The 46,438-nt window shown below is 56.1% G+C and carries 34 protein-coding genes and 2 pseudogenes; 22 read left to right on the top strand and 14 right to left on the bottom strand.

Annotated features, from left to right (window positions below):
• Positions 1–186 precede the first annotated feature (186 nt).
• The 3 genes from murB to INF68_RS20130 are packed head-to-tail and all read left to right on the top strand — an operon-like array spanning position 187 to position 3,183.
• The gene (gene murB, locus INF68_RS20140) at positions 187–1,215 is read left to right on the top strand and encodes a UDP-N-acetylmuramate dehydrogenase (RefSeq protein ID WP_126786750.1); all 1,029 of its coding nucleotides are present in this window, start codon (positions 187–189) and stop codon (positions 1,213–1,215) included.
• Entirely contained in the window at positions 1,212–2,174 is a 963-nt protein-coding gene (gene birA, locus INF68_RS20135) for a bifunctional biotin--[acetyl-CoA-carboxylase] ligase/biotin operon repressor BirA (protein ID WP_126786751.1), read from the top strand. Before murB ends, birA begins: the two co-directional genes overlap by 4 nt.
• Before the next feature lie 16 nt (positions 2,175–2,190).
• Positions 2,191–3,183 (top strand): glycosyl hydrolase family 8, encoded by a 993-nt coding sequence (locus tag INF68_RS20130; protein WP_126786752.1) that lies wholly within the window; start codon positions 2,191–2,193, stop codon positions 3,181–3,183.
• A gap of 48 nt (positions 3,184–3,231) precedes the next feature.
• Here the strand turns inward: INF68_RS20130 and bcsG are convergent, their stop codons facing one another.
• Genes bcsG through bcsE form a run of 3 tightly spaced genes read right to left on the bottom strand, consistent with a single transcriptional unit; the run spans position 3,232 to position 6,657 of the window.
• Positions 3,232–4,911 (bottom strand): cellulose biosynthesis protein BcsG, encoded by a 1,680-nt coding sequence (gene bcsG, locus INF68_RS20125; protein WP_193525405.1) that lies wholly within the window; start codon positions 4,909–4,911, stop codon positions 3,232–3,234.
• Positions 4,904–5,101 (bottom strand): cellulose biosynthesis protein BcsF, encoded by a 198-nt coding sequence (gene bcsF / locus INF68_RS20120; RefSeq protein WP_024908822.1) that lies wholly within the window; start codon positions 5,099–5,101, stop codon positions 4,904–4,906. Before bcsF ends, bcsG begins: the two co-directional genes overlap by 8 nt.
• A complete protein-coding gene (gene bcsE, locus INF68_RS20115) occupies positions 5,095–6,657 on the bottom strand; it encodes a cellulose biosynthesis c-di-GMP-binding protein BcsE (RefSeq protein ID WP_045404779.1) in 1,563 nt (520 codons plus the stop codon). The genes bcsF and bcsE overlap by 7 nt, the downstream gene beginning before the upstream one ends.
• A gap of 175 nt (positions 6,658–6,832) precedes the next feature.
• On the opposite strand from bcsE, the gene bcsR reads away from it, so the two are divergent.
• The 9 genes from bcsR (at position 6,833) to INF68_RS20070 (ending at position 22,698) form a co-directional block, all read left to right on the top strand.
• The gene (gene bcsR / locus INF68_RS20110) at positions 6,833–7,021 is read left to right on the top strand and encodes a cellulose biosynthesis protein BcsR (RefSeq protein ID WP_008503237.1); all 189 of its coding nucleotides are present in this window, start codon (positions 6,833–6,835) and stop codon (positions 7,019–7,021) included.
• Between the two features lie 11 nt (positions 7,022–7,032).
• Positions 7,033–7,785 carry a cellulose biosynthesis protein BcsQ gene (gene bcsQ, locus INF68_RS20105; RefSeq protein ID WP_023333774.1) on the top strand — a complete coding sequence of 251 codons (753 nt, stop codon included), beginning with the start codon at positions 7,033–7,035 and terminating at the stop codon, positions 7,783–7,785.
• Positions 7,782–10,397: a UDP-forming cellulose synthase catalytic subunit gene (gene bcsA / locus INF68_RS20100; protein WP_126786754.1), complete on the top strand. Its 2,616-nt coding sequence runs from the start codon at positions 7,782–7,784 to the stop codon at positions 10,395–10,397. Before bcsQ ends, bcsA begins: the two co-directional genes overlap by 4 nt.
• Positions 10,398–10,407: 10 nt before the next feature.
• Positions 10,408–12,828, top strand: coding sequence for a cellulose biosynthesis cyclic di-GMP-binding regulatory protein BcsB (bcsB, locus tag INF68_RS20095; RefSeq protein ID WP_109846198.1), 2,421 nt, complete (start codon positions 10,408–10,410; stop codon positions 12,826–12,828).
• 6 nt (positions 12,829–12,834) lie between these two features.
• Positions 12,835–13,941 carry a cellulose synthase complex periplasmic endoglucanase BcsZ gene (bcsZ, locus tag INF68_RS20090; protein ID WP_109846197.1) on the top strand — a complete coding sequence of 369 codons (1,107 nt, stop codon included), beginning with the start codon at positions 12,835–12,837 and terminating at the stop codon, positions 13,939–13,941.
• Positions 13,923–17,405, top strand: coding sequence for a cellulose synthase complex outer membrane protein BcsC (bcsC, locus tag INF68_RS20085; protein WP_126786755.1), 3,483 nt, complete (start codon positions 13,923–13,925; stop codon positions 17,403–17,405). The genes bcsZ and bcsC overlap by 19 nt, the downstream gene beginning before the upstream one ends.
• Positions 17,406–17,524: 119 nt before the next feature.
• Positions 17,525–19,531, top strand: a complete 2,007-nt coding sequence (hmsP, locus tag INF68_RS20080) for a biofilm formation regulator HmsP (RefSeq protein WP_126786756.1) — start codon at positions 17,525–17,527, stop codon at positions 19,529–19,531.
• A gap of 159 nt (positions 19,532–19,690) precedes the next feature.
• Positions 19,691–20,977: a dicarboxylate/amino acid:cation symporter gene (locus tag INF68_RS20075; RefSeq protein ID WP_023309587.1), complete on the top strand. Its 1,287-nt coding sequence runs from the start codon at positions 19,691–19,693 to the stop codon at positions 20,975–20,977.
• 227 nt (positions 20,978–21,204) lie between these two features.
• Positions 21,205–22,698, top strand: a complete 1,494-nt coding sequence (locus tag INF68_RS20070) for a pitrilysin family protein (RefSeq protein WP_109846194.1) — start codon at positions 21,205–21,207, stop codon at positions 22,696–22,698.
• 63 nt (positions 22,699–22,761) lie between these two features.
• Here the strand turns inward: INF68_RS20070 and INF68_RS20065 are convergent, their stop codons facing one another.
• Complete coding sequence (locus INF68_RS20065; protein WP_126786757.1) at positions 22,762–23,691, bottom strand: sugar kinase; 930 nt, start codon at positions 23,689–23,691, stop codon at positions 22,762–22,764.
• 229 nt (positions 23,692–23,920) lie between these two features.
• On the opposite strand from INF68_RS20065, the gene pdeH reads away from it, so the two are divergent.
• Together pdeH and INF68_RS20055 are read left to right on the top strand one after the other, a co-directional pair.
• Positions 23,921–24,694 carry a cyclic-guanylate-specific phosphodiesterase gene (gene pdeH, locus INF68_RS20060; RefSeq protein WP_109846192.1) on the top strand — a complete coding sequence of 258 codons (774 nt, stop codon included), beginning with the start codon at positions 23,921–23,923 and terminating at the stop codon, positions 24,692–24,694.
• 65 nt (positions 24,695–24,759) lie between these two features.
• Entirely contained in the window at positions 24,760–26,802 is a 2,043-nt protein-coding gene (locus INF68_RS20055) for an AsmA family protein (protein WP_126786758.1), read from the top strand.
• 60 nt (positions 26,803–26,862) lie between these two features.
• Here the strand turns inward: INF68_RS20055 and INF68_RS20050 are convergent, their stop codons facing one another.
• From INF68_RS20050 to INF68_RS20040, 3 genes are all read right to left on the bottom strand, one after another.
• Positions 26,863–28,185, bottom strand: coding sequence for an MFS transporter (locus tag INF68_RS20050; protein ID WP_045404756.1), 1,323 nt, complete (start codon positions 28,183–28,185; stop codon positions 26,863–26,865).
• A 260-nt stretch (positions 28,186–28,445) separates the two neighbouring features.
• Positions 28,446–29,471, bottom strand: a complete 1,026-nt coding sequence (yhjD, locus tag INF68_RS20045; RefSeq protein ID WP_109846200.1) for an inner membrane protein YhjD — start codon at positions 29,469–29,471, stop codon at positions 28,446–28,448.
• Between the two features lie 52 nt (positions 29,472–29,523).
• Positions 29,524–30,423: a LysR family transcriptional regulator gene (locus INF68_RS20040; RefSeq protein WP_045404754.1), complete on the bottom strand. Its 900-nt coding sequence runs from the start codon at positions 30,421–30,423 to the stop codon at positions 29,524–29,526.
• A gap of 119 nt (positions 30,424–30,542) precedes the next feature.
• Between INF68_RS20040 and INF68_RS20035 the strand changes: the two genes are divergently transcribed.
• Entirely contained in the window at positions 30,543–31,301 is a 759-nt protein-coding gene (locus INF68_RS20035) for an SDR family NAD(P)-dependent oxidoreductase (RefSeq protein ID WP_085841549.1), read from the top strand.
• Positions 31,302–31,398: 97 nt separating this feature from the next.
• On the opposite strand, the pseudogene INF68_RS23530 reads toward INF68_RS20035, so the two are convergent.
• Together INF68_RS23530 and INF68_RS20030 are read right to left on the bottom strand one after the other, a co-directional pair.
• Positions 31,399–31,497, bottom strand: a pseudogene (locus INF68_RS23530) (lysozyme); the annotation flags it as partial.
• Positions 31,498–31,568: 71 nt separating this feature from the next.
• Positions 31,569–32,108: a GNAT family N-acetyltransferase gene (locus INF68_RS20030; protein ID WP_126786759.1), complete on the bottom strand. Its 540-nt coding sequence runs from the start codon at positions 32,106–32,108 to the stop codon at positions 31,569–31,571.
• 148 nt (positions 32,109–32,256) lie between these two features.
• On the opposite strand from INF68_RS20030, the gene INF68_RS20025 reads away from it, so the two are divergent.
• A complete protein-coding gene (locus tag INF68_RS20025; protein ID WP_023309577.1) occupies positions 32,257–33,846 on the top strand; it encodes an STY4199 family HEPN domain-containing protein in 1,590 nt (529 codons plus the stop codon).
• Positions 33,847–33,905: 59 nt separating this feature from the next.
• On the opposite strand, the gene INF68_RS20020 is transcribed toward INF68_RS20025, so the two are convergent.
• The 3 genes from INF68_RS20020 to INF68_RS20010 form a co-directional block, all read right to left on the bottom strand.
• Positions 33,906–35,555, bottom strand: coding sequence for an alpha,alpha-trehalase (locus INF68_RS20020; RefSeq protein WP_126786760.1), 1,650 nt, complete (start codon positions 35,553–35,555; stop codon positions 33,906–33,908).
• A gap of 181 nt (positions 35,556–35,736) precedes the next feature.
• Positions 35,737–37,089, bottom strand: a complete 1,353-nt coding sequence (gorA, locus tag INF68_RS20015; RefSeq protein ID WP_033146863.1) for a glutathione-disulfide reductase — start codon at positions 37,087–37,089, stop codon at positions 35,737–35,739.
• Between the two features lie 71 nt (positions 37,090–37,160).
• A complete protein-coding gene (locus INF68_RS20010; RefSeq protein WP_109846188.1) occupies positions 37,161–38,003 on the bottom strand; it encodes a 23S rRNA (adenine(2030)-N(6))-methyltransferase RlmJ in 843 nt (280 codons plus the stop codon).
• A gap of 214 nt (positions 38,004–38,217) precedes the next feature.
• On the opposite strand from INF68_RS20010, the gene prlC reads away from it, so the two are divergent.
• Together prlC and rsmJ are read left to right on the top strand one after the other, a co-directional pair.
• A complete protein-coding gene (gene prlC, locus INF68_RS20005; protein WP_047652936.1) occupies positions 38,218–40,260 on the top strand; it encodes an oligopeptidase A in 2,043 nt (680 codons plus the stop codon).
• Positions 40,261–40,267: 7 nt separating this feature from the next.
• Positions 40,268–41,020, top strand: coding sequence for a 16S rRNA (guanine(1516)-N(2))-methyltransferase RsmJ (rsmJ, locus tag INF68_RS20000; protein ID WP_109846186.1), 753 nt, complete (start codon positions 40,268–40,270; stop codon positions 41,018–41,020).
• Between the two features lie 96 nt (positions 41,021–41,116).
• On the opposite strand, the gene uspA is transcribed toward rsmJ, so the two are convergent.
• Entirely contained in the window at positions 41,117–41,554 is a 438-nt protein-coding gene (uspA, locus tag INF68_RS19995) for a universal stress protein UspA (RefSeq protein WP_003861223.1), read from the bottom strand.
• Between the two features lie 283 nt (positions 41,555–41,837).
• On the opposite strand from uspA, the gene uspB reads away from it, so the two are divergent.
• A complete protein-coding gene (uspB, locus tag INF68_RS19990) occupies positions 41,838–42,173 on the top strand; it encodes a universal stress protein UspB (protein ID WP_003861224.1) in 336 nt (111 codons plus the stop codon).
• A 54-nt stretch (positions 42,174–42,227) separates the two neighbouring features.
• Here uspB and pitA read toward each other — a convergent pair whose 3' ends face one another.
• Positions 42,228–43,727, bottom strand: a complete 1,500-nt coding sequence (gene pitA / locus INF68_RS19985; RefSeq protein WP_023309552.1) for an inorganic phosphate transporter PitA — start codon at positions 43,725–43,727, stop codon at positions 42,228–42,230.
• A 228-nt stretch (positions 43,728–43,955) separates the two neighbouring features.
• Here pitA and INF68_RS19980 point away from each other — a divergent pair, with 228 nt between their 5' ends.
• From INF68_RS19980 to INF68_RS19970, 3 genes and pseudogenes are all read left to right on the top strand, one after another.
• Complete coding sequence (locus tag INF68_RS19980) at positions 43,956–45,158, top strand: NAD(P)/FAD-dependent oxidoreductase (RefSeq protein ID WP_126786761.1); 1,203 nt, start codon at positions 43,956–43,958, stop codon at positions 45,156–45,158.
• 142 nt (positions 45,159–45,300) lie between these two features.
• On the top strand, positions 45,301–46,143 hold the full coding sequence (locus tag INF68_RS19975; protein ID WP_071922810.1) for a TnsA endonuclease N-terminal domain-containing protein: 843 nt from the start codon (positions 45,301–45,303) through the stop codon (positions 46,141–46,143).
• Positions 46,130–46,438, top strand: a pseudogene (locus tag INF68_RS19970) (integrase core domain protein); the annotation flags it as partial. The gene INF68_RS19975 and the pseudogene INF68_RS19970, both read left to right, overlap by 14 nt.

Genomic DNA, 46,438 nt, shown 5'->3' with positions numbered 1-46,438 from the left:
AAACGCCGTTGCGCCGATGGTTGTGTGGGGTCTCCCCATGTGAGAGTAGGGAACTGCCAGGCATCAAATAAGTAGAGAGGCCATCCGAAAGGATGGCCTTTTTGCGTTTATACGCTGCACAAACTAATCCCCCAACGCCCTGCTTATACGGTAAACTACCTGCGTTTTTGCATCAGGATAGCGTCTATGAACCACTCCCTTAAGCCCTGGAATACCTTTGGCATTCAACGCAATGCTAAACAAATTGTTCGTGCCGATAATGCACAGCAACTGCTGGATGCATGGCAAAGCGCAACAGAAAATAACGAACCCGTACTGATTCTGGGCGAAGGAAGTAATGTCCTGTTTCTCGATGATTTTGCGGGAACGGTGATCGTTAACCGCATCATGGGGATTGATGTTGAAGAGCGTGCCGATAGCTGGCACCTGCACGTGGGGGCCGGTGAAAACTGGCATCATCTGGTGCAATTCACCCTCGAAAAAGGGATGCCGGGCCTGGAAAACCTTGCGCTTATTCCAGGCTGCGCCGGATCGTCACCTATTCAAAATATCGGTGCCTACGGCATCGAACTGAAACATGTCTGCGAATATGTCGACTGCATCGAACTGGCGACCGGAACGGCTAAGCGTTTAACGGCGGAACAGTGCCGGTTTGGCTATCGTGACAGTATCTTCAAGCATGAATATCAGGATCGCTACGTGATTGTCGCCGTGGGCCTGCGCCTGTTGAAGAACTGGCAGCCCGTGTTGACCTACGGAGATTTAACGCGTCTCGATCCGGCTACCGTAACCGCCCGCGACGTTTTTGATTCCGTTTGCCATATGCGGATGACCAAACTTCCCGATCCAAAAGTAAACGGAAACGCAGGAAGTTTCTTCAAAAACCCGGTTATCAGCAGCGAAAATGCAAAAGTCTTTCTTGAAGGATGGCCAGCCGCGCCACATTACCCTCAGGCGGATGGCAGCGTGAAGCTTGCCGCAGGATGGCTTATCGATCAATGCCAGCTAAAAGGCACTTCAGTAGGCGGTGCTGCCGTTCACCAGCAGCAGGCTCTGGTGCTGATTAATCAGCGCGATGCGACCAGCGATGATGTTGTACAGCTGGCTCATTATGTTCGTCAGCGTGTGGGCGAAAAATTTAACGTCTGGCTGGAGCCAGAAGTTCGCTTCATTGGCTGCACAGGTGAAGTTAATGCCGTGGAGGCTATCGCGTGAAGGACAATACCATTCCCTTAACCCTGATTGGCATCCTTGCTGACGGTGAGTTTCATTCTGGCGAGCAGCTGGGTGAACAGCTTGGCATGAGCCGTGCTGCTATCAATAAACATATCCATACGCTTCGCGACTGGGGTGTTGATGTGTTCACGGTTCCCGGAAAAGGCTACAGCCTGCCGGAGCCGATTCAATTGCTGAATGAAGAAACGATCCGCAGCCAGATCGGACACGGCAATGTTGCGGTGCTGCCGGTGATTGATTCGACGAACCAGTATCTTCTGGATCGTCTGCCTGAGCTGACATCCGGCGATGCCTGCGTTGCTGAATATCAACAGGCCGGTCGCGGCCGTCGCGGTCGCAAATGGTTTTCGCCATTTGGCGCTAACCTGTATTTGTCTATGTACTGGCGACTCGATCAGGGCCCGGCCGCTGCTATTGGCCTGAGTCTGGTCATCGGCATCGTCATGGCGGAAGTGCTACACGATTTGGGGGCGGATAAAGTACGTGTTAAGTGGCCTAATGACCTCTACCTCAACGATCGTAAACTTGCCGGCATTCTGGTCGAACTGACGGGAAAAACGGGCGATGCGGCGCAAATCGTCATTGGCGCAGGCCTCAACATGGTGATGCGCAATGTACAAAATAATGTGGTGAATCAGGCCTGGACTAACCTCCAGGAGGCGGGGATCGTCATCGATCGTAACACTCTTGCCGTGCGTATGATTAAAGAGTTGCGCAGTTCACTCACGCTTTTTGAGCAGGAAGGGCTGGCACCGTTCCTGTCTCGTTGGGAAAAGCTGGATAACTTCATTAACCGCCCGGTGAAACTGCTGATTGGTGATAAAGAGATCTACGGGACTTCACGCGGTATTGACGCACAGGGCGCGCTGCTCCTGGAGCAGGATGGCGTGACTAAACCCTGGATGGGCGGTGAGATTTCACTGCGAAGTGCCGAATAACCGGATCGAGTTAATTATGCGAAAACCCGTGTGCGCAACGCTGGCCGTCATGATGAGTCTGCTGTTCTCGCCTCTCTCTCATGCGGATCGTGCCTGGGAGAGTTACAAGGCCCGCTTTTTCAAACCGGAAGGCCGCATTGTTGATACCGGTAATGGCGGCGTGTCGCATACGGAAGGTCAGGGTTTTGCCATGCTGATGGCGGTAGCCAACGACGATAAAGCCACGTTCGATAAGCTCTGGCAATGGACAGACAGTCAGCTGAAGAACAAAGAAAATGGTCTGTTTTACTGGCGCTATAATCCCGCAGAGTCCAACCCGGTCGCCGACAAAAACAACGCTGCAGATGGCGACGTGCTGATTGCCTGGGCGTTGCTGAAAGCCGACGCCCGCTGGCATGACAAACGCTACAGCGACGCATCGGATGCAATTACAAAAGCACTGATTGACCACAGCGTGATCCGCTATGCCGGTTACCGCGTGATGCTGCCCGGCGTCCAGGGGTTTAAGCTTGAGGGGGAAGTGGTCCTCAATCCTTCCTATTTCGTGTTTCCGGCCTGGCAGGCCTTCTCCAGACGCAGTCATTTGCCGGTCTGGCGCGATTTGATTAAGGACGGGAAACGCCTGCTGGGGAAAATGGGCTCGGGTAAAGCGAATCTGCCCACTGACTGGGTTTCACTGGCATCAGGTGGCAAGCTGGCTCCCGCAAAAGGCTGGCCACCGCGAATGAGCTATGACGCGATTCGTGTTCCGCTGTACGTTGCCTGGTCTGATAAGCAAAGCCCGCTGCTGACGCCGTGGAAGGCCTGGTTCGGACAGTTTCCCCGGGAAAAAACGCCCGCCTGGGTTAACGTGACGACCAACGAATATGCGCCCTACATGATGGAAGGCGGCCTGCTGGCTGTACGTGATTTCACGATGGGGCAGTCTTCCGGTGAACCCGAAATCACCGCTAAAGACGACTACTATTCAGCAAGTCTGAAAATGCTGGTGTGGATCGCCCAGCAATAATGTCGACATTGTCCCTCTCCCCGATGGGAAGAGGGACGTCATACCGTGTTACTGCGGATACGGTACCCAATCCCCGCCGTTCAGGCGAACGTAAGGTTTGTTTTGATACTGAATGACGACCGCGTTAGCGTTCTCTGAGACTTCTGCCGTTTGCGGCAGTTTGCTGGTGAGCTGATCCCAGTTCACGCTATCTTCCACAAACAGCTTCCCGTCAACGGCGCGGGCAACCAGTTCTGAGATCGCCAGATAGCTGGTTGGCTGTGTAATCTCAATCGGTGCGCCCTGATGCGGTGCCTTCATCCCAAAGAATTTAATGCCTGCAGGCACGTTAGTGATGGATGGGCTTGGGATATCACGCAGACCCGACACCTGCATTCTGTCACCTTTCAGCGCACCACCGTGCTCAGGCACCACAACCACCATCACTTTACGGCCTGATTTTTCCAGCTCCGTGAAGAACGCGTCCAGCTCGTCAAAGAACTTCTGCGCACGCACTTTATAATCAGCCGTTTTGCTCACGCCCGGGAAATGGTTACCGTCGTGGAGCGGCAGGGTGTTAAAGAACGTCGCGCTGCGCGAATTACTGTCTTTTTCGATGGTCTGCAGCCAGCGCTGCAGGACGGCAGTATCGTCATAAACGGGCGAACCGTCGAAGCCCAGCAGAGAGACAGGAAGACCGGTTTGATCCATCAGCGGTGCCTGCATGCCGCCCTGTTCGCGCACCTCTTTCAGGAAGTTACCGAACTGGCCGTTATGCCCCAGCATCAGGTGCTGCGTAAAGCCCAGCTTTGCGAGGTTATCGAACAGATAACACTGGTTGCCGGCGGGTTGATACAGGTTTTTATGCGATGTCTGACCGCAGCTTGCACGCAGCAGGCGGATCGCCGCCGGGCCGCTGTACGAGGTGGCAGAGTTGAAATCTTTAAACTGAATATCGAAGTGTGACCACAGCGGATGAGACATCAAACCGGCGGCGTCCACGTCAGCCCAGGAGAGAGAGCAGATGTTGATCACCAGAAGTTCAAACGGCTGAGCATCCGCCGGCAGCGCATCCGGGAATTTAGTCTGTCGCTTGTCTTCCGCGGTATAGAAACTGGAGAGCCAGGCGTTCAGGTTGGTTGAGGTTGGCGGTGCGGTCTGGGTTGGGATATCGCCCACCACAGGCGTATCGCCTGCCGTTGTGACGGTTGCCGCCGCGCTTCCCCCTGTGGTAGTCACCGTGGTGGTCGGTTGACCGGCAGGCCACAGCGAAAAGTTCGGCCCAGCCAGCGTCAGCACGTTAAGCCAGATCATAATCGCGACGACAAACACCGTGACGCGGATCCACTGCGACAGGAACAGCCAGGCAACCAGCAGAACAAACACCGCGCCAATCATCTGCCAGTTAATAAAGCGCTCGGTAAGATCGAGGACATAGCTGGCGCTAAAGCCCGCCACTTGGGACCCCTGGCTCATAATGCTGTCCGGCCCCGGTAGCCAGGTATCATGCCAGAACAGCGCAAAGCCGACAGGTATAGCGACCCAGTGGCGTAAGCGATGTAGCCTGATATTCGGCAGCGGCATCAGCAGGAAGGCCATAAACACCAGGTTGAGAAGGGGATGGAAATTCAGATAGCCTGCCCACAGCAGGCCAAACTTCACCAGAAAGTAGAAGTTCCAGCCGGAAAGGCCGCGCCAGTATTGCCAGAGCGGCGAGGGTGACGAAGCGGTATAGGTAGAATTAGTCATGTTTTCGGTCTGCCTTGACGTGTGATGCCCGTGTCAGTGTTCCGGCTGGTTTTACATAGCGAGGTTTAATAAACAGCACTCTGGCCGTATCACGGATACGGCGTATGGAATGGCGCGCATAGTAGCCAAGCGGGAAAAAGATCAGCGCACAGAATATAACCAGTTGAATGATATCGCTGATGTTCATGATGATGCGTTCTCCGCGTTGTCTGTTAATAAGCGAAGGGGTTCCGGAACCCGACGCCAGACGTGTCCATCATGTCTGGCATTGAGAATCGGTTTGGCATCGCTCTTGATTGCGAGCGGTTTGGCCCATTGTTCAGGCTGGAGCGCACGCATCTGCACCAGCTCCGCGCTAATCGTATTATCTTCGAACCAAATCATACGGTTCGAGAAAATATCCCCTGTAGGCAGGGGGAAGATGTGGTTAAGCGCCGTATCGAGATCGTTTACCCGGCAGAAGGACAAAAACAGCACCAGGCGATTGTCGCCAATGGTCATGATGTCCCCTGTACGGTTCGGGCGACATAAGGTGAGAGCCTGTTCAACGCGAATACCCGGTACAGGACGCAGGGCAACCATAACCCCTTTTCCATCAGCAGGTAGAAGCGTGTTGTTCATCATGTTGCCCACGGCGTCGCAGAAGGTATCCCATTTTTGGTACCCACGCAGCTTCATCGGCTGCGTCATGGAGAGCAGCGTGGAAATATCTTCCGGTACGTGGCGGCTAAACTGCTGGCCCTGAACGCTTTCGATAAGCGTCAGGCAGCGTGACAACGGCGCATTCCAGGGAATAACCATATTGGCGCCGCAGCCCAGAAGCAGGCGCTCATCGGTGGCGCGCAGGCTGGTATTATTTTCGCGCACGATGATTTTCAACGCACTGCCGCGCTGGCGGCGTAAGGTGTGGATTTGCCGTGCCAGCGTCTCAATCTGGTTATTCTGCATCAGCGAGAAAATAAGGGTTGCCGCCTGGGTTGTGCGGGCTTCATGGAAAAGGGCTTCGTTAGATTCAAACAGCGTCCAGTTTTCCGACAGGGCGGGTGCCCCCTCTAAAACCGCGATATGGCTCAGGATGCGTTTTTCATCACTGCGCGGCTGCACCACGGTTTCTTCCTGCTGCGCCAGGTGCCACTCGCCCTCGATATGTTTCAGCGTAAGCTGTTGCCTGGCACTCACGCCTTTTTCATTACACCAGAATGCAATATCGTAGAGATAGCTGCCCGCCTGGTCACGAACGCTTGCCAGGCCGAACAGGGAGCGATATTCGCCCATTAAAAGTGAAAACAGCTTGTCATTATTACTGCCGGGATTGACTATCAATAGCGTGCAATTTTGAAATTTTGCCCATTTATTGATTTTTTCCAGCCAAGGTAGCAGTTTTTCAGCGGGCATATTTTGCAGGACGTTATTTGCGCATTTCAGAATCACTAAATAGTGATCCGGATCAATAGAGCACTGAACGTCGCGGGACAAAAAGTATAGACTATCGGCTTCCGATGTCATGGAAAATAATCGCACCGTCTGGGGGCCGCGACCACTTTCAAGCGTAATAATTTTCTTCGGATCTTCGCCCATGCTAATGACGGCCACGCGGGAATCCTTATCCTGAGCAGCAATTGTCTGGTTTACCAGACTGATAGCATCTTCATTACGGTCCGTATTAATCCACCAGACTCCTCCGACTGGCATGTGGCTCAATTCGTCCCATAATGACTGGATGCCAATAGAAAATATGGAGTCCACGGTGTCCCTCTTTTCGTCTAATTTATCTGTATCTCAGTTTACTAGCGAAAGCGTAGAAATAAACCTAACATTGAAATTAAAGAACATCAGATTTAGCATGTAAATGAAATTTGTCAGGGCAGGAAGCCCCGCAACTTCTTTAGCGTGCGATTTTACTTAAAGGGATGGAAAAAGAATGGATAATAACGAACCTGGAACCCCAGTCGACTCGACTCTGGGTTACACATTCCAAAACGATTTTCTGGCGCTGACGCAGGCCTTTTCTTTACCTGAAATAGATTACACCGATATTTCCCAGCGGGAACAGTTGGCTGCGGCTATTAAACGCTGGCCGTTATTAGCTGAATTCGCCCATCAACAATAAGGGAGCCATTGATGGCCATACTCGGATTACAGGGTGTCCGTGGCGGTGTGGGTACCACATCAGTTACCGCGGCGCTGGCGTGGTCATTACAGCTTTTAGGTGAATCGGTGCTGGTTATTGACGCCTGCGCCGATAATTTGTTGCGTATGTCGTTTAACGTCGACTTTTCTCGTGAAGAGGGCTGGGCCCGGGCACTGCTTGATGATAAAGACTGGCAGGATGCAGGGATGCGCTATACCTCCCAGCTCGATCTGCTGCCGTTTGGGCAACTGACCACCACGGAACGCGAGAATGAAGCCGCGTATCAGCGCCTGTTTTCGCAGTTCACGCTGGCGCTGCAAACCCTGAAAGAAAAGGGACACTACAAGTGGATCCTGCTGGATCTGCCGCACGGCGCCGGCACGCTGACCCGACAGCTTATCGCCCAGTGCGATCATATACTTTCCATCGTCAACGTCGATGCGAACTGCCATATCCGCCTGCATCAGCAGGGGCTGCCTCAGAACGCTCACCTTCTGATTAACGATTTGCGCATTGGCAGCCAGATCCAGGACGATCTGTATCAGGTCTGGCTGCAAAGCCAGCGCCGTCTGCTTCCCATTGTCATCCATCGTGATGAGGGGATGGCGGAATGCCTTGCGTCTAAGCAACCGCTCGGCGAATACCGCAGCGATTCACTGGCGGCAGAAGAGATCCTGACGCTGGCTAACTGGTGTCTGCTGAACTTCGCCAACAGGGCGGAGCATGCAGGGAGTTCTGTATGAGTCGTCTCGCCAGCTGGTTACTCATCCCACCGGTCAGTTCGCGTTTGAGCGAACATTACCGGCATTTCCGCCGGCACGGTGCTTCGGCATTCAGCGCCGCGCTCGGCTGTTTCTGGATGATTCTGGCCTGGATGTTTATTCCACTCGAACACCCGCGCTGGCAGAGCATACGTGCCCGGCACAGTGAGCTGTATCCGCACATTAATCCCAACCGGCCGCGTCCTTTGGATCCGGCGCGCTATCTCATTCAGGCCATCTGGCTGGTGGTCACGTCATCCCGCTCAGAGAAAATAACGCCGCACTGGCGCAGCTTCTCCCGCGTCCAGCAGTTACGTGAGAGCTACCACCAGTGGCTGGACAGACTGCCCAACAGCGTAAGCGATAAGACCAGCCATCTGGATAACCATAAAGAGCTCGGGCATCTTCACCCGGGCCTGCGGCGTTTTATCCTCGGCGTGATCGTCGTGTTCTCGCTCATTCTGGCGCTGGTCTGTATTACGCAACCTTTCAACCCTCTGGCACAGTTCACCTTCCTGATACTGCTGTGGGGCGTGGCGCTGCTGGTCCGCCGTATTCCGGGCCGCTTCTCGGCGCTGATGCTGATTGTGCTGTCGTTGACCGTCTCCTGTCGCTACATCTGGTGGCGTTATACCTCAACCCTGAACTGGGACGACCCGGTCAGCCTGGTGTGCGGCCTGGTGCTGCTGTTTGCCGAAACCTACGCCTGGATCGTGCTGGTGCTGGGCTATTTCCAGGTCATTTGGCCGCTCAACCGCCAGCCGGTTCCGCTGCCTAAAGACACCGCGCAGTGGCCGTCTGTTGATCTCTTTGTACCGACCTACAACGAAGATCTGAGCGTGGTGAAAAATACCATTTATGCCGCGCTGGGCATCGACTGGCCGAAAGACAAGCTCAAGGTCTGGATCCTGGATGACGGCAACCGTCCGGCGTTCCGCCAGTTCGCAGAAGAGGTTGGCGTCGAGTACATCGCCCGTCCGACTCACGAGCATGCGAAAGCCGGGAACATCAACAACGCGTTGAAGTATGCCACAGGGGAGTTTGTCTCGATCTTTGACTGTGACCACGTGCCGACGCGCTCGTTCCTGCAGATGACCATGGGCTGGTTCCTGAAGGAGAAAGAGCTGGCGATGATGCAGACGCCGCACCACTTCTTCTCGCCGGATCCGTTTGAACGTAACCTTGGCCGCTTCCGCAAAACCCCGAACGAAGGCACGCTGTTCTATGGCCTGGTGCAGGACGGAAACGACATGTGGGATGCCACCTTCTTCTGCGGTTCCTGTGCGGTTATCCGCCGTAAGCCGCTGGATGAAATTGGCGGTATCGCCGTCGAAACGGTCACTGAAGATGCGCACACCTCTTTGCGCCTGCACCGTCGTGGCTATACCTCGGCGTATATGCGTATTCCGCAGGCTGCCGGTCTGGCAACGGAGTCTCTGTCGGCGCACATTGGTCAGCGTATTCGCTGGGCGCGCGGCATGGTGCAGATTTTCCGTCTCGATAACCCACTGATTGGGAAAGGGCTCAAGCTGGCGCAACGTCTCTGCTACGTTAACGCCATGTTCCACTTCTTATCCGGCATCCCGCGGCTGATCTTCCTGACCGCGCCGCTGGCGTTCCTGCTCCTTCACGCTTATATCATTTACGCCCCGGCGCTGATGATTGCGCTGTTTGTTCTGCCGCACATGATCCACGCGAGCCTGACGAACTCGAAGATACAGGGTAAATACCGCCATTCCTTCTGGAGTGAAATCTACGAAACGGTGCTGGCCTGGTATATCGCGCCGCCGACGATGGTGGCGCTGATTAACCCGCACAAAGGGAAATTTAACGTCACCGCCAAGGGCGGCCTTGTAGAAGAAGAGTACGTCGACTGGGTGATTTCCCGTCCGTATATCTTCCTGGTATTGCTGAATATCGTTGGCGTCATCGCCGGTATCTGGCGTTACTTCTACGGCCCGGAAAACGAAATCCTGACCGTCTTTGTGAGTATGGCCTGGGTCTTCTACAACCTGATTATCCTCGGCGGCGCGGTAGCGGTGTCGGTGGAGAGCAAGCAGGTTCGTCGTGCGCATCGCGTTGAAATCTGCATGCCTGCGGCGATCGCCCGTGAAGATGGCCATCTCTTCTCCTGTACCGTGCACGACTTCTCTGACGGTGGTCTGGGGATCAAAATCAACGGCCAGGCGAAGGTGCTGGAAGGCCAGAAAGTTAACCTGCTGCTTAAGCGCGGCCAGCAGGAGTATGTCTTCCCGACGCAGGTTGTGCGCGTGGCGGGCAATGAAGTCGGTTTGCAGCTGATGCCGTTGACCAAAAAGCAACATATCGATTTTGTGCAGTGTACGTTTGCCCGCGCGGATACGTGGGCTCTCTGGCAGGACAGCTTCCCGGAAGATAAACCTCTGGAAAGCCTGCTGGATATTCTGAAGCTGGGGTTCCGTGGCTATCGTCACCTTGCAGAATTCGCCCCGTCGTCGGTGAAATTAATTTTCCGGTCACTTACTTCGCTGGTTTCCTGGGTCGTGTCGTTCATTCCTCGTCGTCCTGAGCGGGATGAGGCGAAGCAGGCGGACCCGGTTATGGCTCAACAATGATGATAACGCGATGAAAACAAAACTTTCCTGGTTATGTGCAGTGGCAATGGGGATGAATGTCCTCCCCGCAACAATGGCTAACGCAGCTCCTGGTAACGCGGCGGCAACGCCTGCGCCAACGGTACCTGTCGTCGCGCAGGCAACCGATCCGGTTGTCACCGCGGCACCTGGTCAAACAGAAAATATCATGCCGAACCAGCCAACGGAGGGGAACACCCTGCCGGCAGACGGCCAGGTCATCGGGCAGGTGATGCCGGGCGTCCGGGGGGCGAATGCGCCCGTCGTTGCGGACAATGCGCCGTCGCGGGACGTGAAGCTGACCTTCGCGCAAATTGCACCGCCTCCGGGGAGTATGGTGCTGCGCGGCATCAACCCTAACGGCGGCATTGAGTTTGGCATGCGCAGCGATGAGGTCGTCTCTAATGCGGTGCTGAACCTTGAATACACGCCGTCGCCGTCCCTGCTGCCGACACAGTCTCAGCTGAAGGTTTACCTGAATGATGAGCTGATGGACGTACTGCCGGTCACCAAAGAGCAGCTGGGCAAGAAAACCCAGGCGCAGGTGCCGATCAACCCGCTGTTCATCACCGACTTTAACCGTATCCGTCTGGAATTTGTCGGCCACTACCGCGATGTCTGCGAAAACCCGGCCAGCAACACGCTGTGGATGGACGTCGGGCGTAACTCCTCGCTGCAGATGACCTACCAGTCGCTGGCGCTGAAAAACGATCTCTCGGCATTCCCGGTTCCGTTCTTCGATCCGCGTGATAACCGTCCGCTCACGCTGCCGATGGTGTTTGCATCATCCCCGGACGTGACCGAGCAGCTGGCGGCCACTATTGTGGCGTCCTGGTTTGGTTCACGTGCCGGCTGGCGTGGACAGAGCTTCCCGGCGATGTATGACAAACTGCCGGACAGAAATGCCATTGTGTTTGCGACCAACGCGAAACGCCCGGCCTTCCTGCGCGATCATCCGGACGTCAAAGCGCCAACTGTTGAGATGATAAGCCATCCGGAAAACCCGTACGTGAAGCTGCTGGTGGTCTTTGGCCGCGACGATAAAGATCTGGTGCAGGCCGCAAAAGCCATTGCCCAGGGCAACGTCCTTTTCCGCGGTGACAGCGTGGTGGTGGATGAGGTGAAACCGCTGCTGGCGCGTAAACCTTATGATGCGCCAAACTGGGTGCGTACCGACCGGGCGGTGACATTTGGCGAGCTGAAAACCTATGAAGAACAGCTGCAGGCGACGGGGCTTGAGCCAGCGCCGATTAGCCTGTCACTGAATCTGCCGCCGGATCTGTATCTGCTGCGCACCAACGGCATTGATATCAATCTGAACTACCGCTATACCGCGCCAGCGACCAAAGACAGCTCGCGCATGGATATCAGCCTGAACAACCAGTTCCTGCAATCCTTCAGCCTGCAAAGCACGCAGGATACTAACCGCCTGATGCTTCGCCTGCCGGTGCTGCAGGGTCTTCTGGATGGCAAAACGGATGTCTCAATCCCGGCACTGAAGCTGGGTGCGATAAACCAGCTGCGCTTCGACTTCCAGTACATGAACCCGATGCCTGGCGGCTCGGCGGAAAACTGCATCACCTTCCAGCCCGTACAGAACCACGTTGTGATTGGCGATGAGTCGACCATCGACTTCTCGAAGTACTATCACTTCCTGGCGATGCCGGATCTGCGCGCCTTTGCTAACGCGGGCTTCCCGTTCAGCCGCATGGCCGATCTCTCTGAGTCCATCGTTGTGATGCCAAAAGCGCCAAGCGAAGGGCAGGTCACGACCCTGCTGGATACCATGGCGACCGTTGGGGGGCAGACGGGATTACCAGCGATTAACGTCACGTTGACGGACGATGGCAGCCAGATTCAGAACAAAGACGCTGACATCATGGTGATCGGTACCATTCCGGATAAGCTGAAGGATGACAAACGTATCGACCTGCTGGTGAAAGCGGCCCAGTCCTGGGTTAACACGCCGCTGCGTCAGACCGAGTTCCCGAGCATTATGCCGGATATGAACGACCGTCAGGCCAGCGCGCAGACGACCGTAACGTCTCAGGGGGCAATGGCCGCGGTGGTGGGCTTCCAGTCACCTTACAACGAACAGCGTAGCGTGGTGGCTCTCCTGGCGGATAGCCCACGCGGGTATGAACTGCTCAATACGGCCATGAACGACAGCGGTAAACGTGCCGCGATGTTTGGTTCCGTTTCGGTGATCCGTGAGTCTGGCGTCAATAGCCTGCGCGTGGGCGACGTGTACTACGTGGGCCATCTGCCGTGGTTCGAACGCCTGTGGTATGCGCTGGCTAACCATCCGGTTCTGCTCGCCATCCTGGCGGCGGTCAGCGTGGTCTTGCTGGCATGGGTGCTGTGGCGTCTGCTGCGAATCATCAGCCGTCGTCGCCTGAACCCGGATGAGTAAGATGTGATGAAAGCCTTTCGCTGGTGTGTATTAGCAGCGGTGATGCTGGCGGTGCTTCCTCTTCGCGCCGCCTGTACCTGGCCTGCCTGGGAGCAGTTTAAAAAGGACTACATCAGTGAGGGCGGGCGTGTCGTTGATCCCAGCGACACGCGCAAAATTACGACCTCGGAAGGGCAAAGCTACGCCTTGTTCTTTGCCCTTACGGCGAACGATCGCAGCGCGTTTGACCAGCTGCTGACCTGGACGCGCGATAATCTTGCCAGCGGCAATCTCAACGACAACCTGCCCGCCTGGCTATGGGGCCAGAAAGATAAAGAGACGTGGGCGGTGATTGATACCAACTCCGCCTCTGACGCCGATGTCTGGATCGCCTGGTCTCTGCTCGAAGCGGGCCGGTTGTGGAAACATCCGGACTATACACGCACGGGTAAGGCGCTGCTGAAACGCATTGTCAGTGAGGAAGTGGTGAAAGTGCCGGGGCTCGGCGCAATGCTGCTTCCCGGTAAAGTCGGTTTTGCCGATGAAAACGTCTGGCGTTTTAACCCCAGCTATCTTCCTCCGCAGTTAGCGAGTTATTTCACGCGCTTTGGTCCCCCGTGGACCCAGCTTCGTGAAACCAATCAGCGTCTGCTGCTGGAGAGCGCGCCGAAAGGTTTTTCGCCGGACTGGGTTCAGTATCAGAAAAACAAAGGCTGGCGGTTACAGCAGGATAAATCGCTGGTGGGCGGCTACGACGCCATCCGCGTTTATCTCTGGGTGGGAATGATGAGTGATAAAGATCCTCAGAAAGCCCGGCTGCTGACGCGCTTCCAGCCGATGGCGGCAAAGACAATGAAACGGGGTGTGCCGCCGGAGAAAGTGGATGTGGCGACGGGTAAACGCACCGGGAATGGTCCGGTCGGGTTCTCTGCCGCCATGCTGCCGTTTTTACAACAACGTGATGCCCAGGCGGTTCAGCGCCAGCGCGTTGCAGACCATTTTCCCGATAATAATGCCTATTACAGCTACGTGCTGACTCTCTTTGGGCAAGGATGGGATCAGCATCGTTTTCGCTTCACCGCAAAAGGTGAATTAATACCGGATTGGGGCCAGGAATGCGCAAGTTCACAGTAAATCTACTCACTTTATCGCTTGGCCTGGCACTGATGCCGATGGCTGAGGCCGCCAACTCTCCGCAGCAGAAACAGCTGCTGGAACAGGTTCGGCTGGGCGAATCGACACAGCGTGAGGATTTGGTTCGTCAGTCGCTTTATCGTCTGGAGCTGATTGACCCCAACAACCCTGACGTCATTGCCGCACGCTTTCGCTACCTGCTGCGCCAGGGCGATAACGCCGGTGCGCAAAAAGAGCTGGATCGTCTGAAAGGGATCGCGCCGGGCTCGAGTGCATACCAGTCATCACGCAACACGATGCTGCTGTCCACGCCGGATGGCCGCCAGCAGCTCCAGCAGGCGCGTTTGCTCGCCACCACGGGACACACGCAGGAGGCGATTGCAGCCTATGACAAGCTGTTTGACGGCAACCCGCCGGGCGGCGACGTGGCGACGGAATACTGGAATGTGGTCGCGAAAGATCCTGCTCGCCGGAATGCGGCCATTAACCAGCTCAAGAAAATCAACACCAGCAGCCCCGGAAATACGCAGCTGCAGGCAACGCTGTCCCAGCTTTTGTTCCAGAGCGGACGCCGTGATGAAGGCTTTGCGGTATTGCAGGAGATGGCTAAATCGACCAACGGGCGCAGCCAGGCGTCTGATATGTGGTACGACCAAATCAAAGGCCAGCCTGCCAGCAGCGCCAGCATCAGCGCGCTGCAAAAATACCTGAGCGTATTCAGTGACGGCGATAGCGTCGCGGCGGCGCGTGCGCAGCTCGAAGAACAGCAAAAACAGCTCGCTGACCCGGCGTTCCGCGCGAAAGCGGAAGGGCTGGCGGCGGTGGATGCCGGGCAGGGGAGTAAGGCGGTGGCTGAGCTGCAAAAAGCCGTCAGCGCCAACCATGCCGACAGTGAAGCGGTGGGTGCCCTTGGCCAGGCTTATTCCCAGAAAGGCGACCGCGCCCGCGCGGTGGCGCAGTTTGAAAAGGCGATTGCCCTCGATCCCCAGAGCGATAACCGGGGTAAATGGGACAGTCTGCTGAAGGTCAACCGCTACTGGCTGCTGATCCAGCAGGGCGATGCGGCCCTGAAGGCGAATAACCCTGCGCAGGCGGAGCGTTACTATCAGCAGGCGCGCGGTATCGACAATACCGACAGTTATGCGGTGCTGGGGCTGGGCGATGCCGCCGCGGCGCGTAAAGATAACGACGCGGCGGAACGTTACTATCGCCAGGCGCTGCGTATGGACAGCGGCAACAGTAATGCGGTCCGCGGCCTGGCCAATATTTACCGCGCGCAGTCCCCGGAGAAGGCCTCGCAGTTTATCCAGTCTCTCTCCGCCAGCCAGCGTCGGAGCATTGATGATATTGAACGCAGCCTGACCAACGAGCAGCTCTCCGCTCAGGCAGAACAGCTGGAGAATCAGGGGAAATACGCCCAGGCGGCAGAGATTCAGCGTCGTCGTCTGGCACTCTCTCCCGGCGACGTGTGGATAACCTATCGTCTCTCGCGCGATCTCTACAGCGCGGGTCAGCGCAGCCAGGCGGATACCCTGATGCGTCAGCTCGCCAGCCAGAAACCGTCCGACCCGGATCAGGTTTATGCCAACGGGCTCTACCTTTCCGGTAACGATCAGGACCGCGCCGCGCTGGCGCATCTGGACACGCTGCCGCGCAGCCAGTGGAACGGCAATATTCAGGAGCTTGCCGACCGCCTGCAAAGCAACCAGGTGCTGGAAACCGCCAACCGTCTGCGCGACAGCGGCAAAGAGCAGGAGGCGGAAAACCTTCTGCGTCAGCAGCCAACCTCCACCCGCATCGACCTGACGCTGGCGGACTGGGCGCAGCAGCGTGGCGATCTGGCGTCGGCGAAAACGACGTACAGCGCCGTTCTGCAGCGTGAACCGCAGAACGAAGACGCGATCCTCGGCCTGACCGAAATCTACAGTGCACAAGGCGACAAAGACGCTGCGCGCGCAGAGCTGGCGAAACTACCCGCCGCGCAAAACGGCCAGCCGCTGTCGCTCAACATGCAGCGCCGGATCGCGATGGCGCAGGCAGGTCTGGGCGATTCCGCTGCCGCAGAACAGACCTTCAACAAAATCATTCCGCAGGCTAAATCGCAGCCCGGCTCCATGGAAAACGCGCTGGTGTTACGTGATGCCGCGCGTTTCCAGGCGCAAAACGGGCAGCCTCAGCAGGCGCTGGAAACCTATAAAGACGCGATGGTGTCGACGGGCATCACCACGACGCGTCCGGCCGACAACGACAGTTTCACCCGTCTGACGCGTAACGATGAAAAAGACGACTGGCTGAAGCGCGGCGTGCGCAGTGATGCCGGTGACTTGTACCGTCAGCAGGATGTTAACGTCACGCTGCAGCACGACTACTGGGGCTCCAGCGGCACGGGCGGCTATTCCGACCTGAAAGCGCACACCACCATGCTGCAGGTGGATGCCCCGCTGTCTGACGGGCGCATGTTCTTCAGAAGCGATCTGGTCAACATGGACGCCGGTTCATTTGATAACAATAACGGGACCTACGATCCAAAATGGGGGACCTGCTACGAAACGCCGTGTAGCGGCAACACCCATCAGTCCGACAATGGCGCAAGCGTCGCCGTCGGCTGGCAGAATAAAACCTGGGCGATGGATATTGGCACTACGCCAATGGGCTTTGACGTCGTCGACGTGGTGGGCGGTATCAGCTACAGCAGCGATCTGGGCCCCATCGGCTATACCGTTAACGCCCATCGCCGCCCAATCTCCAGCTCCCTGCTGGCGTTCGCCGGGCAAAAAGATACTAACACCGGCACCACCTGGGGCGGCGTACGTGCCACCGGTGGCGGGGTAAGCATGAGCTATGACAAAGGGGAAGCGAACGGCGTCTGGTCAAGCCTGAACGCGGAAACGCTGACGGGTAAAAATGTGGAAGATAACTGGCGCGTCCGCTGGATGACGGGTTACTACTACAAGCTCATTAATAAAAACAACGAGCGCCTGACGGTCGGCGTCTCCAATATGCTCTGGCACTATGACAAAGACCTGAGCGGTTATACCCTGGGTCAGGGCGGCTACTACAGCCCGCAGGAGTATGTCTCCTTCGCACTGCCGGTGACCTGGCGTAAACGCACGGAGAACTGGTCCTGGGAGCTGGGCGGCTCGGTGTCCTGGTCTCACTCTAAAACCAAAGACGAGCTGCGCTACCCGATCCAGAACCTGATCCCGACCGATGAGCCAGACCGCTATACCGACCGGGGCGCGATGGAAACCGGCAGCAGCTCCTCAGGCACGGGTTATACCGCGCGGGCCATTATCGAACGCCGCGTAACGTCCAACTGGTTTGTGGGCATGGGCGTGGATATTCAGGAAGCGAAAGACTATACCCCAAGCCATGCGCTGATCTATGTGCGTTACTCTGCTGCAGGCTGGCAGGGCGATATGGACTTACCGCCGCAGCCGCTTATCCCTTACGCGGACTGGTAATCGGATTTTCCTTAATCCATTTGTAAGTCTCTCTTAATAGCGCGGCAATCGGGTATACTCAGGCGCGCCAGGTTTACACCCTGGCGCGCCCTGCGCTTCGAGTTTTGTGGAGAGTCATTTTGCGTGTCAGCCGTTCCTTAACAATCAAACAGATGGCGATGGTTTCTGCCGTCACCATGCTGTTTGTACTGCTCTTCTGCGTAATTTTGCTGTTTCATTCCGTACAGCAGAATCGCTATAACACGGCTTCGCAGTTAGAAAGTATCGCCCGCTCGGTGCGCGGCCCGCTCTCTGCCTCTATCCTGAAAGGGGATATTCCCGAAGCGGAAACCATTTTAAAACGCATTCAGCCTGCCGGCGTCGTGAGCCGCGCCGACGTCGTCTTGCCCAACCAGTTTCAGGCGCTGCGGATGAGCTTTATCCCGGAGCGTCCCGTCCCGATGATGGTGATGCGCCTGTTTGAACTGCCGGTGCAGATTTCGCTGCCCGTTTATTCGCTCGAACGCCCTGCCAATCCGCAGCCGCTGGCCTACCTGGTATTACAGGCGGATTCCTACCGCATGTATAAATTCGTCATGAGCTGGGTGGTTACGTTAGTGACCACTTGCTTACTTATGACGCTTATTCTCAGCGTGGCGCTCACCTGGTGCATTAACCGGCTGATTGTTCATCCGCTGCGCCGTATCGCCCGCGAGTTGAATACGCTTGCGCCGCAGGATCAGATGGGGCATCAGCTTGAGCTACCGCGTCTGCATCATGACGATGAGATAGGTATGCTGGTGCGCAGCTACAACCTCAACCAGCAGCGCATCCAGCGCCAGCAGGATGAGTTAAACAGCAGCGCCACGCGCTTTCCGGTGTCGGAGCTTCCTAATAAAGCCTTCCTGATGGCGATGCTGGAGCAGACCGTTGCCCGTCAGCAAACCACGGCGCTGATGGTTATCGCCTGTGAAACCCTGCAGGACACGGCTGGCGTGCTCAGGGAGAGCCAGCGCGAAATGCTGCTGCTGACTCTGGTTGAAAAAGTGAAGTCTGTCCTTGCCCCGCGTATGGTGCTGACCCAGGTCAGCGGTTACGACCTGGTGGTGATTGCCAACGGCGTAAAAGAACCCTGGCATGCGATCACTTTAGGTCAGCAAGTACTCACTGTCATTAATGAGCGGTTGCCCATTCAGGGTATCCAGCTTCGTCCAAGCGCCAGTATTGGTATTGCAATGTACTATGGCGATTTAACGGCAGAGCAGCTTTATCATCGCGCGTTCTCGGCGGCGTTCACCGCCCGGCGCAAAGGGAAAAATCAGATCCAGTTCTTCGCGCCGGAAGAGATGGAAAAGGCGCAGCAGCGACTGACCGAAGAGAGCGACATCCTGACCGCGCTGGATAACCGCCAGTTTGCCCTCTGGCTACAGCCGCAGGTGAATTTGCAGACGGGAGAAGTGAAAAGCGCCGAGGCACTGCTGCGCGTGCAGCAGCCGGATGGCTCATGGGAGCTGCCGGAAGGGCTGATTGAGCGCATTGAGTCCTGTGGCCTGATGGTTACCGTTGGCTACTGGGTGCTGGAGGAGTCCTGCCGTCAGCTTTCCGCCTGGCAGGAGCGCGGCGTGACGCTGCCGCTGTCGGTCAATTTGTCTGCCCTGCAGCTTATGCACCCGACCATGGTTTCAGAGATGCTGGAGCTGATCCATCGTTACCGAATCAAGCCTGATACGTTAACTCTTGAAGTGACGGAGAGCCGACGCATCGACGACCCTAATCAGGCGGTCGCGATCCTGAAACCGCTGCGTAATGCCGGCATTCGCATCGCGCTGGACGATTTTGGCATGGGGTACGCCGGGCTGCGTCAGCTTCAGCACATGAAAACCCTTCCGGTGGATGTGCTCAAAATTGATAAAGCGTTTGTCGACGGTCTGCCGGGCGACAGCAGCATGGTGCAGGCGATTATCCAGATGGCGCGCAGCCTCAATCTGCATCTTATTGCCGAGGGAATTGAAACCGAAGCGCAACGCGCCTGGCTGGCAGAGGCGGGCGTGGAGAGTGGACAAGGCTTCCTTTTTGCCCCTGCTGTTCCTTCGGATGTCTTTGAAGAACGATACCTTTCTGGTGCTGACAATAACGCAAAAGTGTAATTTTGTTGCTGGCTTGTGCGAGCCAGCTCAAAGTTCTTAACATTTGTGTTTCAAATTTGAACTGAGTTTATTTCTGTCCTGTTATGTGGGTGTTATTTTAAAGCCGCAGGTTAACCATAACCTTACAAAACCTGTGGTTTTTCTTCCCAAGGACACCTTATGAAAACCTCACTCTTCAAAAGTCTTTATTTCCAGGTCCTGACAGCCATCGCCATCGGTATTCTGCTGGGTCACTATTACCCTGAGCTGGGCGCGCAAATGAAACCGCTTGGCGACGCGTTCGTTAAGCTCATTAAAATGGTCATCGCTCCGGTGATCTTCTGTACCGTCGTGACGGGCATCGCTGGCATGGAAAGCATGAAGGCGGTCGGTCGTACCGGTGCAGTGGCGCTTCTCTATTTTGAAGTGGTCAGTACCCTTGCGCTGATTATCGGTCTGATCATCGTCAACGTGGTGCAGCCGGGCGCGGGGATGAACGTAGACCCGTCAACGCTGGATGCCAAAGCGGTCGCAGTGTATGCCGAGCAGGCGAAGGATCAGGGCGTGGTGGCCTTCCTGCTGGACGTGATACCGGGCAGCGTCATTGGCGCGTTCGCCAGCGGAAACATCCTGCAGGTTCTGCTGTTCGCCGTGATGTTTGGCTTTGCTCTGCACCGTCTGGGCAGCAAAGGCCAGCTTATCTTTAATGTGATCGAAAGCTTCTCCCAGGTAATTTTCGGCATCATCAATATGATCATGCGCCTGGCGCCGATCGGTGCTTTCGGTGCGATGGCCTTCACCATCGGTAAGTATGGCGTCGGTACGCTGGTGCAGCTGGGTCAGCTGATTATCTGCTTCTATATCACCTGTATCCTTTTCGTGGTGGTGGTGCTGGGTTCCATCGCCCGCGCGACGGGTTTCAACATCTTCAAATTTATCCGTTACATCCGCGAAGAGCTGCTGATCGTTCTGGGGACCTCCTCTTCAGAATCGGCGCTGCCGCGTATGCTCGACAAGATGGAAAAGCTGGGGTGCCGTAAATCGGTGGTCGGGCTGGTGATCCCAACGGGCTACTCCTTCAACCTGGACGGCACCTCAATATACTTGACGATGGCGGCCGTGTTTATCGCTCAGGCGACCAACAGCCATATGGATATTTTCCATCAGATTACCCTGCTGGTGGTGCTCCTGCTCTCTTCTAAAGGCGCTGCAGGGGTGACGGGCAGCGGATTTATCGTGCTGGCTGCTACTATTTCCGCTGTGGGTCACCTGCCGGTGGCGGGTCTGGCGTTGATTCTCGGTATCGACCGCTTCATGTCAGAGGCGCGTGCGTTAACCAACCTGGTGGGTAACGGCGTGGCAACGGTGGTGGTGGCGAAATGGGTGAAAGAGCTGGATCACAAAAAGCTCGACGATACTCTGAATAATCGTTCAACTGACAGCAAAAATCCTGGCTTAACCTCTTAATCTTGTCACAAATGCCCGTATTCCCTTGTCGGGATGCGGGCTCCTGCGCATAATAACTGTTCGTACCTGTCATAATTCGACAAGATTTTTTTTGGGTATATTTCACTTCTGACCGTGACGTTTTGCCGAACGCGCGGTCTAATCGACGTGTTTTCATCGTCATCTTTAAGAGTGAAGCGCGTCGCGAAACACTCTTTTTTAACCAGGAATGTTGATCAGGGGTTCACATGCAGGGCACAAAAATTCGACTCTTAACCGGCGGTTTGCTGATGATGGCAGCAGCCAGTTATGTGCAGGCAGATGCGCTCCAGCCAGACCCGGCCTGGCAACAAGGGACATTAGCGAACGGTTTTCAGTGGCAGGTTTTAGCCACTCCGCAACGTCCCAGTGACCGTGTAGAAATCCGTCTGTCCATTAATACCGGTTCCCTCGCGGAAAGCACTCAGCAAACCGGTTTTAGCCATTTTATTCCCCGGCTGGCGCTCACGCAGAGCGGCAGCCTGCAAGCGGTTCAGGTGCGTTCGCTTTGGCAGCAGGCCATCGATCCGAAACGCCCGCTCCCACCGGCAGTAGTCTCGTATGACTACACTATGTTTAACCTGAGCCTGCCAAATAACCGTAACGATCTGCTAAAAGAAGCACTTACGTATCTCTCCGATGCCTCTGGCAATCTGGCGATTACGCCGGACACCGTCAACTATGCGCTGAGCAACAGCGACATGGTGGCGACCTGGCCTGGAGATACCAAAGAGGGCTGGTGGCGTTACCGCCTGAAAGGCTCAACGTTACTGGGACATGACCCGGCCGAACCGCTGAAACAGCCTGTCGATGCCGAACAGGTAAAATCGTTCTACCAGAAGTGGTACACCCCGGACGCCATGACGCTGATCGTTGTGGGTAACGTGGACAGCCGCGCGGTGGTGGAGCAGATCAACAAAGCGTTTGGTGATTTGAAAGGCAAGCGTGAAACGCCAGCCCCTGTTCCGACGCTCTCTCCGCTGCGTGCAGAGCCTGTCAGCATTATGACGGACGCCGTGCGTCAGGATCGCCTCTCCGTCATGTGGGATAACGCCTGGCAGCCCATCCGCGAGTCCGCGGCGATGCTGCGCTACTGGCGTGCCGATCTGGCGCGTGAAGCGCTGTTCTGGCACGTTCAGCAGACGCTGAGCAAGAACAACGTGAAGAATATCGGTCTTGGCTTTGACTGCCGCGTGCTGTTCCAGCGTGCGCAGTGCGCCATCAACGTTGAGTCGCCGGGCGATAAGCTGAATGCCAATCTGGGCGTGGTCGCAAAAGAACTGGCAAAAGTGCGTAAAGAGGGGCTTTCCGAAGAGGAATTCAACGCTCTCGTGGCGCAGAAAAAACTCGAGCTGCAGAAGCTTTTTGCGACCTACGCTCGCGCCGATACCGACATTCTGATCAGCCAGCGTATTCGTTCCCTGCAGAATCAGGTGGTGGACATTGCGCCGGAACAGTACCAGAAGCTTCGTCAGGACTTCCTCAACGGTCTGACCGTCGATATGCTCAATCAGGACCTCCGTCAGCAGCTGTCGCAGGAGATGGCGTTGATCCTCCTGCAACCGAAGGGCGAACCGGAATATGACATGAAGGAACTTCAGAAGACCTGGGATTCCATTATGGCTACCGCGCCGCAGGCTGCGCAGGCCGCCACGGCTGATGATTTACATCCGGACGCGACGGATATTCCGCAGGGGCAGTAATGCTTAAACATTCCCTCTCCCTGTGGGAGAGGGTTAAGGTGCGTGCATTAGCCCGCACCCTCCTTAAACAGGCATCGCCTCACGCGGAATAATCGCTCCGCGATACTGAATCACCGTGCTGGCCGTCAGGTGCCCACGCTGTGCCGCCGCTTCCGGCGTTCCACCCGTCAGACGTACTGCCAGATAGCCCGCGCTGAATGAATCACCGGCCGCCGTGGTATCAATAACTTTCTCTTTGGCAAGCTTCACCGCCGGAACGTCAACCAGCGCTTCGCCCGCTACCGCGACCAGGCATGAATCCGCCCCGCGCTTAATCACCACTTCGCTCACGCCTGCCGCCTGCGTGCGTGCAATCACCTCCTCTACCGGTTTCTCACCCCACAGGGCGTCTTCATCGTCGAGCGTGAGGAAGGCGATGTCGGTGCACTGCAGCATCTGCTGATAGACCTGCTGCGTCTCTTCGCGGCTGGCCCACAGGCGCGGGCGGTAGTTGTTATCGAAAATAACCTTACCGCCGTTGGCACGGCATTCGCGCAGCAGCGAGAGCAGCTTTTCACGGCTGTCGGTGCTTAAAATCGCCAGGCTAATGCCGCTCAGATAGAGATAGTCAAAGGTCGCCAGCTCTTCGCAGATGGCCGCGGCCGCGTCGCTCTCCAGCCAGAATTTGGCCGCGGCTTCGTTACGCCAGTAATAAAATGTGCGTTCGCCGGTGCTGTCGGTTTCGATGTAATAAAGCCCAGGGAGGCGGTTCTCCATACGCTGAATCAGCGACGTTTCAACATGTTCACTCTGCCAGGCATCCAGCATTTGCTGGCTGAAGCTGTCCGTGCCCAGGGCGGTCACGTAGTTCACGGTAAGCGCCTCAGGTGCAACCTGACGGGCAATATAAACGGACGTGTTTAACGTATCGCCACCAAATCCGCGGCTGACTTCCGCGCCTTTTTGTGACAGCTCAATCATGCATTCGCCAATCACGGCAATTTTTTTGGACATAGTCGTGAACCTGAACAGAAGAATTATCAGCAGTGTGCGCTGAGTGAATTAACCGGTCAACTATATTAAAACAACGTTCCATTATTTTATTTGAGCCAGCGCGTGTTCCCGCGCATTTCTGTCATCTTAATTTCATTTTCCCGGTGAATTGAACATAAAGTTCTCAATTGTCGCGCCGATAATCCTGTGACGAGTCCAGAAAGGCTATCCCAACAACAGGACATCTGAAATGAAGTCAGAGCAGGTTATCCAGCGGCTGAGCACTACGCCTGAGGCAAGTATTGAGAACTTGCAGGAGCATCGCTACTGGCTGCAATGTGAGCGTGCGTACACCTATCAGCCGATCTACCGAACAGATGGTCGACTGATGGCAATTGAAATTTTGACCGTCGTTACGCATCCCTCAAACCCTACTCAGCGCATCGCGCCGGATCGCTATTTTGCCGAAGTTGCCGTTCGCCAGCGTCTGGACGTGCTGGAAGAGCAGCTTCGTATGCTGGCGACGAAGCAACCTTTTTTCGAACAGCACGATATCCTCGCCTCAGTAAACGTCGATGGTCCAACCCTGCTGGCGCTGCGTCAGAACGCAAAATTGCAGGAGCTGATCGCCACCCTGCCGTGGATGCGCTTTGAGCTGGTGGAGCATGTCCGCCTGCCGCAGGATTCCTCGTTTGCGTCGATATGCGAATACGGCCCGCTGTGGCTGGATGACTTTGGCACCGGTATGGCGAACTTCTCCGCCCTGGGTGAAGTGCGCTACGACTACATCAAAGTGGCCCGCGACCTGTTCATTATGCTGCGTCAAACCCCGGAAGGGCGGAATCTGTTTACGCTGTTATTACAGCTGATGAACCGCTATTGCCAGGGCGTGATTGTTGAAGGTGTAGAAACACTGGAAGAGTGGCGTGATGTGCAAAACTCCCCCGCAGCGGCGGCGCAAGGCTATTATCTCTCCCGCCCGGTACCCATGGATCGCCTCGATAGCGTGATAACGACCCTCTGATAAGCCCGCTTCCCTTTGTCTGGACTATAGTTTTACAGGACAGGTCATCAGGAAAGGGGATAAAAATGACGAGAACAACCAGGGTAATCTCCTGGACAGCAGGGATTTTCTTGTTGTTGATCGTGGTCGTCGCCATCATTATTGCGACGTTTGACTGGAACCGTCTCAAGCCGACCATCAACCAGAAAGTCTCAACCGAACTGAACCGCCCCTTCGCCATACGCGGTGATTTAGGGGTGGTGTGGGAGCGTCAGAAAGAGGAGCCCGGCTGGCGCAGCTGGATCCCCTGGCCACACGTCCATGCCGACGACATCATTCTCGGCAACCCGCCGGATATCCCGGACGTCACCATGATCCACCTGCCGCGCGTTGAAGCCACGCTGGCTCCGCTGGCGCTCCTCACCAAAACGGTCTATCTGCCGTGGATCAAACTTCAGCAGCCCGATGCGCGTCTGATCCGACTTTCAGAAAAAAACAACAACTGGACGTTTAACCTTGCCAGCGACAGCGAAAAAGATCCGAATGCCCAGCCTTCCTCCTGGTCATTCCGTCTCGACAATATTCTTTTCGATCGCGGACGGATCGCCATCGACGATAAGGTCAGCAAGGCGGATGTGGAGATCCTCGTCGATCCGCTGGGCAAACCGCTGCCGTTTAGCGAGGTCACGGGCACGAAAGCAAAAGGCGACGCGGCAAGCGTAGGTGACTATGTCTTCGGCCTGACGGCAAAAGGACGCTACAACGATCGGCCTCTCAGCGGTAAAGGAAAAATAGGCGGCATGCTGGCGCTGCGGAGCGAAGGCACGCCGTTCCCGGTTCAGGCGGACTTCCGTTCCGGTAACACCCGCGTGGCGTTCGTGGGCACGGTCAACGATCCGATGAATATGGGGGGCGTCGACCTTCAGCTCAAATTTGCCGGCGATTCGCTGGGCGAGCTGTATGAACTGACCGGCGTGCTGCTGCCGGATACCCCGCCGTTCGAAACGGACGGGCATCTGGTCGCCAAAATCGATACCGAAAAAGCGTCCGTTTTTGACTACCGGGATTTCAACGGCCGCATCGGCGACAGTGATATTCACGGCACGCTGACCTACACCACCGGAAAACCGCGCCCGAAACTTGAAGGGGATGTTGAGTCCCGTCAGCTGCGTCTGGCCGACCTGGGCCCGCTAATTGGCGTGGACTCGGGTAAAGGGACCAAGTCGAAAGAGGTCAAAAAGGATGTTCAGCCTGCCGGCAAAGTGCTGCCATACGATCGCTTCGAAACCGACAAATGGGACGTTATGGATGCGGATGTGCGCTTCAAAGGCGGAAAAATTGAACATGGCAGTACGCTGCCGATCAGCAATCTTTCGACCCATATCCTCCTCAAAAACGCTGACCTGCGCCTGCAGCCGCTGAAGTTCGGCATGGCGGGCGGGACAATTTCTTCGAACATTCATCTGGAAGGCGATAAAAAGCCGATGCAGGGACGGGCGGAGATCCAGGCGCGTCGATTGAAGCTGAAAGAGCTGATGCCGAACGTAGAGCTGATGCAGAAAACCCTCGGTGAAATGAACGGTGATGCCGACATTCGCGGCGTGGGGAACTCGGTGGCGGCGCTGCTGGGCAGCGGCAATGGTAACCTGAAGCTGCTGATGAACGACGGGCTGGTGAGCCGAAACCTGATGGAGATCCTGGGGCTGAACGTCGGTAACTACGTCATCGGGCAAATCTTCGGTGATGACGAGGTGCGGGTGAACTGCGCGGCGGCCAATCTGGATCTGGTTAACGGCGTGGCGCGTCCGCAGATATTTGCCTTCGACACGGAAAACGCGGTGATAAACGTGACCGGGACCGCCAGCATGGCCTCGGAGCAGCTTGATTTGACAATTGACCCGGAAAGTAAGGGGATCCGCATCATCACCCTGCGCTCGCCGCTTTACGTGCGCGGAACCTTCAAAAATCCGCAGGCGGGCGTGAAGCCCGGACCGCTGATTGCGCGCGGTGCGGTAGCTGCGGCCCTGGCGACGCTGGTCACCCCAGCCGCAGCCCTGCTGGCGTTGATTTCGCCGTCTGAGGGCGAAGCGAATCAGTGCCGGACTATTTTGTCGCAGATGAAGAAGTAGCTCTCTTCCTCCCTCTCCCTGTGGGAGAGGGGCGGGGTGAGGGCATCGGGCCGCAGTGAATTACAGAGCCTGGTGCTTAGTCTCGTGCGTCAGCAGCAGCGCAATCAGCGTCAGCGCCGCCATGGCCGCCAGATAGACCCCCACATAGAACAGACCATAGTTCGCCTGCAGCCAGGTGGCGATATACGGCGCAACGGACGCGCCCAGAATAGAGGCAACGTTGTAGGAGAACGACGCACCGGTATAACGCACTTCAGTCGGGAACAGCTCAGGCAGCAACGCGCCCATCGGGCCGAAGGTCAGCCCCATCAGGCTCAGGCCAATCAGCAGATAGGCCATCACCAGCGCCGGGCTACCTGAACCCAGCAGCGGCGGGAAGACGAACAGAGCAAACAGCATGATGAGCGTGGTGATCGTAATCATGCTTGCACGACGACCAAACTTATCCGCCAGCAGACCCGCAATCGGCACCATCACGCCAAACCCGATCACCGCCATCATCAGCATCCACAGCACTTCGTTACGCGGCAGCCCGAGGCCAACCGGCGCGGCGGCGGTACTGAACGTCATGGAGTAGACGGTCATGATGTAGAACAACGTATAGGTTGCCAGCATGATGAACGTGCCCAGTACGGTCACGCGGACGTGTTTGGTCAGCAGCGTACCCAGCGGCACTTTCACCTGCTTGTTCGCCGCGGCCACTTTCGCAAAAACAGGAGTCTCATGCAGCGAAACGCGCACATACAGGCCAATCAGCACCAGCACGGCTGAGAAGATAAACGGGAGACGCCAGCCCCAGCTCATGAACTGTTCATCCGTCAGCAGCCAGGAGAGCAGCAGGAACGTCCCGTTGGCAAAGAAGAAGCCAATCGGCGCGCCCAGCTGCGGGAATGAACCGTACAGCGCGCGCTTGCGCGCCGGGGCGTTCTCGGTGGCCAGCAGCGCCGCGCCGCCCCATTCACCGCCCAGCCCCAGACCCTGACCAAAACGCGCCAGCGCCAGCAGGACCGGCGCCAGAATGCCGATGGTTTCATAGGTCGGCAGCAGACCGATGGCTACGGTGGAGATGCCCATCGTCAGCAGCGAGGCCACCAGGGTGACTTTGCGGCCAATGCGATCGCCAAAGTGTCCAAACAGCGCAGAGCCAATCGGACGCGCAACAAACGCGATGGCAAAGGTCGCCAGAGACTGCAGCGTGGCCGCCGTAGGATCGCCCTGCGGGAAGAAAATATGCGGGAAGACGATGACCGCGGCGGTGGCATAAATATAAAAGTCGAAGAACTCAATGGCGGTGCCAATCAGCGAGGCGACGACAACTTTATTGCGCGAGTTTACCGGAACGTTTTCCGTTCCTGAGTCGAGTGTGGTGGCTGTTGCTTGCATAATATTTTCTTATTTTTGTCGAACGAAAGGCCATATTACGCACAGCAAAAGCGACATTTCAATCTGTAACAAAGCCGCGCGCTGGTGATAAAAGCAACAAAAAGCGGATAATTTTCAGGCCAGCGAAAACACGTCTATGAAATGCTTCACAGATTTTAAATATTAGTCAATTAAACTGGTTTTCGGTTAAATAAAAGTTACGGACTGGATTTATATGCTGAAATGATGAATCGGGCTGAAATTTCAGCCCGAGAGTGGGGCTAGCGGTGCGTTTTACCGGGCATTCGCGTGTCGCCTTTGTACTCGGCGGTGGCAATCCATGCCGCGCAGAACAGGGTCAGGCGAGCGAAAAAGTAGAAGAAGGCCATCAGTCCCAGCACCGAGCCAAACGCCGCGCCAGAAGGGGATTTCACCAGCGACGGCAGCGTGTAGGTCATCACGATTTTGATCACCTCAAAGCCGATCGCCGCAATCAACGTGCCGCGAATCAGCGCCTTCTTGCGCGGACGATGGCGGGGCAAGCGCCAGAAGATCCAGAAGAACAGCAGGTAGTTGGCAAAGATGGAAATGGCCAGCCCAATGCCGCGCCAGGCGGGCTTCAGCCATTCGATGTAATCAAGGTAGAGCGCGGAGATGATCATCTGCTGCGCCGAGCCCGCCACGGAGGTAATGGAAAGCGTCACGATCAGCGCGACGAGCAGGCCAATCAGCGAAACAAAATCGCGGAGATACTTCACCCAGATTTTCTCCTCGTCCTGCGGCTTACGCTCCCAGACGTCGCGCGACTGGGCGCGGATGGCCTCGCGCAGGTTGCCCATCCAGTTAACGCCGGAGTAAAGCGCAATCAGCAAACCGACGATACCCACGGTGGTACGCTGCTGAACGGCGGTATTGATGGTGCTCTTGAGGGTGCTGGCAAGGGTCGGGTCACTGACGTTATTCAGGATTTTATTGAAGATATCCTGCAGTAGCGTCGGGTGCGACGCGAGCACAAAACCGGCTGCCGCAAACGACACCATCAGGATTGGGATCATCGACAGGAAGGAAAAATAGGTGATGGCGGCACCAAACTGGTTCCCCATGCGGTCATTAAAGCGCTCGGTCGCGCGTATCAGATGCGCAACCATGGGAAACTGCTGAATTCTCGCGGCGATGCCGGTGACGGTCCCCAGCGCTTTGCTGGCGGTGCCTGGCGTTTTGGCCTCTTCGGGCCCGGTTTCCATCTTTTTGACGGGCTCATACTCTAAATGTTGGGTGGGTCGTTGCGGGTTGTTTTCCGGCGTCACGCGCATTTTCCTTTTCGTTGAGCTGGATGTGTTTTTGAATTATAGCTTGCGGCTAGTCCACGTAAGCTTTTGTGAGTTCGGTAAGCCACTCCATGAACAGATGGACCCGGCGGGAGAGGTTGCGGCGGTGAGGGTAAATCAGGGAGACGGGCATCGGTTCGGCCCGGTATTGCGGGAGGATCTCAATCAGTTTCTTCGCGCGCAGTAAATCGCGCACCCCAACCCGCGGAACCTGAATAATGCCCAGCCCGGCGAGACAGGCAGCCTGGTAAGTTTCCGTGCTGTTGACGGTTAACACCCCGCCCGTTTTAATCCACTGCGTCGCACTGCCGTTATAAAACTCAAAGCCCTGCGGGCGGGTTCCCAGCATCGCGGCGTAGTGGATCACGGCGTGCGAGCCCAAATCGTCCAGGGTTTCCGGATAGCCAAATCGCGCCAGATAGTCCGGGCTGGCGCAGTTAATCACCGACAGCTTGCCCAGCGGACGGGCAATCAGCCCTGAATCCTTCAAAGTGCCGACGCGCACCACGCAATCAAACCCTTCGCGGATCACATCCACCAGACGATCGCTGCTGCTGAGCTCGAGTTCAATGCCCGGATAGTGCTGCAGAAAAGCAGGTAGTTTGGGGATGACTAAATTTCGAGCAACCCCGACGGGCATATCCACGCGGAGCCGACCGCTGATGCTGGAGGGATCGTGCTGAAACATACCGTCGAGTTCATCAAGGTTTGCCAGCAGATCTTTCGCCCGTTCGTAATAGACCATGCCGTCCTGCGTCAGGCTGACGCGGCGCGTGGTGCGGTGCAATAGCTGGGTGCCAAGCCGGTTTTCCAGGGCCTGAATTTGCCGCGAGACGCTGCCTTTCGGCAGGGTTAATGTTTCGGCCGCGCGGGAAAAACTTTCCAGTTCCGCGACGCGGACGAACAGCTGCATTGCGTGAATTTTATCCATAGAGGAAGCTCATTGTTGTTTCTGGTGAAACAGTGAAGCGTTTTAACCCATCTTTATTGATTTTCTATCACCTAATAAGCTCTTTCTCAATCTCCTTAACAGCCAAAACGAGGTTTATGATGAGTGAACGTATCGCATTAGTGACGGGTGGTAGCCGTGGTCTGGGCAAAAACGCTGCGTTAAAGCTGGCGGCAGACGGCACGGGAATTGTCCTGACATACAACCGTAGCCAGCAGGAAGCGCTGGATGTTGTGCATGAAATTCAGCAAAAAGGCGTCAACGCAGCGGCATTACAGCTCAACGTCGGTGATATCACGAGTTTTGATCATTTTGCCCGACAGCTTCAGGAAACCCTTAAGACCGTCTGGCAGCGCGAAACCTTTGACTATTTATTGAACAATGCCGGAACGGGTTTATACGCGCCCTATGCCGACACGACGGAGGCTCAGTTTGATGAAGCGCTGAACATTCATTTCAAAGGACCTTTCTTCCTGACCCAGCGCCTGCTGCCGCTGCTTAACGACGGGGGGCGTATCCTCAACGTCTCCAGCGGGCTGGCCCGTTTTACCCAGCCGGGCTCAGGGACCTACGCGGCCATGAAGGGGGCGATGGAAGTGCTGACGCGTTATCAGGCGAAAGAGCTGGGCGCGCGCGGAATTTCCGTCAATATTATTGCGCCGGGCGCGATAGAAACTGACTTTGGCGGCGGACGCGTGCGCGACAACGCGGAGCTGAATCAGCTTCTGGCCTCGCAGACGGCGCTGGGACGGGTGGGGCTGCCGGACGATATTGGCGATGCCGTTGCGGCACTGCTCAGCGATAAGCTGGGCTGGATGAATGCGCAACGTATTGAAGTATCAGGCGGTATGTTCCTGTGATGCGCGGGCTTAAGGGGAAGGAGCCCCTTAAGGAAACCCTTAGTATGGATGCGTCTGCATACTGACAGTGATAAAGAACGCAGGCAGCCATAGCCGACAACCCCTTTTCATCACGATATTTCTCCAGAGAAAGACCCGGATGTTTTTTTATTAACGCAATGGCGGCAGAAAATATTTTCAGCGAATGACGTTTGATATTCGTTTCCTCTTAATAGTGACATTAAAGAGGAAACGACGTCCGGGAAATATCTGCTAAAAAGCGGTTGGTCAGGAATTATTATTCAGGTATTCCTGCTGTAATAAACCAAATAGCCAGTCATTTTGCCAGCGCCCCGCAAGGTAATAGCTCTCGCGTAATTCACCTTCCAGACGAAAGTGGTTTTTTTCCAGCAGGCGTCTTGACGCGACATTTCCCGCGGTGACGGTGGCGGTGAGTCGCCGTATACCGCCCTGATGAAAAGCGTAATCGCAAAGTGCTTTCAGGGATTCAAAGCCGTAACCTTTCCCCTGCGCCTCGGGTGCGAAAAGGAAGCCCACTTCTGCGCAGTCCTCCTCCCGATGAATATATCCGGTAACGCCCAGCGGGGCCTGTGAGGCGGTGTCACGCACGACGAGACAAAGCCAGTGAGCGCTGCCCGGTGCCCATGGGGTCAGGCGCGAATCAAACGCCTCGCGGATCGCCGCGACGGGACGGTCTTCCGACACAAAGCGCATCACGTCCGGGTGCTGCTGTAGCGCCAGAAAAAAGGGCCAGTCTTGTTCCTGCAGGGGCGAACAGGTCAGGCGAGAGGTAATTAAAACCGGCATTCAGATTCTCCTGAAACATTTTAAATCATTTTAGGGTTGTCACTTTATTTCAACAGAAAGTCAGGTATGGTTAACCGCGTATAAATAAAAAGAATAAAGGGCGTTTCGTGCCCATTCCGGATGTCTTCGTTGTCGCTTAAGGAAAACAATGACTCTCAGCACATCACATCATATTCGCGAACAGTTCGAACACTGTCTGGCGGTCATTCGCCATGCGTCGGTGGAAATTTTGCTTCTTCTGAATGTACATGCTTCTGAGGGAAAAGATCCACGCTGGTTTCTGGAACAACTCGACAGCGCGCGATTAGCTCTGGGCGGCTGGGGAGCCGTTGCGAAAAAACTCAACCTCAATGATGCCGAGATGTCGGAATTTACGCTCCAGCTGCGCCTGCTGCAGCAGCGCGTTCCGCAGTATGAAAGCGGACAGGATGTGAGTGAAAACCAGCTTATTGCGGCGATGCGGTTTGTGACCGCTCTGGAACATCTTCGGCTGCAGCAGCCGCTATTGACCTACAGCACTGACCTGGCACCGGGAAGCGAACTCCAGCAGCAGCAGGCGCACAAGCAGGTACGCGCGATTGAGCTGATGATCAAAGGGCTCATCCAGCAGGCCTGGCCCGATCAGGTACGGCTGAACAACCATCTTAAGACCCTGTTTAACGCTGACCGCGTGCGGCGCTGGCTGAAGCTTGGCGAGATCAATGATGTCCTCAGCGGCATGATGTTCAGTGAACTGGCGCAGATGCTGGTGGATAAAAAAGAGTTCAGCCGCTATTACGCTTCGCTGTTCAGCGACCCGTCCATGCTGACGCTGCTGGTTGAACCGCGCAAAACGCTGCAAACCTTCCTCGATGACATTCGGCAAATCCGCAACAGCATTACCGTTCAGAAAACGCTAAGCTCGGCGCAAATCCAGCTGCTGGATAACTACTATGCGCAGATCGCGCGGCCCGTTCAGCGCGCGTTTGAAGAGGGGAGAACGCGCGTCAATCCGGCCGGATTCATGGCGGTAGATGCCAGCGAATTGCATACCTTCTGGGAAAAGGCGCAGAAAATGGATCGGGTCACCGGTGGGGATCTGTTTGAAGTCCGTGACACCATTGAAAAGCCGACCCAGCGCGCGCCGCGTACCCCCGAACAACGCGAGCAGCTCATTTCCGGTGCGCTATGGGGGGCGGTTGGCGTCATGGTGATTGCTATCGTGGCGGGGGGCTTCTGGCTGGTGACCAGCAGCAAACCGCAGCCTGCAACCGCCAGCGCGGCTGAAGCGGCTTCTCCGCAGGAAATGCGCGAGACGCCTTCTTCGCGCGAAACGCTCACGCGCATGGGGGTCACCTGGGACGAGAATAATTTCCGCTCGGCCATTAACCGCAACGATACCCGCGTGACCCTGCTGTTTTTGCAGGGCGGCATGGACTGGAAGCTCTCCTGGACCGAAGAGGCGATGTCGGCAGGCTATGACGATGTGCTGGAGCTGATGTTACGCTACCGGCAGAACATGGTGGAAGAGAAGCCGTGCCGTCGCTTCATCAACACTCTCAGCCACGCCATGTCGAACGGCGAGTCTCTGACCTCGGTACGTAAAGAGTATCTCAAAGCTTTCTGCACCGTGCCTGCCGTGGTGAAACGCCAGCAGCACGATCTCGACATGGCCACACGCCGCGCGCAGTCGCAGCCGGATGCCACCACGAAAAAATGGCAGTCCATTCAGACTGCCATTTATGAGGTGATTCGCTGATCTCTTCTCCCTCTCCCTGTGGGAGAGGGCTGGGGTGAGGGCACCAGACCGCACCCCGCTTAAGGCTCCCCATACAACCCAATCAGCCGCCGCACCACGCCGTTCGTCCAGCCGAAACCGTCCTGCAGCGGATACTCACCCCCGCCGCCTTCGCGCGGCGTGCTGCTGGCGATGTGATACTTCTCAATCAGCTTGTGATGCGTCTTATAAAAATGGTTCACCGTATGCAGCCAGCTCCAGGCGATCTCATCGCCCAGCGAGTCGTTGCCGTACTGCTTGAACCCCTGAATCGCCATCCACTGCAGCGGCGCCCAGCCGTTGGGTTTATCCCACTGCTCGCCGGTTTCGTACTCGGTCGCCAGAATTCCGCCCGGGGTCAGCAGCCGCGATTTGACAGCATCAGACAAACGTTCTGCCTGCTCGTGCGTCGCCATTCCAACATACAGCGGCACAATGCTGGCGGCAGAAAACAGCGCCAGCTCTTCGCGTCGCCAGTCGTAATCGCGGTAGCAGCCGCTCTCCTCGTCCCACAGATAGCGGTTCACCGCCGCGCGGCGATCGTTGGCTTTCTGGCGAAACGCCTCTGCCGTCTCTTTATCCCCTTTCGACGCCGAGATGTTGGCGATAGCGCTTTCCAGCTTGAACAGGAAGGCGTTCAGATCGATGGGGATAAACTGCGTCGTGCGGATGCTGGCGAGCCGCGACGGATCGCGCAGCCAGCGGGACGAGTAATCCCAGCCGGACGCCGCCCCCGCGCGCAGGTCGCGATACACCTCATTGGGCGGACGACCCGAGTGGCGGGCAGTTTCCACGTCCTCAATCCACGATTCGTCGCGCGGGGTATCACGGTCGTCCCAGTAGCGGTTGAGCAGTGAACCGTCCGGCATGCGCACGGCGCTGCGGTAAGCCTGGTTAAGCAGCAGCGACTCCGCGCCGTCCATCCAGAAGGCGTACTCCATTTTGAGGTGATCCAGATAGCGTTTTGCACCGCGCACGCCATCCTCCTCGAACAGCTCCACCATCAGGGCAAAGACCGGCGGCTGCGAGCGGCTGAGATAATAGGTGCGGTTGCCGTTGGGGATATGCCCGTAGCGTTCAATCAGCCAGGCGAAGTTGTCCGCCATACATTTGAGCAGATCGTTACGGCCGCTCTCCGCCAGCCCCAGCATGGAGAAATAGGAATCCCAGTAGTAGGTCTCGCTGAATCGCCCGCCGGGGACGATATAGGCCTGCGGCAGGGCCAGCAGGGAAGACCAGGGAATATGATCCTGCGGCTCGCGCGTCAGCACCGGCCACAGGTTATCAATGTGCTCTTTCAGGGAGAATCCCGGGTCGGAGACATATTCTGTGCCGTACGTTTCCGGCATCCAGAAGTGGTTCTCCACAAACTGGCGCAGGTCGAAATCCCGGTGGCGTCTGACCTTGCGGTAGCGGATCAGGATATCCAGCGGATCCATCTTCGGCGCGCAGTCGGGGAAGGTTTTACTGTCCGCAAACAGCCGCGTCGACTGCACATGCTCGAACAGTTCAAGATAGCGGTCTGCGGGCGTCAACGCATCGGAGGCGGGTAGCCCCTCGATCATTTCGGGTTCCGGCTCCGCCTCAATCATTTCATCCAGTTTCAACTCGCAGGGATCGGTCTCGTAGCGCAGCTCTTCTGCAATCTCGAACTCGATGTTCTCGGTAGCCTGTAGTTTCTGGTTGAACATGGTGATAGGGACCTCCGGTTGTGTGTTCAAAAGACAGGTTTATCCGGGCGTCTTATAAGCGTAGACATTCGCTTCGGTAGATGGGGAGGGAAATGTGCGGTAGATCACTATTTTCGGAGCATTCGTTTTGCAACGATTTATGAATGTTAAAAAAATGCCCCTCAGGAGAGGGGCATCAGGATTAACGCATGGTCACAAACTCTTCCGCGGCCGTCGGGTGGATGGCCACCGTGTTGTCGAAGTCTTTCTTGGTTGCGCCCATCTTCAGCGCCACGGCGAAGCCCTGCAGGATCTCGTCCATGCCGAAGCCGATGCCGTGGATGCCGACAATCTTCTCTTCCGGACCTACGCAGACCAGCTTCATGCGGCACGGCTGACGGTGAGAGGTGACGGCGGTGTACATCGCGGTAAACGCCGATTTATACACTTTCACCTGGTCGTCGCCGTACTGCTCGCGCGCCTGCGGCTCGGTTAAGCCGACGGTGCCGATTGGCGGGTGGCTGAAGACCACGGTCGGGATGTTGCTGTAGTCCAGATGCTCGTCCGGCTTGTTGTTGAAAAGGCGCTCGGAGAGACGACGACCCGCCGCAACGGCGACCGGCGTCAGCTCAACCGCTCCGGTATTATCGCCGACCGCATAAATGCCCGGTACGCTGGTGTTCTGGAATTTATCGACGACGATATAGCCTTTTTCGTCGGTTTTCACGCCAGTTACGCCCAGGTTGAAGTTATCGTTCGCAGGTTCACGGCCAATCGCCCAGATCAGGCAATCGACGGTCTGGCTGCGGCCATCTTCCAGCTCAAGCGTCAGGCTGCCGTCCGCGTTTTTCACGACCGCTTTTGGCACGGCGTTGGTGTGCAGGGTCGGGCCTTCGGTGTTCATCACTTCAACCAGCGTATCGACAATCAGCGGGTCAAAGCTGCGCAGCGGCGCGTGTTTACGTACGAACAGGTGCGCTTCTGCGCCCAGGCCGTTAATCACGCCGGCCAGTTCCACCGCAATGTAACCCGCGCCAACAACGGCAACGCGTTTTGGCAGGGCAGGCAGCTCGAAGAAACCGTCGGAGTCGATGCCGTATTCCACGCCCGGGATGTTCGGGTGGCTCGGACGGCCGCCGGTGGCGATCAGAATGTGATCGGCGGTGATCGTCTCGCCGTTCACTTCGATCGTTTTCGCGTCCACAAAGCGGGCGAAACCGTGGATGACATCGACGTTATTTTTACCCAGCACGTTGTCGTACGAGGTGTGAATACGGTCGATGTAGGCGGTACGGCTGGCGATCAGTTTGTCCCAGTCGAAGCGGTTGATGGTGGTGTCAAAGCCGTAGTCCGGGCCATACATATGGATAGCTTCACGGATCTGCGCCGCATGCCACATCACTTTCTTCGGTACACAGCCCACGTTCACGCAGGTGCCGCCCAGCGCTTTGGCTTCAATCAGCGCGCACTTCTGGCCGTACATGGCCGCACGGTTGATGGAGGCGATGCCGCCGCTGCCGCCGCCGATGGCGATGTAGTCATAATGCTTAGTCATAGCTTTTGTCCTTAATCGTGAATTGCCGCGATTGTATACCTGAAATCAATAGTTTCCACCGATGGCTGCGATTACTCCGGCACGATCCAACTGACGGTGGCGTGGCCTGTACCCGCTGGCACCAGCGTTTTATGCAGCCACGGCAGCACGTTATTCATCTGCGCTTCAAGCTTCCACGGCGGGTTGATCACAATCATGCCGGAGGCGGTCATGCCGCGCTGATCGCTGTCAGGGCGTACCGCCAGCTCGATCTGCAGGATCTTGCGGATGCCGGTCGCTTCCAGGTCTTTGATCATGCGTTTGATTTGCGCGCGCAGCACCACCGGGTACCACAGGGCATAGGTGCCGGTAGCAAAGCGTTTGTAACCTTCGTGGATGCCGGTCACCACCGCCTGATAGTCGGTTTTGATTTCGTACGGCGGGTCGATCAGCACCAGGCCGCGACGGGAAACCGGCGGCAGCCTGGCTTTCAGCTGCTGGTAGCCGTCGGATTTTTCCACGCGGGCGCGACTGTCTTTCTGGAATTCAGAACGCAGCAGCGGAAAATCGCTCGGGTGCAGCTCGGTCAGCTGGAGGCTGTCCTGCTCGCGCAACAGCTGGCGCGCAATCAGCGGTGAGCCAGGGTAGTAGCGCAGCTGGCCGTTGCGGTTGAAGTGATTCACCACGCCGATGTACGGCTCCAGCTCGGCAGGCAGGTCGTCCTGCTGCCAGATGCGGGCAATTCCTTCCAGATATTCACCGGTACGCTCGGCATGCTCGCCGCTCAGCTGATAACGGCCCGCGCCCGCGTGCGTGTCCAGATAGAGAAACGGCTTCTCTTTCTCTTTGAGCGATTCGATGATCAGGCTCTGTACGGTGTGTTTAAGGACGTCGGCGTGGTTGCCTGCGTGGAAGCTGTGGCGATAACTGAGCATGGATGAATGTGTTCCAGGTAGTAAACGTAGGCCCGATAAGCGTAGCGCCATCGGGCAAAAATAGAGCGTATCGCCACAGTATACAGAAAAGTTTCCACTGCCGCGAAAGCGCAACGTCCGGCATTGAAATCCTCTACACTTAACCCCATTCTAGATCCCATATGCACAGCGCCGGATGCGCGCTTCATTCACCTATTTCAACAGGACAGCGTTTATGACCAATCCATTACTGACGCCTTTTTCGTTGCCGCCGTTTTCTAAAATCCTCCCTGAGCATGTGGTTCCAGCCGTTACGCAATCGCTGGACAACTGCCGCGCGGCGGTAGAAAGCGTGGTAGCGCAGGGCGCGCCGTACACCTGGGAAAATCTGTGTCAGCCGCTGGCCGAAGTGGACGACGTGCTGGGGCGTATCTTCTCCCCGGTGAGCCACCTGAACTCGGTAAAAAACAGCCCGGAACTGCGCGAAGCCTACGAACAGACGCTGCCGCTGCTCTCTGAGTACAGCACCTGGGTCGGGCAGCACGAAGGGCTGTACAAAGCCTACCGCGACCTGCGCGATGGCGACCACTATGCCGAATTGAGCACGGCGCAGAAAAAATCGGTCGATAACGCCCTGCGTGATTTTGAGCTGTCCGGGATTGGCCTGCCAAAAGAGAAGCAGACCCGCTACGGCGAAATCGCCGCGCGTCTGTCCGAGCTGGGCAACCAGTACAGCAACAACGTGCTCGACGCCACCATGGGCTGGACGAAGCTGATTACCGACGAAGCGGAACTGGCCGGTATGCCGGAAAGCGCGCTGGCGGCGGCAAAAGCCCAGGCTGAAGCGAAAGAGCAGGAAGGCTTCCTGTTGACGCTGGATATCCCGAGCTATCTGCCGGTGATGACCTACTGCGACAACCAGGCCCTGCGCGAAGAGATGTACCGCGCGTACAGCACCCGCGCCTCCGATCAGGGGCCGAATGCCGGTAAGTGGGACAACAGCCCGGTAATGGCGGAAATCCTCGCCCTGCGTCACGAGCTGGCGCAGCTGCTGGGCTTCGAAAACTACGCCGATAAATCTCTCGCCACCAAAATGGCAGAAAATCCGCAGCAGGTACTCGACTTCCTGACCGATCTGGCGAAACGCGCCCGTCCGCAGGGTGAGAAAGAGCTGGCCCAGCTGCGCGCCTTCGCAAAAGCGGAGTTCGGCGTGGACGAACTGCAGCCGTGGGATATCGCGTACTACAGCGAAAAACAGAAGCAGCACCTCTACAGCATCAGCGACGAGCAGCTGCGCCCGTACTTCCCGGAAAACAAAGCCGTCAACGGCCTGTTCGAAGTGGTAAAACGCATCTATGGCATCACCGCCAAAGAGCGTACCGATATCGACGTCTGGCACCCGGACGTGCGTTTCTTCGAGCTGTATGACGAGAAAAACGAACTGCGCGGCAGCTTCTACCTCGATCTCTACGCGCGTGAGAACAAGCGCGGCGGGGCATGGATGGACGACTGCGTGGGCCAGATGCGTAAAGCCGACGGTTCTCTGCAGAAGCCGGTCGCCTACCTGACCTGTAACTTCAACCGTCCGGTAAGCGGCAAACCGGCGCTATTCACCCACGACGAAGTGATCACTCTTTTCCACGAGTTCGGTCACGGTCTGCACCACATGCTGACCCGCATCGAAACCGCAGGCGTGGCCGGTATCAGCGGCGTGCCGTGGGATGCGGTCGAGCTGCCAAGCCAGTTTATGGAAAACTGGTGCTGGGAGCCGGACGCGCTGGCGTTTATTTCCGGTCACTATGAGACCGGCGAACCGCTGCCGAAAGAGCTGCTGGATAAAATGCTGGCGGCGAAAAACTACCAGGCGGCGATGTTCATTCTGCGCCAGCTGGAGTTCGGCCTGTTCGATTTCCGCCTGCACGCCGAGTTTAGCCCGGAGCAGGGTGCGAAAATCCTTGAAACCCTGGCCGAGATTAAAAAGCAGGTTGCCGTTATTCCAGGGCCAACCTGGGGCCGCTTCCCGCACGCGTTCAGCCACATCTTCGCCGGCGGCTACGCGGCGGGCTACTACAGCTACCTGTGGGCCGACGTGCTGGCGGCAGATGCCTTCTCCCGCTTCGAAGAAGAGGGGATCTTCAACCGCGAAACCGGCCAGTCGTTCCTCGATAACATTCTGACCCGAGGCGGGTCTGAAGAGCCAATGGTGCTGTTCAAACGCTTCCGCGGACGCGAGCCGCAGCTGGATGCGATGCTTGAGCATTACGGGATCAAAGGCTGATTGTTACGTGAAGATCTGCTTAGTAGATGAAACAGGCGCCGGAGACGGCGCCTTATCCGTTCTGGCGGCCCGCTGGGGGCTGGAGCACGATGAAGAAAACCTGATGGCGCTGGTGATGACGCCGGAACATCTCGAATTACGCAAGCGCGACGAACCGAAGCTCGGCGGGATTTTTGTCGACTTTGTCGGCGGCGCGATGGCGCACCGGCGCAAGTTCGGCGGCGGTCGCGGCGAAGCGGTGGCCAAAGCGGTCGGCATCAAAGGGAGCTACCTCCCGGACGTGGTCGATGCCACGGCGGGACTGGGGCGTGATGCCTTTGTGCTGGCGTCTGTCGGCTGTCGCGTACGGATGCTGGAGCGTAACCCGGTGGTCGCTGCGCTGCTCGACGACGGGCTGGCGCGAGGCTATGCGGACCCGGAAATCGGTACCTGGCTGCAGGATCGTTTGCAGCTGATCCACGCCTCCAGCCTGACGGCATTGACGGATATCACCCCGCGCCCGCAGGTGGTCTATCTCGACCCTATGTTCCCGCATAAGCAGAAAAGCGCGCTGGTGAAGAAAGAGATGCGGGTGTTTCAGTCGCTGGTGGGGCCGGATTTGGATGCCGATGGCCTGCTGGAGCCGGCTCGTCAGCTTGCCACGAAGCGGGTGGTGGTAAAGCGCCCGGACTATGCGCCGCCGCTGGCGGACGTTGCGACCGCTAACGCGGTGACCACCAAAGGGCACCGGTTTGATATTTATCCGGGTACGCCGGAATAAAAAAGCCGGGCGGCGGCTTCGCCTTACCCGGCCTGCGTCCTCGATCTATTCCCTCTCCCTTTGGGAGAGGGTTAGGGTGAGGGGAGTTTAACGCACTTACTCGTCTTCTTCGTCACGCAGTGGAACAATCAGCATATCCACGTGAACGGTGTTAATCAGCTGGCGCGCTGAAGACATCAGCTTGCTCCAGAAGTCCTGATGGTGACCGCAAACCACCAGGTCCATATCGTATTTCTTGATCGCATCAACCAGCACCTGGCCCAGATCGCCGCTGCCGCTCAGGGTTTCGGTAATTGGATAGCCCGCGTTGGTGGAGAGTTCGCTCAGGGCATGGTGAGTCTCTTCGGAAATGCGTTTCTGCATATCGCCAAGATTCACGTCGATCAGACCGGTGTAGAGGTCGGAGTAATTCACGTCAACGTGAATCAGCGAAACTTTCGCGTTGTAGGGACGTGCCATGGATACCGCTTTATCAACCAGCACTTTGCTCTCAGGGGAGAGGTCTACCGCGATGAGAATGTGTTTGTAAGCCATAGTGTTACTCCTTCCTTAAGTTATCGATGACTAAGTGAGAATGCCGTCGTCTGATACTTTCATTACGGCCCAGTTAAACATATTTTTCAAGCTTTGGTGTTGATAACGATTAACCTTGTGGCAAAAAAATTAACGGATCTCCTACACTATTAAATGAGCCGTTCGGATATTAAAACGCGAACCGGATCGACTTCTGGTCATTCTTTCACTGAACTGTCTGTCAGGGCATTGGGGTGCGGTAGCTCAGAAGCCTTGCTTCGTGGGCGGACGCCGGGGAGGATGTATGATTAGCACCGTCGCATTGTTTTGGGCGTTATGCGTGGTTTGCATAGTGAATATGGCGCGCTACTTCTCATCGTTACGTGCGCTGTTAGTGGTACTTCGTGGTTGCGATCCGTTGCTTTATCAGTATGTGGACGGTGGAGGGTTCTTCACCTCGCATGGACAGCCCAGCAAGCAGATGCGTCTGGTGGGATACATCTACTACCAGCGCTACCGCGATCATCACGATGAAGAGTTTATTCGTCGCTGCGAGCGCCTGCGTCGTCAGTTCATTTTGACCAGCGCCCTGTGCGGGCTGGTCGTGGTCAGTATGATTGCATTGATGATTTGGCACTGAGCATAAAAAAAGCGGGTCAGTTTCCTGACCCGCTTTTTTGTCGCCTTCAACCGATTAAATCAGCTTCAGCGAAATCCAGTACAAACCGCCAGACAGCAGGATGGACGCCGGAAGGGTGAACACCCAGGCCATCAGAATGTTTGTCACGGTTTTGCGCTGCAGACCGCCGCCGTCAACAATCATGGTACCTGCCACGGACGAGGAGAGTACGTGGGTGGTGGATACTGGCATACCGGTGTAGCTCGCCAGACCGATAGAAACCGCCGCCGTCATCTGCGCGGACATACCCTGCGCATAGGTCATGCCTTTCTTACCGATCTTCTCTCCGATGGTGGTCGCAACACGACGCCAGCCAATCATCGTACCAATACCGAGTGCCAGCGCGACGGCCATGATGATCCAGATTGGCGCGTACTCAATGGTGTTGAGCATATCGCTTTTCAGTTTCTTCAGCAGACGTTTGTCGTCACCATTCACCTCTGGCAGCTTCGCGACTTTATCGGTCACGTCAGAGATGCAGAGCATGATACGACGCAGTTGACCACGCTGTTCAACGGCCAGTTTGTCGTAGCTTTCGATGTCGCCCAGCATGCCCTTGGCGCGTTCCAGCGCGTTAATCGCGTTTGCCGGATGGCAGTGGAACTCGCCAGGCGCGGTGGTTGCACCGGCTTCCGGAGAAGGGATCAACTGATCAACGCCGGTCGCTTTTTTCAGCAGGTCAGGATGCTGCTGGAAATAGGTTTCAACGTTGTTGACCGCATCGCGGGTACGGGTGATTTCGTAACCGGAGGCATTCATGTTCACCACGAAGCCTGCCGGTGCGACGCCGATCAGAACCAGCATCACCAGACCAATGCCTTTCTGCCCGTCGTTCGCGCCGTGTGAGAAGGCCACGCCGATAGCAGAAATGATCAGGGCGATACGCGTCCAGAACGGCGGCTTTTTCTTGCCGTCTTTCTTCTCACGCTCTGCTGGCGTCAGGTGGATACGCGCACGTTTTTTCGTGTTGCTCCAGTAGCGACGCAGGATGAAAATCAAGCCACCTGCAACGACCAGACCCACGATAGGGGAGATGATCAGGGAGCCGAAAATGCCCAATACTTTAGGCAGGTTCAGCGCATCAACAACCGATGTCCCGGTCATCAGGGCGTTGGTTAACCCGATGCCGATAATCGCGCCGATGAGCGTGTGAGAACTGGATGCAGGCAGGCCAAAATACCAGGTACCGAGGTTCCAGATAATTGCAGCAAGCAGCATTGAGAACACCATAGCGAGGCCATGGCCAGAACTAACGTTAAGCAGCAGATCCGTTGGCAGCATATGCACGATGGCATACGCAACGCTCAGCCCGCCCAGGAGAACACCAAAAAAGTTAAATACCGCCGCCATAACAACCGCAAGCTGCGATCGCATTGCGCGAGTGTAGATAACTGTCGCTACTGCGTTTGCAGTGTCGTGGAAGCCGTTGATCGCTTCGTAAAACAGTACAAAAACCAGAGCAAGCAATAATAAAAGCCCGGTATGTAAATCCAGGCCGGCAAACAAATGTAGCATAGGACGTTACGCCATTTTGAGGACATGAACGCGGCGCATTATCCAGGACAAATGCGCGGCGGGCAAAGTGAAATATAGACTTTTTTTGACATACCACCTGATTTGAGAAATGCCTCATAAAGGATATTCTTTAAATTTCAATGGAATGCCTTTGTAATATCTTTTTACGCTGGTGTGACCACAGAGGAAACTTTACAATCCGCGGCAGTTAACAAAGAGGGTTTTGACGTGGAAAGGTTTGATGCCGTGGTAATTGGCGCCGGTGCGGCGGGTATGTTTTGTGCGGCAATGGCCGGACAGGCGGGTCGTCGCGTGCTGCTGCTGGATAACGGTAAAAAGCCCGGCCGTAAGATCCTGATGTCCGGCGGCGGGCGCTGCAACTTTACTAATCTGTATGTTGAACCCGCGGCCTATTTGAGCCAAAACCGTCATTTTTGTAAATCTGCGCTGGCGCGCTACACACAATGGGATTTTATCGATCTCGTGGGCAAGCACGGCATCGCGTGGCATGAGAAGACGCTGGGACAGCTGTTCTGCGACGACTCCGCGCAGCAGATTGTCGATATGCTGGTGGCCGAGTGCGAGAAGGGCGGCGTCGTCATGCGCCTGCGCACGGAAGTGCTGGAGGTCACCCGCGACGACCAGGGCTATACGCTGCAGCTGAACGGTGAAACCGTCAGCGCTGACAGCCTGGTGATCGCCAGCGGCGGTCTGTCGATGCCGGGGCTGGGCGCCTCCCCGTTCGGCTATAAGATTGCCGAACAGTTTGGCCTTAAAGTCTTGCCCACTCGCGCCGGGCTGGTGCCGTTTACGCTGCATAAACCGCTTCTGGAACAGCTGCAGACGCTGTCCGGCGTGTCTGTTCCCTCGGTCATTACCGCCGAAGACGGCACGGTGTTCCGCGAAAATCTGCTCTTTACCCATCGCGGCCTCTCCGGCCCGGCGGTACTGCAAATCTCCAGCTACTGGCAGCCGGGGGAGTTTGTCACGGTGAATCTGCTTCCGGAGTGCGATCTGGATGCTTTTCTTAACGAGCAGCGTACCGCGCACCCGAATCAAAGCCTGAAAAACACCCTGGCGATGCAACTGCCAAAACGTCTGGTGGAATGTTTGCAGGCGCTGGGGCAGATCCCGGATGTGTCGCTTAAGCAGCTTAACAGCCGCGAGCAGGAAACGCTGGTCGAGACCCTGACAAACTGGCGCGTTCAGCCAAACGGCACCGAAGGCTACCGCACGGCAGAGGTCACGCTGGGTGGCGTCGATACGAATGAGCTCTCGTCCCGCACCATGGAAGCGCGCAACGTGCCGGGGCTCTATTTTATTGGCGAAGTGATGGATGTGACCGGCTGGCTCGGCGGGTACAACTTCCAGTGGGCATGGGCAAGTGCCTGGGCGTGTGCTCAGGCGCTGGCAGATGTCCGAAGACAATAAAGTTGTACACAAAGCACTAAAGTTGTAACCATTCTCAAAAAACGACGCTAATGTTTTATACTTACTCTATGTGTGGTTATAGGGTTGGAGACTATAAAATGCACATATAGGTACGTATCAATGACGTTTTGTGGGTACGATCATGGCTAGGGGCAGGCGTCTAAAATCCTATCTGGATTATGAAAATGCGCTAGGTGACGGCATAGGGTTGGGCTACGGACAAAGTTATCAACCCTGGCTTAGAGCCCAGGACGTTAGATCCCATGGAAACCGTTCGATAGTCTTTGGCCTCAAGACGTTTCGGAACCACCATTTCTTTTCTTCTGTCGAAAGTAACTTTTTCTACCTGGCTGAGTTTAATGACTCGGTGATCGATATCCGCGAACAATTCCCACTCATACCCCTACTGCTGACCCAACAGATAGCCAATCACTTACATGTGCAGCATCCGCTTGTTAGGGGAGTCAGAGGTGTACCAGCCGATGTCCTGAATGTTATGACAACTGATTTCTTGCTGACCTTGAGAACTCCTGAAGGCGGACTTCGATACAAAGCTATAGCAGTAAAACAAAACGAGTGCATACCTAAACGCGAAGCCCAAAAGCTTGAAATAGAGAGAATGTTTTGGCAGTTGATTGATGTTGAGTTTCAAATTTATGTTGGCTCGGAACTCAATAACGTCGTCGGTAAAAATATTTGTTGGGCTACTTCTGTATTAAGAGATGGCTCTGAATTTTATGATAAATATCCTCTTGGTAAAATCCTATGGAAGCTTAAACCAGATGTTTATCCCATAGTGGGACTACGCGCAATGATTTCATCAATCATTGGGGTAGATGCACAAGAAGCGATGATGTTATTGCAGGCAATGATTGGATTAAAGATGATAAATGTTGATTTATCATATCCAATACTCGAAACCGGACTGATAAAGATAATTTCCAATGGCCACTATATAGGACTGAACGCAAATGGATATTATTAGAAATTCAGTCTGGCTCTCTCAAGGCACTGATTTGCTTGCAGAGGGGCTTTATCGTGTTTTGGATTTTGACAGAAAGGTCGATTTGTTAATTTTATTTAAAATAAAATCAGAAAGAACTGGTAAGCCAATTCCTTTCTCATTTTCACTGTTTAAATATTATATTGAATCAAATAGCATAACTTGTAAAGATTATATCTACCCTTCATATATGTTAGTAGATGAGAAAGAAATAACAGATGAAGACAGGGTAAGGCGAGATGAAAATTACAATATCATTAAAGATCTTGTAGATGAC

It is taken from the genome of Enterobacter cloacae complex sp. P16RS2 (assembly GCF_014982155.1).
Lineage (GTDB): Bacteria > Pseudomonadota > Gammaproteobacteria > Enterobacterales > Enterobacteriaceae > Enterobacter > Enterobacter cloacae_M.
Note: the sequence above shows the minus strand (reverse complement) of the source record. Positions and strands in the feature narration are given on the sequence as shown.

Coding starts and splice junctions, on each gene's coding strand:
- uspB (WP_003861224.1), top strand. CDS start 41,838: ATGATTAGCACCGTCGCATTGTTTTGGGCGTTATGCGTGGTTTGCATA.
- INF68_RS19975 (WP_071922810.1), top strand. CDS start 45,301: ATGGCTAGGGGCAGGCGTCTAAAATCCTATCTGGATTATGAAAATGCG.
- bcsQ (WP_023333774.1), top strand. CDS start 7,033: ATGGCCATACTCGGATTACAGGGTGTCCGTGGCGGTGTGGGTACCACA.
- bcsZ (WP_109846197.1), top strand. CDS start 12,835: ATGAAAGCCTTTCGCTGGTGTGTATTAGCAGCGGTGATGCTGGCGGTG.
- uspA (WP_003861223.1), bottom strand. CDS start 41,554: ATGGCTTACAAACACATTCTCATCGCGGTAGACCTCTCCCCTGAGAGC.
- INF68_RS20065 (WP_126786757.1), bottom strand. CDS start 23,691: ATGTCCAAAAAAATTGCCGTGATTGGCGAATGCATGATTGAGCTGTCA.
- pitA (WP_023309552.1), bottom strand. CDS start 43,727: ATGCTACATTTGTTTGCCGGCCTGGATTTACATACCGGGCTTTTATTA.
- pdeH (WP_109846192.1), top strand. CDS start 23,921: ATGAAGTCAGAGCAGGTTATCCAGCGGCTGAGCACTACGCCTGAGGCA.
- murB (WP_126786750.1), top strand. CDS start 187: ATGAACCACTCCCTTAAGCCCTGGAATACCTTTGGCATTCAACGCAAT.
- bcsC (WP_126786755.1), top strand. CDS start 13,923: ATGCGCAAGTTCACAGTAAATCTACTCACTTTATCGCTTGGCCTGGCA.
- INF68_RS20130 (WP_126786752.1), top strand. CDS start 2,191: ATGCGAAAACCCGTGTGCGCAACGCTGGCCGTCATGATGAGTCTGCTG.
- INF68_RS20040 (WP_045404754.1), bottom strand. CDS start 30,423: ATGGATAAAATTCACGCAATGCAGCTGTTCGTCCGCGTCGCGGAACTG.
- INF68_RS20020 (WP_126786760.1), bottom strand. CDS start 35,555: ATGTTCAACCAGAAACTACAGGCTACCGAGAACATCGAGTTCGAGATT.
- INF68_RS20075 (WP_023309587.1), top strand. CDS start 19,691: ATGAAAACCTCACTCTTCAAAAGTCTTTATTTCCAGGTCCTGACAGCC.
- INF68_RS20050 (WP_045404756.1), bottom strand. CDS start 28,185: ATGCAAGCAACAGCCACCACACTCGACTCAGGAACGGAAAACGTTCCG.
- INF68_RS20025 (WP_023309577.1), top strand. CDS start 32,257: ATGACTCTCAGCACATCACATCATATTCGCGAACAGTTCGAACACTGT.
- prlC (WP_047652936.1), top strand. CDS start 38,218: ATGACCAATCCATTACTGACGCCTTTTTCGTTGCCGCCGTTTTCTAAA.
- INF68_RS20035 (WP_085841549.1), top strand. CDS start 30,543: ATGAGTGAACGTATCGCATTAGTGACGGGTGGTAGCCGTGGTCTGGGC.
- INF68_RS20030 (WP_126786759.1), bottom strand. CDS start 32,108: ATGCCGGTTTTAATTACCTCTCGCCTGACCTGTTCGCCCCTGCAGGAA.
- INF68_RS20055 (WP_126786758.1), top strand. CDS start 24,760: ATGACGAGAACAACCAGGGTAATCTCCTGGACAGCAGGGATTTTCTTG.
- INF68_RS20070 (WP_109846194.1), top strand. CDS start 21,205: ATGCAGGGCACAAAAATTCGACTCTTAACCGGCGGTTTGCTGATGATG.
- bcsB (WP_109846198.1), top strand. CDS start 10,408: ATGAAAACAAAACTTTCCTGGTTATGTGCAGTGGCAATGGGGATGAAT.
- bcsR (WP_008503237.1), top strand. CDS start 6,833: ATGGATAATAACGAACCTGGAACCCCAGTCGACTCGACTCTGGGTTAC.
- bcsG (WP_193525405.1), bottom strand. CDS start 4,911: ATGACTAATTCTACCTATACCGCTTCGTCACCCTCGCCGCTCTGGCAA.
- gorA (WP_033146863.1), bottom strand. CDS start 37,089: ATGACTAAGCATTATGACTACATCGCCATCGGCGGCGGCAGCGGCGGC.
- bcsA (WP_126786754.1), top strand. CDS start 7,782: ATGAGTCGTCTCGCCAGCTGGTTACTCATCCCACCGGTCAGTTCGCGT.
- INF68_RS20010 (WP_109846188.1), bottom strand. CDS start 38,003: ATGCTCAGTTATCGCCACAGCTTCCACGCAGGCAACCACGCCGACGTC.